Origin of the sequence: Shewanella sp. SR44-3 (assembly GCF_014163735.1) — a bacterium.
GTDB lineage: Bacteria > Pseudomonadota > Gammaproteobacteria > Enterobacterales > Shewanellaceae > Shewanella.
In genome coordinates this window covers 115343-173013 of the sequence record NZ_JACJDV010000005.1, presented here as the reverse complement: position 1 = coordinate 173013, position 57671 = coordinate 115343, and the positions used below count along the sequence as shown (strand labels likewise).

Genomic DNA, 57671 nt, shown 5'->3' with positions numbered 1-57671 from the left:
CTACTGAATGAGAGCGAATGTATGATAAGCAACCGCTTGCATAGGTTACATTCTCTGGCATAGCGGTTTTAAATTCGCTGTCACCGATAAATACAACCACTGAAAATAGTGCATCTATATTGATGTTAAGCTGCGCTTCTAGTGTTTTTAGATGCTTATAATTTTGATGGATTGGATTTTGAAATTTAGATGAGTATTTAAATATTTTTTGTGTCCACAGCTTCTGGTTAGCAGAGCCAAAAATCCACCCTTTCATATTTTTTGTTTCAACAATGAACACTCCAAATTTCGATACGACGATATGATCAATTTGAGTTGTTCCATCTTCTGTTGGCAAAGTTACATTTTTAATCAGGTGATACTCACCTTGCGGTAGCCGTTTGAGTATCAAATTGACCTGGAATTCACCGAAAACGCCTTTAAACCAAGACGTTTTGATTATGAAGGTCAATATAATCACAGGGAATATATACCAAACCTGTAGCGCCGCGTTCATCACTATTGCGATTAAATCCACTGATATATCCTTATACAAAGCTATTGCTCCCAACCTATCTTCTAGGTTCTATCACCAAAAACAACCTCTTGTTTTGCATCTAACCACAGCGGATGCTGCTCCATTACCTTGCTGAACATTCGGCTCTGCAAGTAACCATTAAGCCAGTGGCGTAATTTGGGATAGGGAGCTTGCAAATACCATTGTCGCTCCACTCGGGCAAACTGACGAATAAAAGGCATTAGTGCCAAATCGACTAAGCTGGGCTTATCTGAGATCAAATATTGATGCTGACACAGACGCAATTCGAGATCGGTAAGGTAGCGCTCACATTGCTGCCTATCTGTAATGAGTGATGGCTCATGGTAACGCTTAGAGCAGCGATATTTCTCTAAATGCCCTTTGAACTCATGATCAAATATCTCAATCACAGCTAACATTTCGGCCAAGGCATTTGGCGCTTTACTATCAAGGTAATCGTCAGGATCGCTTTGCGAGAAAGCCCACTGCATGATGGCAAGGCTTTCATCGATGACCTGATTACTTGCAGTGACTAACACAGGGACCGTGCCTTTTGGCGACACTGCAAGCATCTCGGCGGGTTTATTACTTAGCACTAAGTCCCGCAGCTGCACTTGCTGCTTAGCTGCATAAATGGCCAATCTCGCCCGCATCGCGTAGGGGCAATTTCTTAAGGAATAAAACACAGGTAATGCTATGATTTGGTTCATTGTTATTCCATTAGCTTAATTCAAAAATAGCCATCATTCACTTTAACCATATTGATGAGTCAATCTACGCCTAGCTTTTTAGTGATGCAACGGATTACTACAGCAACTGACTAGCTCCTTAGCACGACTAAGCGCCCTAGAATGATTGGCGGCCTTAGAAAAACTTGAATATAAAATCACTTCATTTGTGTGAAAAATTCATTACAATCTTAACTCGATGTAAAGTTTTACCGCTTAATATGACAAACAACACGCAAGGGAATGGCAATGAGGGTGAAAGGTAAATTACTACGCTGGGATGATGATAAAGGCTTTGGCTTTATTCGCCCCAATCTCACAGGCCCCGAGGTATTTTTACACATAAATTCGTTACGCAATGCCAGCCGTCGTCCCAAAGAAGGCGATGTTATCACCTATGCTCTCGTAGCTGATAAACAGGGGCGAGCCACCGCCAGCAACGCCACTTTAACCGGTGATAAGCTTAAAGGAAAACAAGGCGCTAAAAGAAGTAACCGCCGACTTCCCTATGCTGTTATGGTTAGCTTCACTTTATCGTTACTCGCTTTAAAGCTCAGCAATTATATCTCACTCCTCTTGTTACTCGCCTACCTTGGCTTAAGCCTATTCACCTTCTTGATTTATGCACTGGATAAGATAGCTGCAAGAAAAAATCGTTGGCGCACGCCTGAAAGCAGCTTACATCTTTTAAGCTTAATAGGAGGCTGGCCTGGGGCCATTTTAGCCCAGCAATGGCTTAGGCATAAATCCATCAAACAGCCCTTTCGCGGTATTTTTTGGCTGACGATTATCATCAATATCGCAGCGCTTGCGTATGCCATTAACCTAGGAATGGCCTAAATCCAGCCCCATGACTCTACGCGCCCTTTAGTGTAAACTGACGGGCATTATTATTAGCCAATTAATGCAGCTAAATCATGACTCAAGCCCTGTTCTATCTTATGCCAGAAAGCCCCTCTCCTGAGCATGAATCAATGCCTGCATTAGAAGCGGTTTATCTGGCAGCTTGCCGTCTTGCTGAGCGAGCTTACCGCCAGCAGCAAGCCGTCTATATCCACTGCCAAGATAAACAACAAGCCTACGCCATTGATGAACTATTGTGGCAATTTGACCCCAGCGCCTTTGTGCCTCACAACCTCAAAGGTGAAGGCCCAATGACAGGTGCGCCGGTTGAAATTGGTTTTGATAAGCTTGGGCCCAATAAAACTCGCCAAGTTCTGATTAATCTTGCAGACCAGATGCCCAGTTTTGCGGTAAACTTGCCCCATATTATCGATTTTGTCGCTAATGATGATGAACTTAAGCGCATTGCTCGCAATCGCTATCGCCAATACCAGAGCGCTGGCATCAGCATAAGCACACAGGCATTAGCCATATAAACACTTAATTTAGATAGAGAATATAACGCTCCCATGGAAAAAACATACAACCCAAAGTCTATCGAACAAGCCCTTTACCAGAACTGGGAAGAGCAAGGTTACTTCAAGCCCCATGGCGATGAATCAAAAGGCAATTATTGCATCATGATCCCGCCGCCGAACGTTACCGGTAGCTTACACATGGGCCATGCCTTCCAAGACACCATAATGGATACTTTAACCCGCTATCAGCGCATGAAGGGCAAAAACACCCTGTGGCAAGTGGGCACGGATCACGCGGGTATCGCTACCCAAATGTTGGTTGAGCGCAAACTTGAAGCCGAAGAAGGTAAAACTCGTCACGACTTAGGCCGCGATGCCTTTATCGATAAAGTGTGGGACTGGAAAGCACAATCTGGCGGCACTATCACCAAACAGCTTCGCCGTATGGGCGCCTCAGTCGATTGGGACAGAGAGCGTTTCACCATGGACGAAGGCTTGTCTAAAGCCGTTCAAGAAGTGTTTGTACGCCTTTATGACGATGAACTCATTTACCGTGGTAAGCGCCTAGTTAACTGGGATCCAAAGCTTCATACCGCGATTTCAGACTTGGAAGTTGAAAACAAAGAGAAGCAAGGCCACATGTGGCACTTTCGCTATCCTTTGGCAGAAGGCGCATTAACTAGCGACGGTAAAGACTATTTAGAAGTGGCCACCACTCGCCCTGAAACCATGCTAGGTGACAGCGCAGTGGCAGTTCACCCAGATGATGAGCGTTACCAGTCACTCATTGGCAAATTCATTCTGTTGCCCATCGTTAATCGTTTAATCCCTATTGTGGCCGACGATTATGTCGACATGGCATTTGGCACAGGTTGTGTGAAAATCACCCCTGCCCATGACTTTAACGACTATGAAGTCGGTAAGCGTCATCAATTGCCTATGTACAATATCTTCACGCTAGATGCCGCTGTACGCAGTTTCGTTGAAGTCATCAACACAGATGGCACCCCAAATAAAGACGTTGAACTTGCCCTACCTGAGCGTTACGTTGGCCTTGACAGATTTAAAGCCCGTGATGCCATAGTCGCTGAATTTGAGACCTTAGGTCTACTTGGCAAAATCGATCCCCACGGCTTAAAAGTGCCCTATGGCGATCGCTCAGGGGTGGTGATTGAGCCATTACTGACAGATCAGTGGTACGTTGCGGTTCAGTCTATGGCCAAAACCGCCATCGAAGCCGTTGAAACCGGTGAAATTAAGTTTGTGCCCCAGCAATACGAGAACATGTATTTCTCCTGGATGCGCGACATTAACGATTGGTGTATTTCACGCCAGTTGTGGTGGGGACACCGCATCCCAGCTTGGTACGATGAAAACGGTAAAGTCTACGTTGGCCGCAATGAAGATGAAGTGCGCGCTAAGCATAAGCTTGCAGACTCAAGCGTACTGCGCCAAGACGATGACGTATTAGATACTTGGTTTAGCTCAGCCCTGTGGACCTTCTCAACTTTAGGCTGGCCTGACAACTTAGAAGACCTAAAAACTTTCCACCCAACTGACGTGTTGGTGACAGGTTTTGATATCATTTTCTTCTGGGTTGCGCGGATGATCATGATGACCATGCATTTCATCAAGGATGAAAATGGCAAGCCGCAAGTGCCTTTCAAAACCGTGTACGTCACAGGGCTAATTCGTGATGAAGCCGGCAACAAGATGTCAAAATCTAAAGGCAACGTGCTTGATCCACTAGACATGATTGACGGTATCGAGCTTGAAACCTTAGTGACTAAGCGCACTGGCAACATGATGCAGCCGCAACTTGCCGCTAAAATTGAAAAGAGCACCCGCAAAGAATTTAGCGAAGGCATTGAAGCCCACGGCACAGATGCACTGCGCTTTACCTTAGCCGCTATGGCATCAACGGGCCGCGACATCAACTGGGACATGAAGCGTCTCGATGGTTACCGCAGTTTTTGTAACAAACTCTGGAACGCCTCACGCTATGTGTTAATGAACACAGAAGTGCAAAGCGATCCTGAAAGCAATGAAGCGGGCGAGCCGTTAGATTGCGGTCAACTCTTGGTTGATGGCAAACCTGGCGCCATGGAATTGTCACTCGCGGATCGCTGGATCATCGGTTTATTTAACCAAACCGTGAAAACCTTCGACGATCACATGGCTGCTTACCGTTTCGACTTAGCCGCTAACACTTTATACGAGTTCACTTGGAACCAATTCTGTGACTGGTATTTAGAGCTAACAAAGCCGGTAATGCAACATGGCAGCGAAGCACAGATGCGTGGCACTCGCCATACGCTAGTTACTGTGCTTGAGAAGATGCAGCGTTTGATGCACCCCATCATGCCTTACATTACTGAAACCATTTGGCAGCGTGTTAAGCCACTCGCAGGTGTAACTGGCGATACCTTGATGCTGGCCGAGTTCCCAAGCTATCAAGCTGAGCTTGTGGACAAGGATGCCATGGCCGATCTTGAGTGGGTGAAGCAAGTGATTGTGGCCGTGCGTAATATTCGCGCCGAGCTTAACATCGCTCCTTCTAAGCCACTTAATGCCCTAGTGCGCGGCGTGAGCTATCAAGACCGTATTCGTCTTGAAGCCAACCAAGCCTTCTTTGCAAGTCTTGCGAAATTGGAAACCATCACCATCCTTAGCGAAGGTGAAACTGCGCCCATGTCGACCACTCAATTTATTGGCAACATGGAGCTGCTTATTCCACTGGCCGGCTTAATCGATGTGAGCGCCGAAATGGCCCGTATCGACAAGCAACTAGAGAAGCTAGCCCAAGAAATTGCTCGCATCGAAGGCAAATTATCCAATGAAGGTTTTGTGGCCAAAGCCCCTGCCGCCGTTATCGATAAAGAACGCGCCAAGATGACTGACTTAAGCCGTGACATTGAAAAATTGAACGAGCAGAAAATCGAGCTTGCCAAGATTTAATCTTGCAAGGTACATTAATTTAGACAGCATTGTTGTCTAAGCACACGAAAGGCCAGCTTAACTAAGCTGGCCTTTTTTATTAATTTAAAACGAGTGAACCAAAAATTCTAGTTACAGTTACCCGTTAACTTAGCTTGTAGCGCTTCCATTTGGCGGCTTTGGCCTGTGGTACCTGCCTGAGCACCATTTTGTACCCAGCCTAACCATCCATTACCTGCAACGTGGGCACGGTATTCAATGTTACAGCCAGCGGGGGCATTATTGAGCCACACTTTAGTGGCTTCCATTTGACGGCTCTGCCCTGTGGTGCCAGACACGGCGCCATTACACACAGGATTCATCCAACCAATACCTGCTACGTGGGCGCTATAACAAATCTGCATAGTGGAATGAGTTAATTTCATTTGGCTCGCTTCCATACGGCGACTTTGCCCCGTAGTCCCAGCGGTAGCCCCGTCATCAACCCAAGGTAGCCAACCCATATAGGCAACATGGGCACGATACTCCACCTGAGGCGCAACATTGTCATCATTGAGTGAATACAGCAGCTCATTGGGCGAGCCTGCATTGGGATTAGTGACTTTATTTTTAGTGCTTCTGCTGCTAATAAGCGAGTCAATTTGCGCTGGCGTTAGACTATTATTTTCATTTAAGTACAGAGCCGCGACACCCGCAACATGGGGCGCAGCCATGGATGTACCGCTAATGGTATTAGTGGCGTTATCGCTGTTGTACCAAGCTGAAGTAATTGAAGAGCCTGGAGCAAACACATCCAAACAACTGCCATAATTTGAAAAACTCGAACGTGCATCAGTATTAGTGGTTGAGCCTACTGTGATTGCTTTAACCGCCCTTGCAGGCGAGAAAGAACAGGCATCAGCGTTACTGTTTCCTGCAGCGACCACAGTTGTGATCCCAGAGCTGACCAAGTTATTAACCGCATCATCTACCGCTTGAGACGCGCCGCCGCCCAAGCTCATATTCGCAACAGCAGGCAGAGCCGCATTATTTTTAACCCAATTGATACCGCTTATAACCCCTGAGTAAGTACCTGAACCACTACAGTTTAAGACTCTTACACCCACAAGATTGACGTTTTTGGCAACGCCCCAAGTGGAACCACCTATAGTGCCAGCCACATGAGTACCATGGCCATTACAATCGCTCGAATCATTGTCATTATCAACAAAGTCATAGCCACTGCTTGCCCTTCCACCAAATTCTTGATGACTATTACGAATACCCGTATCAATAACATAGGCAGTCACATTATTGCCATCATATTGATAATTATATGTATTATCTAATGGCAAATCATGCTGATCAATTCTGTCTAATCCCCAGGTTGCATTGTTTTGCACCGCTGTTGTCGACATAACAGGATCGAGTGTAAAATATTGATCTTGTTCAATATAGCGAACATTGTCATCTTTTAAAAGCTGCTCAAGCTGCTGCTTATCAGCGGTTACCACTACGCCATTAAGCACATCATCGAAACGCAGTTTAATGGTCACATTATATTTGTTTACCAATGAGTCGGTATTGGCGGCAAGCTGCGCCTTGAAAGCGTTTTTAGACATAGCTTTCGCAGCTGAATTAAATACTACAATATATTGATTTTCAACCGCTTTTGAGCTGTCAGTAACAAGCAGTTTTGATGGGCTAGCAGCACTTGCCGCAAAGATAGGCAATGAGACAGCAAGCAAGGCAAAGTAATTTAATTTGAACATTTGGTATCCTTAAAAGTCCGTTTATACCACCAACAAACACCTTACCGCTGAGTCGACTTCAAGCAATTGATCTTTTTGGAAAGCTGTCATTGCTTACCATGCTCCGCACCAAATGATACTTATTGGTTGGCTGTTTAAATGAGTAGCAAAATTAAATTTTGAAGCAAAACATACATCACCGATTGGAAAGCCAACAGGCACAGGACAAGTTAGTACAAACAAAATGCTTGCACGATAACCAAGTAGACACATTTGAGTGATATTTAAACAACCTTAATTTGTAATATTTATCCAATAAGATAAGGATTACGATGACTTACTTGTGAGCTTATGAAAGAACTGATATGAGCACTTAGATGTTGAATCCGGATTTGATTCAGTAATTTAATGTTCAAAGTGCTGCAAAATCAGGCTTCGACGACAATACTGTTAAGCTGACCCGACTTAAAATCCCTTTAAAGGGTGATTGCTCAATAAACGTCGCTATCCGTGTCGTGTCTGCCCGATTAAAAATTTCGCTATGACGAAATTGCACATATTCTATGGCCACGTGCAAGTACAGGTTGGCAAGATTAGCCTGTAAATATCCAGCTTGTTGTGTTGAACTCAACTCACTCTCTAACGTGTTAAGACTTGCAGCTAGGCCTGCTTTACCTCGCTCACTGAGGGGGTTTTTATTATCAATAAAGCGCCCTAAGGCTAGGGTGCGTCATATCTACTTGTTTATGGCTGGTAAGTGCTATGCACAGTACCGATAATAAAAGCGCACTGGCGCTCAGCCCAAACAGAATGTGATAAGAGGCCAGTTAAGATAGCGCCTATCATAGCGCCAATACCAAAGGTTGCCCAATACAGTCCACCACTCACAAACGACATTTTAAGTTCACGGACAATATAATCCACCCAAAAGAGTGTGTGAGGCAGATAACCAATGGCGTTAAAAGTATACGCCGACAGTATCAGCCCAAGCGTCATCATTTGAGGCTTAGATAAATCTTTAAAAGATAAAGCTTCGCCTTTGTAGCTTGAATTCTCGCTCTTTTGCCAAGTATCAGAAGCAATCCATGCATTCCAAGTCAACATTGTCGCTATCAATGCCACAATGCCCATACCAAGCCATGCAGACACTAGGCTGTGATATATAAGCACAGGGAGCAATGTCCCTGATAACATGGCGCCAAGACCTATGCCAGAGAAAATAACGCTTTAGTCTTAAGGAATAAAAAAGTCACCATAAAGGTGACTTTGTTACTTTGATGTACCGCGAGGGCATTTATGTTAGAACAGCCACTCTTGGCTAAAGTCGTAACGCATGCCTATTAGCACAGAATCAAAATCACCTAAGTGATCGTAGTTACGGGTGAGGTACTCGATATGAAAGCGAATATTGTCAGCGGGCAACCACTCGAGGGTCGCATTATAGCCATCGAACGCTTGGCTTGCTGCTGAATTATCGCCATCATCAAAGGCAAAATAGCCCACTTTTACGCCGTAATGATCAGATAATGGAAAACCAACCGAGAAATCGATCATATCGCCGCTTCTGTCCGAAGGGATAAGCACTCTCTCGTAGGTTTTGTCGTGATATGCCGCCGCCACATACAAACCAGAGTCAAAGGTATAAGCCACCACCCCAGCCCAAGTGTCATTATCACCTATATCCACATCCCCAAGGGTTAGCGAATTCATGATTTGCGGTTCGGTCAGATACGTCACCGCAGCATGGAAATTACCTTTGTCATAGCCAAGGCCTGCGTTAAACATATCGCTGCCGTTATCGCCGGTTTCACCATTAAATTGTGATGCCATCATCCATTTGAAATCACCAAATTCAAGCTCATAGCTCACCAGGTTATTAACGAAAAATAGCCCTTCAGGATCATAGCCAAACGGGCTGCCTGCGTGGTTAAAAATATCAACATACTCAGCAACTAAAGTGTATTGCGGTGGCCGTTGTTTACCAATAGCCAAACGACCATAAGGGCTGTCTAATGCCACATAAGCTAAGCGTGATTTACCAAAATCGCCATTATTAGCAACCTCAACGTTCCACTCTCCATGCATCTGCACTTGCCAGCCTGGCATAAACTCATTACTGGCTTTAAAACCTACCCGTGAGAGTGCATCCCCCACATCCCAGCTAGTTTCGTTTTGGGCATCATAATAGCCATAGGTTGGCCTAAGGCTAGTGTAAACCTTGATTTGGCTATTGGCAGCTTGTGGGCTGGCTTGAGGGCTTCTCTTGTTATGAGATGTGTTACTAGATGTGCTGGCAGCGTCATTTGAAACATGGACAGTATGAGTATTTTGGGCAACAGCTTGATCGGTTTGCAGTTGTTTCGCTTCTAATTCAGCAACTTTTTGCTGTAGCTTAACCAGTTCAGCTTTGAGCTGCGCGAGTGCGGAATCTTCAGCACTGGCATTAGCACTAAAGGCTAATGCAATACTGACAGCTAAGCTTGAGAGTAAGAGCTTGTTTCTATACATATCATCACCTTCCTTTTTTATAATGTAAAAAGTATAGACGATTGTTTTTTTGCTGCGCTAAAAAGACATCAGTACAACTTACTATTGCTCTTGAATTGTCAATAGATATTGGGGGTATTTAACTCCTTGAGCCGTTTTCTTTTTGGCAACCAACTTGGCACCAACTTCGATGAACTCCCCCTTAATACCTGGGTTAGCTAAGCCTGAAACAGGAAAGGAGTTATAAGTTTTATTTTTGTACCTTATTCTAATACGCTTCAAATCAACAAAGGATTCATTACTCAAAGAGATCACATCTAGGCTGATAAGGGAGCTGGTGTCTGAAGTCACTAAATATCGACCTTGATAGTAGTCGGCATCTAGTAGCGTGGTGTTGGTGCTATTGGCAATATTTCCTTTCCAGTTCACTTCCACTATCGTGTTTTTGTCAAAATGCATTAAGGCGCTGGGGAACTTAAGTGGCTGCACTTCAGTAATCGACACCTCTGCAAAAATAGTCGCCGTAAATAACAAGCAAGCAAATGTTATCCATCGACAGTTCTTAAGCAACATGCTGCCCACCCACTAACTTAAAAAATAAAAAAATAAAACCATTACAACCAACACCTTAAATTCAAATAGCATAAAAAAAGCAAACTTGAAGAAAATAAATCACAAATACCATATAAAAAACACTATACAAGAATCATCTCACGAACAATCACAGCTATCAATGACTAAAAAAACACACTGCCGTTTAAAAAAACATCAAAAAAAAAGCAGATTGAAATATAATAATATTTAATCTCATCCCCTACATCATTGTATATGTCAACCTAAAATTCTTTCTTAATCCACCAAAAATTTGAAGCTAACAACACTCCTTACTCTAATTGTTAGAGTCGCCCTAACAAGCTAAACAGAGGCAAACTACTTAAAATCGGAAATTATATTTATTAATAAGATTAAAAATTAAAAAAATCGATATTGTTATGCATAAATAAATTTTCACTAGCAAAAGCAGCATAGAGGCAAAGACCTCAAAATCAAAGGTTTACACCGCAAAAGAAAGGTACTCAATAGAAGAAAAGGTTCGTAAAGGTAATCAAAAAAACAACGAGTTAAATCAACACCAACACTTATGTATGATAATTAACCAAAGTATCAATCTAGAACAAATACACTAAAAAACAATAAGGCATTTCAAAATAATCATGTTTAAGCATAAAAGGCACACCTTTATTTTAAAAAATGAAACTTTAAAAACAACATTACTTAATAATAAAAACAGATGAACCTACTGCTATCAATAGACATTTTCACCAAATAGCTATCAGCAACACCACAATTATTCCAAATAAAAAACAATCAACCCCAATTAAAATGAAACCAAATTGTTGCAAAATAATGTAATTTTGGTAAATTGACTGAGCACCCAAGCTTAATCTCTTGTTTGCATTGAAATATTAAGCATGCAAAAAGCATGCATTACTTATAATAGCAAAATTTCACTCTGAGACTCAAAATGACTAACAAACTACTACTTTCTACACTTATCGCATCAAGTTTTTTAATGGTTTCACAAGCTAATGCCGCTGATGGCACAGGAACTGCAAAGTTCAACTTAGTAGCGCCAATCACAGTAACTAGCATTGCTGATATGGAGCTGGGCGATGTGAGCATTCTTGCTGATGGTATCTGCTCGGTTGATACTGCAGGTGCAACTACTGGGGCAAACTGTGTTGCTGGCGGTACAACTCCTGCAGCCGGTTCTTTCACTATCGCTGCAGCAAACGGCACTGTGAACCTTTCTGTATCAGCACCTGATACCAGTGTTACAGGTGTTACATTCACGCCCAAACTTGATGCTGCTACAACCACAGTAGCGCTTAACACTGCCAACGTTAAAGTTGCAGGCGATGTCGCAGTTGTTGCAGCAACAGCTGCAACTGGCGCACAAACACTAAACTACACACTATCGGTAGTTTATTAATAAGCGACTGTTTTAGTTTGATTATTTAAAATTAAACAACAAAGCCCCTTTTAGGGGCTTTTTGCGTTATCAGCACTAAGCTCGATGTAGCTAACTATCACAAAAATCGATGATAAATTCATCCCTCATTAGCTGGGCAAATCTTATGAACAAACATTTACTCTTTGGCACCGCAGCCCTACTCCTTGGTTGTGCTTTTTCAGACTCATTACAAGCAAACCTACTCGTCACGCCTACAAGAGTAGAGCTCGATGAAAAACGCGCCAAGAGCGCGGTTTTCTCCTTAGTTAACAAGGGCACCAAGACTTCACGCTATGAAATCTATTTCGAAGAGAAGCGCATGCTCCCTAGTGGTGATTTTGTCACTTTAAGTAAAGATGACGGCATAGCTAAAGCCAATAGGGCTATTGATGAAGCGCTAATTTCACAGATGCAAGCCACTTCCATCGCTAAATATCTACGCTACTCTCCCAGAAGGTTAACCTTAGAGCCAGAGCAAGGTGGTCGCGTTCGCCTAGCCTTAAGAACGCCGAAAACACTGCCTGAAGGTGAGTACCGCAGTTACATAGTGTTTCACCAAATTCCTTTGGCGCCCAAAGTTCAGAACAATAACACCAGCAAGGATGGCCAATCACTAAGCTTAACAATTTCAGCTTATATGAAAATTGCTGTGCCTATTTTTTTGCGTGTAGGAGATCTCAAGGCTGATATCAGTTTAAACACAGGTAAGCTTGAGCTGTCTCAAGGCCAGCAAAGTTTGCAAGTCAGCTTGCACAGACAAGGTGCACGCAGCAGTTATGGCGATTTAGAAGTGATTAATCCGGTGAACAATCAAGTATTGGGTTCACTTAAGAATGCCGCCGTATATAGCGAACTCAATGAAAAGTCTTATTCGGTGCCTTTAAGTGAAACGCTATCCCCAGGTAGTGAACTTATTATCCGCTTCACCGAAAGCGATAAGCTTTTTGAGCATCAACGTATTGAAACCCGCTTGCGCTTCTAAACCCGTGAGTTTTACTGTGTAACATGAGTCAATTCTCATTTAAGCGAACACTCAAGCATGGTCTTTATACGGCCATGCTACTGCTACTTTGGGAAGCCGCTGTCCCCGCACTTGCTATCGATGATTTTAATTTAGGCTATAAATTGGCTTTGCAACATAAAGACAAGCAAGCCGCAAAAACAGTGGTAAGGGCCAATGCTGCTTTAACTCATCATCCAAAGAAAATATCAGTTGTTCCTAAGCCGCTGAACATCAAACTCGGCCCTAAGCCCAAGCTTGATTTCAGTAGCAACGCTAAAGCGCAAGCTAAGGCTGCAGTAACACAAAGGACAATTAAAACAGTAACAAAGCCATCGAATTCACAGGTAAGCAATCAATCCTCTGTGGTAGCTCAAGTGTTAACTCAAGTTAGCAGCGTCGATGCCATGAGCGGCGCCACAGCCTTAGCTTCAAAGGCTAATCTTCAGCTAAATGCTGCTATGGAACCCCATATTTCACCGGCGCCGTCGACAGCACTTTTAAGACAATCTTCGGCTGCATTTTCAAAAGCCGCAGCGAGCACAGCGTCACTCGAAAATACCGGTAAAAGTGAGTCAGAATTACCTCAATGCCAGCGGCCCGTTAATCGTATTTATGTCACTGAACAAGGCCAAGAAGAGCACTTTATTGTCACTCAACTCAATTATGGCAAGACGATGTTATCCGAAGATATGTTCGCCTACCAGCAGGGAACAAACATCTATTTACCGCTACAATTTCTAGCCGAACAATTGATGCTACCGCTACAGGTTGAAATGGATGACTTAAGTGCTACCGGTTGGTTTCTTGCCCCTAAAAACGCCATAACATTGAGTCAGAATTTAATGCAATACTTAAGTCATAATCATGATTGTAATGCTGACGCGACCACAGTCTTTTTTGATGATTGGGATCTTTATGTCGATCAAGCCATTATCGAACAAATGTTTGGCCTGAAAGTTAACTTCGATACTGCACGCCAACGCTTTGAGCTTAAGGAGCAGCTCAACATTCCATTGAGCCAGTTATTGGCAAGACAGCAGCGCTATCAATTATTCAAGGATCAAAAAAAGCATGGCAAGCTTCAGAGCAGAACCGTTAAAAACCGCTACGCCCAAATTGGCGATGTTGCGCTGCACATAGACATAGGGGCACGTAGCCAGTCTGTTAAGGGTGAGACTAAGCAAAACCCGGACGGCTTTATTCAAAGCCGCGCCGATATCCTCGGTCACAGCAGTTACCTAGGGTATTCCTGGTCAGAACAAGGCAGCAATCTTAATGCCTATATAGAAAAAAATCTGCAAGACAGTTGGGTAAAACACTACCGCTTAGGTAGTGTAAATAGTCATAACCTAGCACTGGTGAATAACGGTAGCTTTGGCCAAGGTCTAGTGGTAAGTGCTGGTGATAACTTCGATACCGATTTCAGGCACATAGTCGTTGAAGGGGAAAATGAGCCTGACTGGGATGTGGAGCTTTACCGCAACAATAGCTTAATCTCGGTGCAGCGGGTTGGCAGTGATGGTCGTTATCGCTTTGAAGAAGTGCCCTACTTTATTGGCCTAAACCAATACCAACTGCGATTTTTTGGCCCTAATGGTGAAAATAGGATCGAGTCATTCAGCAAATTATTAGACCCAAGTGTCATGGAAGCAGGTAGCTTTGGGGTCGATATGGGCATGATGCAGCGGGAACAAGACCAGCTTAAACAATTTTACGCCAGCGCTAACTGGGCCGTGTCAGATAACATCACCACGGCCCTTGCATTAGTGCAGCAAGAGGTCGCCACAGATGATTGGCTGATGACCCCAAAGCTCAGTGTGAGCTTAGTGGGGGATGCCAGCGTGTTGCAAGCAAATCTCGCCCACAATGACAGCGGCAGCGCTGCAAGCCTTGTCGTCCAAGGCAGTGGTAAACTGTTAGATTGGCAAGCACAGTGGGACAGCTTCGATGGTTTTATCAGTTGGGATAATCCAAATGGGCACCTTAAGCAGGCCGCTGGGCTTAATGTCAGCGGTAACATAAGCAATAGTCATTTGAGCTGGTCACTGGCGGGCCTGTGGCGCGAACAACTATTGGGCTCTGATTCTAGTCAATTAAGCGCAACACTTTCAGGTCAGTATCAGCAATTTTCATTAAGTAATACCTTAAGCTATTGGGTGTCAGCAGAAACTAAACACTGGTCCAATCGACTCTCTCTGTCAGGGCGAATGGATGATTGGTACTTAAGAAACTATATCGATGTAGGCCTTTCTCCAGAGCTAAAATTAAATCAGTGGGTTATCAACGCCAGCAAAGCAATTAATGATGCAGTAAATTACCAGTTTGAATTAATTTATCAACCCCAAGTCCCCGCGCCCTATGCCATGCGCAATACCTTGTCATATTTCCTCGATGAAGGGGCGGTACGTCTTGCATTAGAAAATAATTCCAGTGGAGATTGGAGTGCCCAGCTTAAATGGAGCAGTTCACTGCTGTATATGCCTGACGAGAACCAATGGCATGCAGACAGGATTAGCTACCTTAATACTGGCAGCATCAAGATCATCGCCTTCCAGGATGACAATAATGATGGTATTCGTAACCCTGATGAAGTGGGGATCGCTGGACTCACCTTTTCTGGCCACAGAGATGCCAGTAACAACACTGATGATAATGGTGAGTTACTGCTGACTCATTTGCAAACCAGTCGCCCTCACAAACTGGTACTCAATGACAACAGCTTGCCCGATCCCTTCTTAGTGCCTAGGGATCGCGCCCTTTCCATCGAAGTGCATCCAGGCAACGTGCAAGAAATTTATTACCCTGTGCTATTTACTGCAGAGCTTGAAGGAGAAGCTTATTTTGATAATGACACCCCAGCCAAAGGCACTCTAGTAACCTTAACCCATAAAGCCAGCAAAGAAAGCCACAGCGCCCGAGTGGAGTATGATGGTATCTTTATTTTCGAGCGCTTAATGCCCGGGGAGTATGAACTCGCCATTAGTCCAAGGGCACCTTCTAGTACCATAACCCAAACTGTCACCTTAAAGCCTGGAGATTTCTTCACCCTAGCGCCGCTACAACTATAATTAACTGCTGCTATAACACTTATAGCGATGACAAATTAAGCAAATAGCCTATTTTTGTAAAAATATGCTCCAATGGACAGCTCAGTTTCATTTCTAACGCTATACTCACGCCACTAGCCTCTGGTTTGGGAACTTAGCTTGAATGTATTTATACTCGCAACTGCAGTTGCTCAAGCCCATTTCACTTTAGTAAGCCCTCTTGGGATTGAAGAAAATCAACAACTCGATTTAGGTAAGGTAACCAATCAAGTCAGCCTCTATTGCCAATTAGACGCCAATCAACGTCAAGGCAATGGCTGCGTAAATTCAGAAAGCCAACTCGCTAAATTTTATTTTTCCGGCGCTCCGCAGACTCAAATCAAAATCATGCTGCAATCAGTGAGCAATAGTGAGTTTACCTTCACGCCGTTACTGCCTAATGGCAGCCAGAGTCAAACATTTTCATTAGAACAAGGCCCGTTAGCAGTCGCGATTGGTGGCCGATTGGATATTAATGCCGCCGCCAATGAGGGCCAGCAACAGATAAGTTACACCATAGAGGTCAACTATTTGTAATACGATTGGTATAACTAAAAAAATAAACAAAATTTGCTCAAAAAGGCTATTTTGTAGTATAAGCTGTCGCCAATATCTTCCCCCTGTTATTTAGGTTCGACTCAATGTCTGATAAATTCTTTTTTAAAGGCCGTAAAACGCCTAAGCCCGCCTATGGCGAAAGTGGCTATAACACTAAACGCTCAGCCAAATTAGGCACCAAAGAGCACCCTTTAGTGCTTAGCGTTCAAACTCAAACGCGCTTAGATGAAGTGAATGCCTTATTGGCCGAGCGCCAATTGATAGCCTCTGTCACTCTTGATACTGATAAAGCTGAAGACATAGTGCAGTTGATGGGGATCATCAATAAACCAAAAAGCGTTAGCTTCGATGCTAAGCCTAATCGCAATGAAGCTTGCCAATGTGGCAGCGGTGCAAAATATAAAAAATGCTGTGGCGCTTAGTGATAGCAACTCTTTCAGCCCTAATAAATAAGGGCTCACTTAAAAAAATGCCGACTGCTGTCGGCATTTTTTTTGGTATTTTCAGGCGACTTAGGTAAAGTGTGCCATTGATTTCTATTTTCATAAAAATAATAACAAACAGAGGCGAAGATATGGCCGGGACAAGCCCAAGTGGCAATGATTTAAGCGAAGTAAAACAACTAGGGATGTGGGCCTCAATAACCAGCCTAGGTTACATTTTTTGGCTAGTTGGCGGCATGGAACTGGTTGAGCGAATCGCCTATTACGGCGTTAAAGCCAGTGCAGGCCTGTATGCAAAATCCCCAGTATCAGAAGGTGGCTTAGGGATAAACCTTCATGACTACGGCGTCATTCTTGCGGTGTGGGCGCTAATGCAAACCTTTATTCCTGTGATAACTGGCGGTATTTCAGATCGCGTAGGTTACAAAGAGACCATTTTTGTCTCTACCATTATTAAAATCTGTGGCTACCTAGTCATGGCGTTAATGCCTGATTTTTGGGGTTTCCTCATCGGTGCTATGTTACTGGCCGCTGGCACTGGGGTGTTTAAGCCCGGCATTCAGGGCACCTTAGTGCTTTCTACTAAGCGCGAAAATACCTCCATGGCTTGGGGGATTTTCTATCAAGTGGTGAATATTGGCGGCTTCCTTGGTCCTTTGGTTGCTGTGCATATGCGTCAGCTTTCTTGGGACAATGTGTTCTATGCTTGTGCTGCAATTATCTCCATGAATTTCCTATTCTTATTGGCCTATAAAGAGCCAGGTAAAGCAGAGCGACTTGAGCGCGCCCGCAAAGTGAAAACCGGTGAAATAAACCAAGAAGCCCTCTGGAAAGATGCCCTACGTGAGCTTAAAAAACCTGTGGTCATTTACTACATGCTGGTGTTTGCAGGCTTTTGGTTTTTATACAATTCACTGTTTGATGTATTGCCCATTCATATCTCTGAATGGGTCGATACCAGCATAATAGTGACCTCACTATTTGGCCCTGAAGGCACAAGTAACGGCATTTTGCAGTTCTGGCTGGGGTTAAATAATGAAGGTACTAAGGTGATGCCAGAAGGCATGCTTAACCTCAATGCAGGGATGATCATGACCACTTGCTTCTTGGTCGCGGCTTTCACGGCTAAGTATCGGATTACCACAGCGATGTTCGTTGGCTGCTTATTAAGCATTGCTGCCATCATGTTAGTTGGCTTTTTTAACGCCGCTTGGATGATAGTGCTGGCCATTGCGATGTTCTCGGTTGGCGAAATGATGATAAGCCCGAAAAAGAATGAGTTTATGGGTAATATTGCCCCAGAGGGCAAGAAAGCCATGTATTTAGGTTTTGTGATGCTGCCCCAAGGCATAGGCTGGACCTTAGAAGGCTATTTTGCCCCTAAGCTTTATCAAATCTATGCCTCGAAAGAAGTGTTTTCACGGGAAGATCTACTCGCTCGCGGCATGAGCCAAACAGATGTTGATGCCATTCCCCAAGGAGAGGCTTTTACCCGACTGGTTGAATATACCGGCATGCAGGCACAAGAAGTGACTCACCTACTCTATAATGCTCACAATATTGGCATGGCCTGGTACATCATTGGCGCCATTGGCATTATTTCAGCTGTGGGTATTTTTATCTATGGTAAGTGGTTATTAGGGCTTCAGCGCCAAGACGTCGCAGCCCAAGGTAAATCGGCTTAGCAACACAAACGTGCTTAAAAAAGTGCGACCTCTGCCGGCGTCAGGTGACGAAACTCACCTGGCGCTAGCGCCTCATCCAGCAATAACTCACCAATAGCCTCTCTGTGCAAGCCAATAACCGGATTTCGAAAGCGGCCAAACATGCGCTTTATCTGATGATATTTGCCTTCATTAAGGCTGACTCTCGCCTGATGCGATGACAATATTTCAAGTCCTGCAGCCTGAGTGGTCATGCCTTCATAATCGAAATACATGCCCTCAGCAAACCCCTTGATGTAAGACTCATCGATGGGGTTTGCTAAGCTCACTAAGTATTTTTTGGTCACTTTATTATTCGGTGACATCAAAGCTTGTGACCAGCGTGCATCATTGGTAATCAGCAATAAGCCACTGGAGTTTAAATCCAATCTACCTGCAATGTGCAGCATCTCAAGCGCTATGCCGTGGAGTAAGTCCACTGCCGTTTTATGAATATCATCTTTAGTGGCACTCACCACGCCCACGGGCTTATTAAGCATTAAGTAGCACTTTTCATTATGCTGCAATGTCAGCCCATCACATTCAATACGACTGAATTCATCTATCTGCATATCCATGGCACTAACCTTGACGCCATTAACGCTTACACGCCCTTCAAGTAACATAAAACGCACTGATTTTCGGGGAACTTGCAGTTTAGTGGCAAGGAATTGATCGAGTCGAGCACGCTTTGACGCCATATCGTTAACATCTTATTGAAATAAAATAATAAGCTATTATGTGTAATTTGAGTTCACAGAGTAAATGCCTTACTCTAAAACACTTATCTTTTTCATAGATAAGCCATATAAGGATCCCCATGTTAGCCCATAGCGCAGGAAGTGAGCTCAATCCCTACATGAGCATTGCTCAATTCAAGCAAGCCATTACTGAGATGGATAACTATCTTGAACAAAATGTCAGCCATTTCGATATCAATGACAGCCTTAAATACCGCGCGCAGTTTTTCGATACCTTATTATGTGTACTGTGGAACAACTTATCCCTGTGTAATGAGACCATTTCCCTAAATGCCGTTGGCGGTTATGGCCGCCAAACCTTACACCCCTATTCTGATATCGATATTTGTCTGGTGCATGATAAGCCCCTAGACTTAGTTGAATCTGAAAAAATCAGCCAGTTTTTAACCCAGCTTTGGGATCTAGGCATTGAACTGGGCCATGGGGTAAGAAGCCTTGATGATACCTATATTGCCTGTAAAGAAGATGTCACTACGGCCACAAGCTTACTTGAAATACGCCATCTAGCAGGTGCTGGACATCATGAACAACGAGTCTTAGCCGCCCTATACAGTCAAGATTTGTGGCACAGTGAAGCTTTTTTCAATGCCAAACTTGCTGAACAACAACAGCGTCACGCTAAAGCCCAAGGCACGGCGTACAGCATAGAGCCCAATCTTAAAACCAGCCCTGGCGGCATGCGTGACATCCAAACCCTGACTTGGGTTGCCCGCAAGCATTTTGCCGTTGCCGATATGCAGCAGCTGCGAAAGTTTAACTTTTTTACTAATGATGAATATGCCGAATTGCTCGAGTGTCAGAACTTTCTCTGGCGGGTAAGATTTGCCCTACATCAAGCGGCAAAACGTAATGAAAATAGGCTGCTACTTCAGTATCAAGCCGATGTTGCCCGTTTAATGGGCTTTGGTGACAGCGGTAATATCATTATAGAAAAAATGATGCGCCAACTATTCAGAGCCATGAAGCGCATTAAAGAATTAAACCAAATGTTATTGGCCTATTTCGCCCGTGAAATCAGCCCTCAGGCGCAACACCAGCAAATAATACTCAACCCGCAATTTGAGATTTTAGATAAGCATATACATGCGGTTCATGAAGATGTGTTTATCGATCGCACTCAGATTATGGTGCTATTTGAACTGGTGGCCATTCACCATAAAGACATTGTCGGCATTACCCCTGAGACCTTACGCTTGCTGCGCCAAGTTAGGCGTCGTTTGATGGGGGATTTACAAGATTTTCATGCCTGTAGAGAAAAATTTCTACGTATTTTCAAGCATCCTCAAGGTATGGGGTTGGCGATTAGTTTAATGCATGAACATGGGATTTTAGCCTCCTACCTCCCCCAATGGCGCGAAGTCGTAGGTCAGATGCAATTTGATTTATTTCACGCCTATACCGTTGATGAGCACACTCATAAATTACTGAAAAAAATTCATCAGTTTAGACAGGGAAACTTGGATGGAAGTAACCGGTTAGCCAGCGATATTTTTCAAAAAATGTCAGTGAAAGAATCGCTATTGTTTGCGGCATTATTTCATGATTTAGCCAAAGGCCGTGGCGGTGATCACAGTGAGCTTGGCGCGGTAGATGCAGCCCAATTTGCTAAGTTCCATGATCTTAAAAAATCACAGCAGCACTTAATCACTTGGCTGGTTGAGCATCATCTATTGATGTCTATTACCTCCCAGCGTATGGATATTTACGACCTTGAAGTGGTCAATACCTTTGCCAAAACCGTCGGTACTCAAACCCGTCTCGATGCACTTTACTGCCTGACCGTCGCTGATATTCAAGCCACTAATGATGATTTATGGAACGATTGGAAGGCAAGTTTACTTAAAGATCTCTATTTCGCGACCCGTAAAGCATTGCAAAACGGTTTTCAAAATGTGCTGCAACTAAGAAGCCAAATTAGAGAGCAAAAACAGGAGGCCCTGGGATTACTCATTAAAGATATGTCTTTAGAAACGGTGCAAGCCTTGTGGAAACGTTTGCCATTATCATTCTTCAGCAACACAGAAGCCGATGATATCGCCCGCTATACCTTAGCCATACACCAGCACGAATTGGCGGCGATTCAAAACAACGAACCAGCCGGCACCTTGATTTTAATTGAAGATGCACAGCTTAAAGCCAGCACAGATGTGTTTGTTTATACTCAAGACAGACCAGGATTATTTGTTAAGCTATTTAATACCTTAGCAGCACTGAGGATCTCAGTTAAGCAAGCCCAAATATCAAAAACCAAAGATGGCTCTGTGGTGGAATCATTTAAAGTATTGGATTTTGATGAGAAGCCCATAGCAAGCCCCCAAAGGCGTAACCAAATCACCCAAAAGCTGTTGCAAGTGCTAGATCAAGGCGCCAGCATCCCCAAAAAACGCACCCCAAGGCACAACCAAACCTTTAGCAGCAAACCCAATATCGAGTTTTTACACACCAAGCACAATAATCGCAGTTTATTGCATATTTCAGCTTTAGAAACCAGTGAATTTATGGAGCAAATATCTCAAGCCTTTAGAAGCTTAGGACTGAATATTCATGCGGCGTCCATCAATACTGTGGGTGAGCGAGCCGATAATGTATTTCTACTTTCAAATCTTGAAGGTCATGAACTTAGTCCAAATGAGCAAGAGAAACTAAAGAGTTTATTGGTGAGTTTTATTACATCCCAAGTATAATCGGCGCCATAACGTCAAGTTCACCCACAAACATCATTCAGTTAAGGTATTCATGGACACCAGCTTTCATTATTCGACCGAGTTCACCCTTGATAAATCTCACTACGACGAATGTTATTGTGAATCTATGCCGGCAAAGACCAGCCCTAAAGCCTATATAAAAGCGGCAGTATTCCTGCTATTTGGTATTACCTTGATATTTACCGACATCAACCGTTATCTAGTGTACTTTTTTATCGGTCTTGGCATTATTGAAGCCCTGCAGGTTAAATATCACAAAGCCTGGTACTTGATGCGTCAAATGATGAGTAAAGCGGCCGGTAATCAAGTCACTTTAATCATCAATGACAAAGGTATTCACACCCGTTCAGATTATGTTAACCACAGCATAGAATGGAGCAATATTAATAATATTAGTGACACAGAACATGGCTTTTTAATTGCGGTAAAAAACGGAAAAAGCTATATTTCTAAGCGTTGCCTTGATCAAGAAGCGATAGCTTTTATCCTGACCAAGCAAGCGGAAAACCTTAAAAACCTACCTGACACAGGCAGTTTTTAATCAATAATGTATGAAGTTCTCACTAGAAGGAACCTAAAATGCGCACTATTAAAATACTGACAAGCTTATTATTCACACTTAGCTTTGCAGCTTCAGCAAACGAGAATCAAACACCACAAGCCCCAAATGAAGTATTAAGTTCATTGCGTGATGCGTGTCACCAAATTGCAGCTGAAGAAAAGATTGAAGACATGGAAAATGCGAGTTTTGTATTTGATTGTATTAACGATCAACTCAATGAAATGGGTTACCAGCGACTGCTTCCTTCAGAGAACCCTACGCCAGCATTATAAGCTCACCTGATGGCTCACGAGCCTCAAGTATTTAGTAACTGGTATCTTTGTCATTATAAGCATGCAAGTTCAATTAATGCTTATAGTGGCTCATTGGGCTCAGACGTTTTATTCGCTGGTTCAAAATCAAATTCTGGATTTAACAGCGCCTGAGACTCAGCCATTGAAGCCTGAATAGCCTGCCTTTTTTCAACAAAAATAGCATATTGACGACGTTTTTTACGTTGTAAGCACAATCGATTCACCTCTTGCTTTTGCGCATCATTAAAATTAAGCCAATTAAACCTTTCATCACGACTACGCATACAGCCCAAACAATAGCCACGAGGATCTGTCTGACAGATCCCCAAACACGGGCTAGGTAGAGTGAAAAAGCTTAACTGCTCCATGAAAACAGGCCCTTATTGCTCAAAAGTTAACCTTAAGCATAGCTTTATTTTTCATGTTCATAAATGGTTATTTATCGAACGATAAATAGTGCCGCTAACTCACCCTATTACGTATCTTAGCCTGTAAAAAACCAGCGACATTATCAATGGCAATATTGAGTAGGTTTTGCCTAGCTTCAAATGTAGCCCAACCAATATGGGGCGTGATACTGATATTACTGGCTCGGAGTAAGGGATTGTCTACCTTAGGTGGCTCAGTGCTTAATACATCGACACCGGCGAATAAACGCCCGCCATTGAGCGCGCTGGCAAGAGCTGACTCATCGATTAAGTCGCCTCTGGCGGTATTGATTAGCAGCGCATTGGGTTTAATTAGTTTAAGCCGTTGCGGATTAATAAGATGATGAGTCACAGGTGTTAATGGGCAATGCAGTGAAATAATATCCGCCGCTGACAACAGCGCCTCTAAGCTCAAATAATTTAGCTTGTCAGGCAATGGCTTAGTTTTATCTTGTCGATTGACCGATACTTTCATCTCAAAGGCCAATGCAATCTTGGCCACTTTTTCAGCTATATTACCAAAACCCACTAACCCTAAATGCTTGCCTTTTAACGAACCAAGCTGAGTTAAGCTAAAGCAAAAATCCTCAGATTGACACCACAGGCCCGCTTTCACAGCTTGATGATGTAAGGCCACTTGCTGACTGTGATGCAAAATATGCGCAAACACCATTTGCGCAACGGCGTCTGGACCATAGGCTGGGACATTCGTCACCACTATGCCCTTTAATCTCGCCGCCTCAAGATCAACAACATTAGTGCCTGTGGCTAAAATACCGATATATTTAAGCTCAGGCAGCATCGCCATCAATGCGGCATTAATTGGCGTCTTGTTGGTCAATAACATGCTTGCACCTTGGCAACGTCTCAGCAGATCATCCGTGCTACTGCGTTCATAGACGCTCAAATCACACAGTGCTGCAAGTGGTTGCCAAGATAAATCGCCGGGATTTAAGCTAAACCCATCTAATACCACAAGCCTTTCTCGAGTGTTAATATTTGGATTTATCACCATACGGCCTCCACTTTTTGATACCCAGCTAATGCTAGCGCATACCACGATTGGCTTTTATCCGCTCGTAGGCCGATTGAATATCTTGAGTTTTGGCTTTCGCTAACGCCATCATTTCTTCGGGTAAGCCCTTAGCAACCAGCTTATCGGGATGGTGCTCATTCATCAGTTTTCGGTAAGCTTTTTTAACCTCTTGATCGCTCGCTGACTCAGTAAGGCCCAGCAAAGAATAAGCATCTCCCATGCCCATTTTCTGGCTACCACTGCTGGAAGAGTGATGGTGGAACTCAGCCTGCCAACGCTGTAACAGTGCATCTAGATCTTGAGCTCGAAGGCCTAACTCTTTCGCTATTGTGCCAAGAACGGCGCGCTCTTTCGATTCAATTTCACCATCTGATAGCGCGGTCTGAATTTGGATTTCAATAAACATCTGCACCAATTCAGGACGGCCGAAAGTCAATTTACGAAAATCAGCCAGTGTTTGATGTAAATCGAAATCGACATCACGTCCGGCTTTAAAAGCTTGCTGAGCATCTTGCCTTGCTTGTCCCGAAAGCTTCATTTGATCCATCAATAATGAGGCAATTTTAATATCAGTCTGAGTCACTTGCCCTGAGGCTTTAGCCACATGCCCCATCACGGCAAAGGTAGTATTAAAAAACTGTGCCTGACGCTCACGGCCCTTGGTCATTAAGCCTTCTAATCCCTGACGTTTATCGTAAAGGTGCCCTAACCAAAGTCCAAGTATTGCGCCAAAAAAACGCCCAAACATAAAACCAATAATAAAACCAAAAACCTTACCCCAAATTCGCATCTGCTTGCTCTCTATTAATGTCTTACTTATTCTATTTCGAGTTTGGCTTCCAATTGGACTAGTCGCTCCAAGGTACCGACATCGCACCAAAAACCATCATGTAACTGGCCAGTAACTTGACCTAAAGCCATTTTCTCTCTTAACAGTGGCCCTAAAGGAACTGCGCCTTCAGCAATATCTGCAAAAAGCTGTGGATGATAAAGCCCAATCCCGGAAAAAGTAAACTTAAGCAGTGAGTCATCCCTTAGCAGCCCTTGGGTTAAGATAGTCTGCTCGTCATCTTGAGGGAGAAACCCAAAGTCACCATTAGGATGTTGGCTTGGATTTTTTACCAGCCAAAGATGAGCCAAGCAATGGTTAGCAGGACTGATAGCATTTAATTCAGGCAATGTAGGCAAGGATTCAATAAACACATCACCATTGATCACCAAAAAAGGCCCATCCCCGAGTAAAGGTAAGGCTTTTTTTATCCCGCCTGCTGTCTCTAGCGCTTGGACTTCCTCACTGTAGTGGATCGTGAGTCCCCATCGCTGCCCAGAGCCTAAAGTGTCGATGAGCTTTTGTCCAAGCCAAGCGTGATTGATGACCACTTCACTCACCCCGATGGCGGCTAATTTCTCTAGGTGATAAATAATCAAAGGCTTACCTGCAACACACACTAAAGGTTTGGGCACAGTATCCGTAAGCGGCCTTAAGCGTTCACCACGACCCGCGGCTAATATCATGGCCTTCATTGCTTTGTTTCCGTTGAGAGTTTATTTTCCACTAAAGGTAAAATCGTATTTTTTATCCACTGGCTAAATTCCATTAACTCAGGGTATTGACTGCCGATATCCACTAAATAACTTAAGGTCAAAGGAATGTCCGCCATATAGCCAGATTTATTGTCGCGGTAATTAAGCCGCGCAAAAATACCCGCTGCTTTTATGTGGCGCTGCATGCCCATTAAATCAAACCATCGAGTGTAGCTCGCTAAGCTAACGCAGGGCTCCAAAAGTCCTTGTTCAATGCACAGCTGATAATGAAATTCAATTAATGGCGCTATGATGGCCTGAGGCCACTTGATATAGCAATCCCTAAGTAAGGACACCGCATCGTATGTGATTGGCCCTATTACGGCATCTTGAAAATCTACAATCCCCAGAGTTTGTGAGGCAATCACTTGAGTGTCGCTCACTGCATCTGATGCTAAGTCATCTGACGATGATGCTGCGACAATCAAATTACGACTATGAAAATCCCTGTGCATGCCCACTTTGGGTTGAGCCAGTGCGCTTTGGGTTAAATATTCAAAAGCCTTTACAAGCATCTGCTGCTCATTTGCCGTTAAGGTTAATCCAAGATGTATGCTCAATAGCCACTCAGAGAAAATCCCCAGCTCACGCTGAAGAAACTCAGCATTATAAATAGGCAGAGATTGGTAAATCGCTTTGTCTTGATGACCATCAACGCCATGGCTATTTTTATCTGCTGCCACTTGGACTTGTGTCACTCTGGCAACTTGCGGTAATAATCTTAATGCTGCGCGATATTGCTCGGCCACATTGTTAAGTGTGAGCAAAGACAGTAATTGAAGCTCACCCAAATCGCTTTGCAATACAAAGCCTTGTTCAGTACAAGCATGCAGCACTTTAGGCACTGAAAGCCCTGCCTCTTGATAAGCATTGGCAATAGCAACAAACGGCTCTATTGGCACCAAATGTGGCGGTGAATCAGCCACTATGTACTGGCTATCTTGATGAGCGACCCGAAAGTAGCGCCTAAAGCTTGCATCACCGCAAATCAAAGAAATATCAATCTTGGAATTGAAAAACGACCTTAACCATTCTTGTAAGGCTAAAAATCTTGGATCAGTTAAACTCATCTCAATGGCTCTTAATGAAAAATTGCTTTATTATAGCCATCATAACATGTGGAAACAGCTAAAAAATCAATCAAGTGGACTTGATAGCGATTGCTGCATCCATACTTCTTTTCCGGACTATGAATTCAAACTATTTGATAATAATGAAGATCCGATACTTATTGCTACTCAGCCTAATGCCACATCTTGTATGGGCTGAAGAAGAACCGACTCTAGCGCCAGCCTTTTCTCAATGCCTTATTGAGCCACCTGTATCACGTTCATTCGAGGATAGAGAAAAACTCACAGGTATTAAAGTAGATGACATAGTGATCATATCAGATCACACCAATGCATCATTTAATAAACAAGCACACTTTGTCGGCGATGTGAGCTTCAGTCAAGGGCTGCGACATATTGCAGCGGACGAAGCCACATTAGATCAACGTCAACAACAACTCAGTGCATCAGGCAACCTTATATTTAAAGATGAAAAACTCACTGTAACGGCTGACTCTCTTGAAGCACAGATGAGCAGTAACAGTGCAACCTTAGAAAACACTAAATATTGGTTACATGGGCAGCAAGTTCATGGCGATGCCAGTAAAATGCAAATCACCTCTGAGAATAATTTGCTGCTCAGCGATACAAATTTTACCACTTGCCCTCCAGGTGATGAATCTTGGCTATTAGAAGCTGAACTGATAAAAATCGACAGTAAGGAAGAATGGGGCGAAATCTGGAATGCTAAGCTGCGAATTGCCGATGTGCCCATATTGTATATTCCTTATATGACAGTGCCGGTTTCTGATAAACGTAAAACGGGCTTTTTGTTTCCAAATTTTAGCACCAGCACAACCAATGGTGTGCAAGTCAGTACCCCCTATTACTGGAATATCGCCCCAGAGTATGACCTTACCTTCACCCCTGATATGATGTCATCCCGCGGACTATTTACTAAAACTCAAGTTAATTATCTGGCGGGTGATGCCCAACAAGGCCAAGTTAATTTTGAGTATTTAGATGGCGATAATAAATTAGCAGGTGCCCCTAACCGCTACTTGTACAACATGAGCCATCAAGGTGCCATTAATGATAATTGGCGGGTACAAGGCAACTTCACCGATGTCTCCGATAACAACTATTTCAATGATTTAAATTCTGATGTCAACCGCTCAACCGATAATCAATTATCCCGCATTGGCGAAGCCAGTTATTTCGAGCGTAATTGGGACATGAGCGTTCGAGTGCAAGACATCAAAGTCTTGGGGGAATCACAAAAGCCTTACCGAGTAATGCCGCAACTGAACCTTAATTATCGCATTGCAGATATTTGGCAAGCTATTGATTTTAACTTCAATAGTGAATTGACCAATTTTGAGCATCAAGATGACAGCCTTAATACGGCAACTCGGATCCATTTAGTCCCAAGCCTAGTATGGCCAATTCAAGGACCTGCTGGCTCTTTCACCAGTGAGATGAAGCTACTTCAAACTGAATTTTTTCAGCAGGCGACCGACCCTAGCAATATCTATAACCAAGATGTCAGCCGTACCATTCCTCAACTTCGCTTACATGGTAAAGTCAACTTTGAGCGTGCTGCAGATATTTGGGGGGAATCTTACCGACAAACTTTAGAGCCTCAAGTGCAGTATCTTTATGTGGGTTATGAGGACCAATCTCAAATTGGTTTTTATGATACCGCGCAACTCCAAGATGATTATTTTGGCTTATTTCGTGACCGCCGCTTCTCAGGACATGACAGAATTGCAGATGCTAATCAAGCGACAGTGGGCTTAACCAGTCGATTACTCGATAGTAGCAATCGTGAGCAATTTAAACTCAGTGTAGGACAAATATTTTACTTAGAAGAAAGTAAAATATTGCTAAACCAAGGGATAAGGGATGCCAAGCAATCGGCATCCGTGCTTGCAGTAGAACTTGATGCAAGGCTTTACCAAGACTGGTTTATCAGTGGCGCTGTGCAACACGATACTGAGCACGGCAAGAATAAAAAAAGCGAAGTCACTTTAGATTATCGCCCGAGTAATGATAAGTTACTGCAGTTTAGTTACCGTTTTGTCCCTGATTTACTTAATACCAATACCAATGGTCGAGTGGATATATCACAGGTAGGCATGCGTACTTCTTGGCCATTAACAGACTCACTGTACTTTGTTGGCAATTGGTACCATGACTTAAAAGAAGAACGTGATATTGAAACCTATACAGGCATTCAATATGAGTCTTGCTGCTGGGCTGTACGCTTAAGTTATCATTACAGAATAAAAACCAATTATGACGATCAGCTTAATGCCAGCATAGACGGTAGAGAAGAGTTTGAGAAAGGTGTTTACTTAAACTTTGTCATTAAAGGCCTTGGGGGCTCTGGACCACTAGGAGTTAGTGATATGCTAAATGAAGGCTTATTTAACTACAGAAAGCCGCTTTACTTAAGGAACTAAACACGCTTTATTGAACTTTTATGCTAGATTGCTGAACCTAGCGTCAAATTAAGAGTCAAACAGACGTCATACCTTAATTACCCCCAAGGTATTATGATAATTTAGGCTAAAAAGCCTTTTATAACGAATTTTGAATGTGCCAAGGATGTTGTGGATGAAACACAGTAAAAAAATAGTAACCGCGCTACTCGCTCTCGCCATGAGCCACACTGCAGTAGCAGCCCCTGTAGCCCTAGATCGCGTTTCGGTGCAAATTAATGATGGCATCATTCTAGAGAGTGAAATAGGCAACATGCTTGCCACTGTTCGGGCTAACGCCAAAAAATCTAACCAAACGCTACCATCAGATGAGGCTCTGCGCACTCAAGTGGTAGAGCGCTTAATTTTAACTCGCTTGCAACTGCAGATGGCAGAACGTATTGGTCTACAAATTGGCGATTTACAATTAGATCAGACCATCGAAAGCATTGCAAAAGAACAAAAACTAACAGTAAGCCAGTTACAAAAACAATTAGAAAATGATGGTTTAAGCTTTAGCCAATACCGCGAGCAACTAAGAGAAGAGATTACCTTAGGTGAAATTCAGCGTATTCAAGTACAACGTCGCATCCAAGTGTCACCCCAAGAAATTAGCGGCTTAGTCAAATTAATGCAGGAACAAGGGTTAAAGGAAGTGGAGTTTCAAATTGGCCATATCTTAATTGATGTACCAAACGACCCAAGCAGTGAACAGCTTGAAGCATCCAGTAAACGTGCCAATCTTGTACTAAAACGTTTAAAAGAGGGCGATGATTTTCGCTCAACCGCCATTGCCTCTTCTTCTGGACCTAAAGCTCTAGAAGGTGGCGTTTGGGATTACATGAACATCAATGAAATGCCGACCTTATTTGCCGAAGTTGTTAATGGCGCTAAGAATGGCGATATCATAGGTCCAATTAAGTCAGGTTCCGGCTTTCATATCATTAAAGTCATGGATGCTCGTGGCTTACAAGTTAAAGAAGTTGAAGAAGTTAAATCTCGTCATATCTTGCTAAAGCCATCACCGATTTTATCGGAAGAGCGCGCCAAAGCCATGCTAGTTAATTTTCAAAAGCAAATTCTTAGCGGAGAAGCTGAGTTTGCTGAATTAGCACGTCAGTATTCAGAAGATCCAGGCTCAGCAGCCAAAGGTGGCGAATTAGGTTGGTCAAGCCCAGATGTCTATGTGCCGGAGTTTGCACAAACTCTTAATAGCTTACAAGACAATGAAATCAGCGAGCCATTTCGAACCACTCATGGTTGGCACCTTGCGCAATTACTTGCTAAACGCACCACAGATGCTACTGAACAATTTAACAGTAACCGTGCACACCAACTCATCTTCCGTCGTAAATTTAATGAAGAACTGCAAGCATGGTTAGATGAGATGCGTAGCGATGCTTATATCGAAGTATTAGAACCAGAAGTTGACCGTGGGTAACTTGTCCTGATGACCAAACGTATCGCCATTACGGCAGGGGAACCTGCCAGTATAGGGCCAGATCTTGTTATCACTCTAGCTCAGCAGGCTTGGCCTGCTGAGCTAGTTGTTTGTGCTAACCCTGAATTATTATTAGCAAGGGCCGCTAAGCTTGGCCTTCCTTTAACGCTTATCCCTTATGTTCCCGAGCGCGCTCCACAGCCACAAGCTGCGGGCACTCTCACTGTTATGCCTTTTGAACTGGCCGCCGAAGTTGAATGTGGCGTGCTCAATGAGCTTAATAGTAACTATGTGGTTGATACTTTACGCTATGCCGGCGAAAAGAACATGAGCCGTGAATTTGATGCAGTGGTAACGGGGCCAGTGCATAAAGGCATTATCAATCAAGCGGGTATCGCTTTTAGTGGCCACACAGAATTTTTTGCAGTGCAGGCTAACTGTCAAGATGTGGTGATGATGTTAGCCGCGCCTGGGTTACAAGTTGCCTTAATGACAACCCATATCCCGTTAGCTTATGTAGCCAAAGCTATCACTCGAGATAGACTGCACCATATCATCAACATTTTACATAAAGAGCTTAAAAGCAAATTTGGATTAGGTGCTCCGAAAATTTATGTCTGCGGCTTAAACCCTCATGCTGGCGAAGATGGTCATATCGGGCGAGAAGAGCTTGATGTGATGATCCCCGCGCTAAACGAGCTTAGAGAGCAAGGAATACAATTAGTCGGACCTTTGCCTGCGGACACCCTGTTCCAGCCAAAATATTTACAGGATGCCGATGTGGTACTTGCCATGTATCACGATCAAGGCCTACCTGTGCTAAAATCCTTGGGTTTTGGTAAATCTGTCAATATCACCTTAGGTCTACCTTATATTAGGACCTCAGTTGACCATGGCACCGCCTTAGAACTGGCAGGTACAGGCTTAGCCGATAGCGGCAGTTTTATCTGCGCCTTAAATAAAGCCATTGAACTGGCCTCAAAAGTAAGTAACTAATTTTAAATGAGTAATAAAGTACATTTAGGCCATACGGCTAGAAAACGATTCGGTCAAAACTTCCTGACCGACGACAGTATCATCAGTCGTATTGTGGGCGCGATTGCACCGGACAATGACCATGTGATGGTAGAAATTGGCCCAGGCCTTGGGGCTATTACAGAACCCGTTGCCATGAGTATAGATAAGCTCAGCGTAGTGGAACTCGACCGTGATTTAGTTGAACGACTGCAAAATCATCCGACACTTAAAGATAAGCTCGATATTCATCAAGGTGATGCGTTGCAATTTGATTTCTCGACTTTGCAACAGGCCGGTAAAAAGATGAAAGTCTTTGGTAATTTGCCATACAACATCTCTACGCCTTTGATGTTCCATCTGTTTGAGTTTGCAGAAATTATTGAAACCATGCACTTTATGCTACAAAAAGAAGTGGTGCTGCGCTTATCTGCAAGTCCGGGTTGTAAAGCCTACGGTCGCTTAACTGTAATGGCGCAATATTACTGCCAAGTTGTGCCAGTGCTTGAAGTGCCGCCACATAGCTTCACTCCAGCGCCAAAAGTTGATTCAGCCGTGGTACGCCTGTTGCCTTATGCGAATAAGCCTTGGCCATGTAAAGATGTAAGTGTGCTTAGAAATGTATGTACAACGGCCTTTAATATGCGCCGTAAAACCCTACGTAATAACTTAAAGCAACTCATTAGCGATGAAGAGTTCAGCTTATTGAACATTGATGCTAGCCTCAGGCCTGAACAAATTAGCGTAGAGCAATATGTCGCTCTTGCAAACCTGCTCTGTGACAAGCAATAATAATTAAAGGGCATCTAGGTGCCCTTTTTTATTCCTGAAAAACGCCTTGTTTGATTTCTTGAGATAATACTGCCCATGAGTTTTCCAGCCGATAATATAAAAATTAATGTAGAAAGCCACTTTCTTAAACAGCAATCATCGCTTTTAGAGGGTAAATACGTATTCTCCTACACTATCACTATCGTTAATCTCAGTGACGTAAACGTAACTCTGAAAAGTCGTCACTGGGTGATCACCGATGCCAACGGTCAAGAAAGCCATGTCAAGGGACCAGGGGTCGTAGGTGAAACGCCAACCATAGCCCCCAATAACGCCTATCAATACACTAGTGGCACAGTGTTTGAAACTCCTATTGGATTTATGCGCGGTAACTACACTATGGAAAGCGGATTAGGTGAAGTCTTTAAAGCCAATATTCCCGCTTTTCGCTTAGCTATGCCTGGCGTCATGCAATAATGGCACATTACTTTGTCGGAGATATTCAAGGCTGCTTCGCTGAACTTGAGCTGTTATTACAAAAGGTAGGATTTAACCCGTCTATTGATGAGCTTTGGGCTGTGGGCGACATGGTCGCTCGTGGGCCTGATTCATTAAAAACATTGCGATATTTAAAGTCCTTAGAAAGCAGCGCTAAATTGGTATTGGGCAATCACGATCTGCACCTATTAGCCGTACAAGGTAAGCTTAAATCTGCCAACCCTAAAGATAATCTTGGTGAGCTTTTAGCCGCAACAGATCTCAACATATTGATCAGCTGGCTAAGAGAGCTTCCCCTAGTCCAATTCCTCCCCGAATATAATATCGTGATGACTCACGCAGGCGTCCCACCACAATGGGATCTAACTAGGTTAACGATTGAAGCTGAACAAGTCAGTCAAGCCCTCAAGCGCAGCGATTATCTAGAGTCGTTAATCGCGCATATGTACATTAATGGCCCAGCTCAATGGAGTGAAACCCTAAGCGATATTGACAGGCTCAGGTATTGTATTAATGGGCTCACTCGGATGCGCTATTTACATCGAGATGGCAGCCTTGAGTTTGATTGCAAATTACCGCCACAAGATAACCTTAATACAAACATAACACCTTGGTTTACTTTCAAGTCAGCTACCAGTAATCAAACCAAAGTATTTGGTCACTGGGCTGCACTTATGGGGCAAACTGGTGTTAATGATATTAAAGCCTTGGATACAGGATGTTGCTGGGGAGAGCATTTAACTCTGTGGCAAGTTGAAAATAATGAAAAAATTACACAAACAAAGTTAAATTCGCGTTAAACTAAATGCTAATTTAGCCGATAGAAATCGTAACCTGATATATCTAGCATGCTGCAAAGGACGCAAACCTCTAACTTGGTTCAGTGCCTTGGGAACAAATAATAATAATCGGAGTATTTTATGAAAATAAATGTTGCCACCAGGGTTATTGGCGGTTTTAGTATAGTCACACTTTTATTGATACTTCTGGGTGGTGTAACGCTACTGACGAATTCCAGTATTAAGGACAGTACAGCTACATTGCAGGGCGTTAGCTTACCTGCACTTAACGCGACCAATGAATTAACGGAGAATATCAGTTCTCAACAAGTTCAAGCACTATTGGCTTATTACAGCAATCACTCAACTAAAATCCCACCAATAGAAAAAGCATTAAAGCAACAAGCTAACGATTTTAATACTCAGCTCACCAAGCTCAGCCAACTAATTGCTAATCAAGTCGAGTTTACCAACCCATTAAGCCAACTTAAATCTAGTTACGCACAATTTGAAAAAGTGAGTCAAACACTACTCTCTGAGCGTAATAGTGCATTAAGTGAACAAGAAACCTTACTCACAATGCGCAGTAAATTAGAAGATGCTGCCGATGATGCATCATCGTTATTAATGGATATTACCGATTTAGAAAGCAGTGAAGATCAAACAGAAAAAAGCCTAGCGGCTTCTGCAAGTCTTGTTGAAACCAACTTTATCAATATCATTACTACTGTTTATGATTTAGTTGGCGCTGAGGAGAACAGTAAATATGAGCTAATAGTCAAAGAACTTGACTATATGGTCAGCGAAATCAAAAACAAGATTGAGTACATTAATCGCCAAGGCGATGGCATTCTCGATGATGACATATTAACAGACCTTAATAGCGAAACCGAAAAAGTGATTGCTCAGCTATCAGGTAATAATTCGATTATCGCATTAAAAGCCAGTCAAATCCGCCATAACCAAGCCGCTCATACCAAACTTGCAGAAATGGATAACTCCTTACTTGATGTTAACGCTAAAATGAAAATATTGGCTCGTAACATTGATGCCTTTGCCACTGAAATTAGTAATAATGCTATTAGTAATATTGATAAAGCCAGCATTAATACCATGATGGTAGTTGTTCTAGCTATAGTTGTCGCTATAGGCATCAGTTATGCCGTGGTTAAACCATTGACGCAATCTCTAGATAAAGTCAATCAAGCCTTAAATGTATTAGCATCAGGAGATTTAACTCATAAACTTGATGACTCGGGTCACGATGAATTTGCTGAACTATCTAAAAACTGTAATCGATTAGTTGATAGTTTAAGAAGCTTAATTGTTGGTATTTTAGATAGATCAAACCAACTTGCCTCAGCGGCGGAGCAAACCTCATCCATAACCAATCAAACAACCATTAGTATTCAAGAGCAAAAGAATCAGGTCGATCAAATTGCCACCGCCACCACAGAGTTAAGCTCAAGTGCACAGCAGGTCTCTCTGAGCGCTGATCATGCATTAGAGCAGATAAAGCAAGCAGATCAAGAAACTCAACACATGCGCAGTATCGCAGATGAAAACAAACACACCATCTTGTCACTGGCCGATGAAATCGGTAAGGCGAACATAGTGATCAATAAACTTCACTCTGACAGCGCTGCTATTGGCTCGATCTTAGACGTAATCCGCGGTATTGCAGAGCAGACTAATTTACTCGCCCTTAACGCCGCAATTGAAGCGGCTCGAGCAGGAGAGCAAGGTCGTGGTTTTGCGGTAGTTGCTGATGAAGTGAGGAGCCTAGCATCACGTACCCAAGTATCGACTCAAGAAATTCAGCAGATGATTGAAGTGCTGCAAAAAGGTGCCCAGCAAGCTGTTGCTGCCATGGATTTAGGCAGAGAACAAGCTAATACCTGTGTTGATAAAACAGAACAAGCCAACCTTGCGCTAGAAAGTATCAGCCAATCAGTTCATAAAGCCTTTGATGCAGGTAGCCATATTGCTCATGCAGCCCAAGAGCAGAATCTAGTAAGTCAACAAGTTTCTGAAAAACTTGAACATATTGCTTCAATTTCGGAAGAAACAGCAAGTGGCGCAAACCAGACATCTCAATCCAGTCTTCAAGTCGCTAAGCTTGCTGAAGAGCTGCAATCTTCTGTGGGTGAATTTAAAGTCTAACTTTACTGCTCGACAACAAATAAAAAAGGCCCACGAGGGCCTTTTTTAACTCATCACAATGAACAAAAAACAACCTTAATTTGAATTAAGAGATGAATCAATGACATTGAAGCAGTTTAAATTCGACGTCTGATATTCAAACTTGAACTCTGCCTAATAATAAGATGAATTTATGCGCCAATCGCTAACCTATTGCAAATAAATTCAATGTAATTAGCGGTACAAGGAGCTGTTTGATACAGCATTTATTATCCCTACCTGAGGTTAAATAACATTTATTCCAAATTTAAACTAAAAATAAAGCCAAGTCAGTTTGACTTGGCTTTATTAACTATAAAGATTTAACTATGTATCAAAAAAGCTAACTCGTTCTAGTTACCTAATCTTTCTTTAATTGCAGCAGTAATTGGGCTAGCACCATGCCCGTTTGCATTGGCCCAATCTAAGATAGTCTTACCATCTCCTTCAGCAACACTTAGCTCATCAGCGCTTAAGCGCTTAGCAACATACTCGCCAACATCGCCAGCATTGGCTGCATAAGCAGTACGCAGAAGACTGACACCATCGCAAGAAATGCCAGTATAAATATTGCGCAATTTTGCACGACTTTCTTTCAGTTTTTTACGTAATCTATTCTTATCGTCAGATTTTACGTAATCACAAATGTTAGCAACTAATTGATCTGTATTTGCATGAACTGGGGCTGACACTGAAGATGCTGCGATCACAGCGGCGATCGCTATTGGCACTAAACGCATCTGACACTCCTTTATTATTCGGTGTTATTAAGAAAATGTAATACAAATTCTTGCTCAAGGGTAAAAAAGCCCCCTAATTTAACACTTTTTCACCAGAGTGTTAAAGCTATATTCTAATTCATTATCATTTGTTACATTTTCCGTTTGTATCGTTTGCCAATCTTGCTCGTTCCATAAAGGGAAAAAGGTGTCACCTTCAATATCTAACTTAATAAAGGTCAGATACATAATATCGGCCATGGGGAGAATTTCTGCGTAAAGCTGCCCCCCCCCCATCACGATCAACTCCTCACAATCACCGGCAAGCGCCTTAGCTTCTTCGAATGAAGATACACAAGAGACACCATCAATAACATAATCAGCTTGACGAGTGATCACAATATTATGCCTGCCTGGCAATGGCCGACCAATAGACTCAAAAGTTTTTCGGCCCATGACCACAGGTTTTCCTAACGTCATAGCCTTAAAATGGCGCAGATCTTCGGGAAGATGCCATGGCATCTGATTATCTTTTCCTATGACGCGATTATTTGCCATCGCAGCAATCAGGGCGATCCGCATTTTTTATCCTTACCTTTGTGGAATTAAATAATTGGACGTGTACGGTAATACACTAAGCTCGGCATGGCTAAACCTACAGCAAGCGCACCTAAAATAAATACCGTCTTAAGTCCATTAGTGATGACTGCCGCTGTGAGTTCAGCATCAATCTGTGGCTGGGATGTCATCTGCACCAAGGCTATCATGGTATTGAATGCGTAGGTACCTGGGATCATTGGAATTACGGCCGCCACTGAATACATTAGCGGCGGTGCCATATGTCGCTTGGCAAAGCCAATTGTTACTACGCCTATAATAGCTGCTGCAGCGAAGGTAGCCCATTCAATCGGCATAGCGATAGTGAGTAGCAGAGTGCGGCAACTATGGCCTATGGCTCCTGCCAGAGCGCAATAAGGTAGAAATCGTCGCGGAACATTAAACACCATAGCAAAACCCACAGCTGGGATTGCCGAAAAAAGCGCATCGTTAAGTAAAGTCAGCAATAAATCCATTAGAGAAATAAGCCTCCTAACTGCATCGCAATACTTATCCCGATAACAGATGCGAGCGTAAGCAAACTTGCATAAGCCCAACGAGAAATTCCCACCCCCATATGCCCTTTAACCATATCTGAAATGGCATTGATGAGTGGAAATCCAGGTACTAACATCAATACACAGGCAGCCATAGCAATCTTAGGGGTTTGAGTTAACGGAATAAGGTAGCCACTTTGGGCCACCATGGTGGTAATAAATGCGGTTACAGCAAAATTGACTAATGGATTAAAATGCCCTTTCGCTAAACTTAGTCGCACAGCCATGCCTATGGCTGATGCAATGAATGTGATCACGCTGGCAGCAATATCGCCACCAAATAAATGACAAAAGCTGGCACAAGATAGGCCAATCATAAACACAACCAGCTTTGCGGGATAGGTTCTAGGCGTGATACGAGCTAAACGGCGGCGAACTTCATCAGCACCATAAATGCCTTTTTCAGCCAAAATACAGATACGTTGTAATTCACAGACAATCATCATGTTTAAACCATGATCGCGAATACGACGAGTGGTGGTTATACAACGGCCATGAACTAGGCTAGTGAGCACTAACGAATTTGAGGAAAGTGATAATTCAACACTAGCAAGGCCTAAGGCTTTACCAAGACGCTGACTGATCTCTTCAATAAGTTCAGATTCAGCGCCATAGGCCAAGAGTAGCTGCGCGGTGCGAACTACTAAGCGTGTAATATCATTTTGAGTTTCTGTATACACACTTATCTCATGGTAAGTAAATGACTACCTTTGATAAATAACTTCGACATCGTAATCGTCGTCATCAAAATCATCATCAAAATCATCATTGTAATCTTCATTAACTGATTCTGCGTTAGCTTCGTGGTAATTATCCCACTTAAACTCAACTTCGCTGTCAGGATCAATACTTTCATCCACAGGAGGAAGACTGGCAATATAATCCAACAGTTTAAGACTCAATTCCTTAGTACCAATGCGATTAAAGGCTGACATGGTATAGACATCACCCTGCCAATCCATTTCCGCAACTATGGCATCAACTTTAGCCTGAAGCTCTTCTTCTAGCATTAAATCTGTCTTGTTAAAGACTAACCAACGCGGCTTAGCAGCAAGCTTAGGTGAATATTTTTCAAGCTCGGCAACAATAGCTCTTGCCGCTTCTGCAGGAGAACTGCCATCAATAGGCTCGATATCCAAAACATGCAGCAATACACGGCAACGTTCTAAGTGCTTAAGGAAACGAATACCAAGACCGGCACCATCAGATGCACCTTCAATCAAACCTGGAATATCTGCAATAACGAAGCTTTGACCTGGACGAGGATTAACTACGCCAAGGTTAGGCACCAAAGTCGTAAACGGGTAATCTGCAACTTTAGGCGTTGCTCTTGATACTGCACGTATAAAGGTGGATTTACCCGCATTAGGCATGCCTAATAAGCCAACATCAGCAAGCAGCAACAATTCTAACCTAAGCGAACGCACTTCGCCTGGCGTACCTAAAGTTTTTTGACGTGGCGCACGGTTAGTACTGCTTTTAAAGCGAGTGTTGCCTAAGCCATGGAAGCCACCTTTTGCAACGAGCAACTTTTGGTCATGAACCGTCAAATCGCCAATAAGCTCTTGAGTTTCATCATCCACAGCACGAGTACCAACAGGAACTTTGAGGATCAGATCAGCACCGCCGTGTCCAGTACAATCACGACCACGGCCATTACTGCCACGTTCGGCCATATGAAAACGCTCAAAGCGATAATCAATTAAAGTGTTGTAGTTTTCATCGGCTTGCAGAAATACACTGCCGCCATCACCACCGTCGCCGCCATCAGGGCCACCATCAGGTACGTATTTTTCACGTCGAAAGCTAACGCAGCCACTGCCACCATCACCAGCCTCAACCCTAATACTTGCCTCATCAATAAACTTCATACCTACTCCTGACACCACTCAATCTGTAAATTATAACCCCAAATACATGGGATGTGCAGGAAAGCGCCGAAGATAGCAAACACCACAATATCGCCTACCGCATCTAATTGTTCTACAAGAAAAATTACACTCTCTTGCAGTTAAAATTTTTAATACCCCTGAGGAACAAACGCTCAATGGGATAAAGAAACACAAAAGCCCTACCGGAGGCAGGGCTTTCGAAGACTAGCTTTTGTAAAGAATTAAGCTTCGATACTAATAAACTTACGGTTATTAGGACCTTTAACTTCAAACTTTACTTTACCGTCTGATAATGCAAACAAAGTATGGTCACGACCAATACCTACGTTTACACCAGCGTGGAACTTAGTACCACGTTGACGAACGATAATGTTACCTGCTAGAACTGATTCACCGCCAAAGCGCTTAACACCAAGACGTTTACTTTCTGAATCGCGGCCGTTACGAGTACTACCGCCAGCTTTTTTATGTGCCATGAGTTAGACTCCTAAATTAAGCGTTGATCGCTGTGATTTTAACTTCGGTGAACCATTGACGATGGCCCATCTTCTTATCGTGATGCTTACGACGACGGAACTTAACGATAGTTACCTTTTCGCCGCGACCGTGGCTAACAACTTCAGCTACGACTTTACCGCCAGCAACTAAAGGAGCACCAACATGTACTGTCTCGCCGTCAGCGATCAATAACACTTGATCGAATTCTACGGTTGAACCAGTAGCAACTTCTAATTTCTCTAAACGAACTGTATGACCTTCGGCAACACGGTGTTGCTTACCGCCACTTTGAAAAACAGCGTACATAGCTATTTCACTCCAAATGACTAACACATCAGCTCACATCAGGTGAGGCATGAGTGCTAAAAAAACTTTAATGACAATGGGCGCGGAGTTTACGCGAAGAACATTGAACTGGCAAGACTTAAATGTAAAACAATAAAAAAAGCCATAATCGCTACGTCACTTATGTTAACAAATGCTGTCATGTGCAAGAATATTAGGTAAAATTTGCCTTATCGCAATTTCCTGACATTGAAGGATGTTATCCTAGCAGGAAATCTGTCACTGCAAATGTGATTATATTACTGACGGCATTATAAACAATATAAACTGGGGTCAATAGCAATTGTTACCCCATCGCCTAAAAATTACCAGAGACTACCATGGATTTAAACGCCATTCGTGAACTGGCTGACACTGATATGAAAGCAGTTGATCAGCTAATATACCAACAACTTGAATCTGATGTTGCCCTGATCAATCAATTAGCGTTTTACATCATCAAAAGCGGTGGTAAACGTCTTCGCCCCCTATTAACCGTATTGGCTTCAAGGGCAATGGGTTATGAAGGTGACAAACACTTAAAACTGGCCGCTATTGTTGAGTTTATCCATACTGCGTCTTTACTCCATGATGATGTTGTCGATGAATCCCTATTGCGTCGCGGCCGTGAAACCGCTAACGCACTCTTTGGTAATAGCGCCAGCGTACTCGTGGGGGATTTCCTCTACACTCGCTCATTCCAGATGATGACTGAGCTCGATAGCCTGCATGTACTAAAAGTGTTGGCTAACACCACCAATGTGTTGGCAGAAGGGGAAGTATTGCAGTTAATGAATTGCAATGATCCTGACACCACAGAAGACAATTACATGCGGGTAATTTACTGTAAAACAGCTAAATTATTTGAAGCGGCAACTTTGCTTGCCGGTGTATTAGCTGGAGCCAGTGAAACTGAACAAACGGCACTGGGTGAGTACGGCAAATTTTTGGGTACCGCATTTCAATTAACTGATGATTTACTTGACTACACCGCCAGTAGCGACGAGTTAGGCAAGAATATCGGCGATGACCTAGCAGAAGGAAAACCCACTCTGCCGCTTATTTTTGCCATGGAGCACGGTAGCAACCAGGCCAAAGCATTAATTAAGCATGCGATTGAACAAGGGGACGGCACTCAGGCTATCAATGAGATAGTTAACGCCTTAACTGATTCAGGTGCATTAGAGTACACCAAAAATAAAGCCATAGGAGAAGCTGAGAAGGCCATAGCAGCGTTATCTTGCATTAAGGCTAGTCCGTATAAGGACGCGCTAATATCCTTGGCTAATATCGCGGTAAATCGTAATAACTAAACCGAGCTAATGCGCTGATATAAACCCCAAACATAAAAAGGCCTAGATAACTCATTATCTAGGGCCTGTTGATCTTTCAAGGTTGTTTTTGCAGCGAATTGTTGGCCATTTATACAAGGCAGAGACTTTGAAGTGTAGTTATTCTACATAAAAAGTCGATAACGCTGTAGAAATGGCCAACAAACGCCGCCCAAAGGGTTCGGCTAAAAACCTTTTACTCTTTGTTGAATAGATTTTGCTTAGATGACTAGGCTTCAATCCATTCGCCTCGATTAAAACGTTTTTAACTCGAACAAAATTCAACCAGCAAAGATCAACAGGCCCTAGGCCTTTTTGTCATTAGTCGTTGCTAGTTTGGCTCTAACTCGGGGCTAAGCCACTTACACTTGCCAATCTATCGTTTTTTCGCCTTGTTTAATCAACAACGCATTAATGGCAGAGAAGTGTTTACAACCGAAAAAACCTCGATATGCCGAAAGTGGTGATGGATGAGGCCCCTGCAAAATAGTATGTTGAGACGCGGTAATTACCTTACCTTTTTTAATGGCATGCGCGCCCCAAAGTACAAATATAACTGGCGCATCACGCTCATTGAGGGCTATTAATACTTCATCGGTAAAGCGTTCCCAGCCCCATTTAGCATGGGAATGCGCCTTACCTTCTTCAACCGTCAATACAGTATTTAGCAGCAATATCCCTTGATCTGCCCAAGCCCTCAAATCGCCCTGTTCTGGCACACTAAAGCCTTCAATATCGTCTGCTAATTCTTTATAAATATTGGCCAAAGAGGGGGGGATCTTAATACCGTTAGAAACCGAGAAACATAAGCCGTGAGCTTGCCCTTTTCCATGATAAGGATCTTGCCCTAAAATCACCACTTTGACTTTATCGAAAGGGGTTTTCTTAAACGCCTCAAACACTTCTTCACTAGGTGGAAATACTTGAATCCCTTTTGCTCGCGCCCCAGCGACTTTAGCATCCAGGGCTTGAAAATAATCTTTACTTTGTTCCAGATCAATCAATGCCTGCCAAGATTTCATACACATGCCTCCCTAAGCCTTAAGCAATAACTACGCCCTAAGAAATCGAACTAAAACAAACGATAAAGAACATTAATTGCTAATACAATCAATACTATGCCTGATACCTTATCAATCAAGGCCGACTTAGCCCTTAATTTAGGCAACACAGAACCATGGGACAACAACATAGCGATTACTGTGTACCAAAGCCCGTCGATAATAAGCGGCGTTGCTACTATCAGTAACTGCCCAGAAGCGGTGTTGGCTGCCAGCACAAATTGACTAAACAGAGCGAGAAAAAATAACAAAATTTTAGGATTAAATAACGAAATCCCTAAGCCATCTCGGGCCGCTACTAATAAGCCGCTCTGGGACCTAGCTTCCAATTTTTGTTCTGACGCACCTTTAGAGCCTAATGCCTGCAACCCAAGCCAGGCCAAATACAACGCCCCTAATATAGCAATAATGTTAAATACTAAAGGCGCCTCTTTAAGTACTACGCCTAAACCTAACAAGGTCACTAATGCATAGAAACCTATCCCTATTGAGTGCGCCCAAGCGCAAACTATGCCATGTAATCGACCACCCGAAAGGGTATGGCGCACAACCATAGCCAAGCTCGGTCCCGGTGACATGGCCCCTAAACAACAAATGGCCAATAGCCCCAACCAAGTATCAATGCTCATTTACACTCTCAATTTCAATAATCTTATGAACTGTACATTATCCAGTAAAGGGCCATAAAAAAACCAGCCAATTTTGGCTGGTTTTTTATAGGCATTAATTTAACGAGCAATTTAGTAACATTAAATTAGAAGCGGTAATTTACACGGCCGTAGTAGAAACCACCGTTATAGTCGTATGGACCACTTTCATAGTACACGCCGCCAACTGCGCCCAGTACATCATCTTGTAGCTTTTGCGCTTCTTTATCAAAGAGATTATTAGCACCTACTGATAGAGTAATCGCATCGTTTAATGCATAACTGAACTCTAAATCTAAGGTCATAGCAGAGCCAACATCTTCAGACCAACCAGCATCTTCGCTGTCGGCATGAGTTGCAAAGTATTCACCAAAATAGTTACCACGGACGGACATACTTAAGTCATCCCAAGACTGGGCCCAAGTTAACGTTGCGCGATGTGCTGGAATGCCATCTTCTAAACGACGCACCTTAAAAGGTGTTGTAGTATCTGCATTGAACTTATCGACACTAGTGTCTGTCCAGCCATAAGCCAAACTTAACTTAGCATCACCAGAAAAAACTTCCATATTGTAGTTAGCAACAATATCGATACCTTGAGTCGTAGTATCAAAATCATTAGCATAATATGTCACTGTAGAAATCAACTCAGGGAACTCCACACCAGCGGCCCTTAACGCTGCATAATCTTGTGGCCTCACATCGATATCACTGGTCTGCGCTAGGCGCCCTTCAACTTCAATATTGTAATAGTCTAAAGTGAGGAAAAAATCTTCGTACTCATACACCAAGCCTACAGCATAGCTAACAGACTCTTCTGGTTGCAGTACTTTAGCACCATAAAATTGCGCTAAAGGATCAGAAGGTGGTGCAATGAAGCTCTGTACTAAATCACCATTTAAGATCTTAGTCTGTGTATTAACTACGTTTTCCTGACCTACCGTCGGAGCCCGGAAACCAGTACTGTGCGAAGCGCGGAATGACAATTCATCTGTAGCGATATATTGCGCTGTAATTTTATAGTTTAAAGTATCGCCGAAGGTTGAAAAGTCCTCATAACGTAGTGCAACACCAAGTAACCAGTCATCATTCAAATATGCTTCAACGTCAGTATAAAGACCTATGTTATTACGAGTATTTTTCCCCGCAGACTCAGGACCAAACCCTTTAAAACCGTGTGAACCTATATTAAATCCTTGCTCAGCATAGGGACCAGCAACCCAAGATGCCTCATCGCCTTGAGTAATCTTAAATGACTCTTCGCGCCATTCAAATCCTGTGGCAAAGCTTACATCTTCAATAGAGCCAATATTAACAAAGCGGGAGAAATCAATGTTAATGCTGGACTCATTTTGTGTATAAGCACCAGTATCAAAATCCGTTGGAGTTTCTAAACCTAGAGATGGGTTTAATGAATTTTTTAGACCGAAGCTTGCTTGGTTATTACCTGTGCCCGCACTGGCATCATAACTCCACTCACCTAGCTCACCTTTAATACCTGCCACAAAAGAACTATCTTCTATCTTACCAGCAAATTGAGGTGTATAGCCGCCCGGACGGATCTGGTTCATTGAGAAGCAGTTCTGGTCAGCAACCATGTCTTTATAAGCTTGAGTCGCAAGCACGTTAGGCACATTAGCAGCAACTGGCGCACAACTTGACTGAATACCGTTAACAGCCCCCACTAATAAGGTTTTACCTTCATCATTTGAGTACACTTGCCCACGATTATGGGGGTTACGGTAATAAAACCCTCCAACAGCATTACGTGAAGACATGTTACCAAATGCATACAAGCGAGTTGTATCGTTAAGCTCTAAGCCAGAGTTAACAAATACCGAAAAGTCATCACTAAGCTCAGGATTACCCCAAGTCTGTGCTGGATCTTGAATATAGCTATTTCCCGCAGCGGCTAAGGCTGCTGCATCAGGACGCTGAACACTACGACTGGTAGCATCAGCCATTTTGTATTGACCACTAATATTAATAAAGCCATCTTCAGTAAGAGGTAAGCCAATATTGCCATCTATAGTGGTTGAAGTACCATCTCCCTCGTAATACTCACCTTTTGAATAAGTCAGTGAGCCACCTTCACGATCATCTTTTAATACAAAATTCATTACACCTGCGATAGCATCTGAACCGTACTGCGCCGCGGCACCATCACGTAATACTTCAACCTGCTTTAAGGCTGAGCTTGGAATAACTGAGATATCAGGCCCCTGGGCACCGTCATTAATACCACCGCCTTGAAAAGCAATAACAGAAGCGCGGTGACGACGTTTACCATTGACTAAAATTAAGGTGCTATCTGAAGGGAGTCCACGTAAATTCACCGGACGAATAAGAGTTGCGGCATCACTAATAGGCTGGGCGCGAGAGTTAAAAGAAGGCACAGAAGTGACTAACATATCAATCATATCTGTAGAGCCATTTTTCTTTAGGTCATCACTGCTAATGATGTCAATAGGAACGGGGGAGTCACCAATTGATCGAGGGGCGGCACGGGTGCCTACAACTGCAATTTTTTCAACATTGTCTTTTTTCGCTTTAGTGTCAGTTTCTTCATCGGCAGCGTATGCACCTGTACTCAATAAAGTGCCTGTTAAGGCTAAAGAAACCGCTAAACTCAAGCTGCTTAAATCAAAATTATTTTTCTTTTTGGTCATCATCTATGCTCTCACTGCTTATTATTTTTTCAATAATTGTCCCTTAACCTACCCATGTGTCTGAGCTTAAAGAAAAAGAGTACAACCCACGAATGACTAAACGCCACAACAAGAACATTTCTATAACATATTTAAAACAAGATCCAACATTAAATAACAATTAATCAATCATCGCTGATGTGATGGCATTAATATCAGTGACTTAGATCACATATTAATTTCAATCTTTTTTCTCACTTTGACAAAAAATCTTGTTAATCAAGCATAAAGCATGCTGAATTAGCGATAGCTAAAATGTAAACTACAACACGATATTTCGTTAGTTTTCGCTAAAGGCTATACTGTCGTCATCAATCGCTTCCCTCGGATAGTCTTGCCTTATGTTCAGTCGTACTCAACCCAGTCCCACAGCACATTTCTTACCAGAGAACACCTTACTACTCGATGCCGTAGGCGAAGGAATTTACGGCTTCGACTTACAAGGTAATGCGGTGTTTATTAACCGCGCTGCTGAGCAAATGACTGGATGGCGTAATGCTGAATTATTAGGGAAAAATATCCATAACTGCCACCATCATAGTCATGCTGATGGCAGCCCTTACCCGCAGGAAAGCTGCCCCATATACCAAACCCTTAAGGATGGTATTGCCCGTGAAGTTAACCATGATGTGTTTTGGCGTAAAGACGGTAGCTGCTTTCCAGTATTTTACAGCTCAACTCCCGTCTATCAGGATAAGCTGTTGGTTGGCGTGATCGCGATATTTCGTGACATAAGCATGCAAAAGCAAACTGAGCACGCATTAAGGCAAGCTCTTAGTCAAGTTCAAGCCTTGTCTGAACAACTCACTCAAGAAAACCACTATCTGCAACAAGCCCTTGCTGACACTAATGGCAGTACTGGTATCGCAGGCAGTAGCCAAGTGATTCAGCACATGCTGCAACAAATTGCGCTTGTAGCTAACACAGACAGTACTGTGCTTATTTGCGGTGAGAATGGCACAGGAAAAGAGCTCGTCGCCCGCAACTTGCACCAGCAAAGCCGCCGACGAGACAAACCCATGATCAGCGTTAATTGCGCCGCATTTTCCCCCTCGCTACTAGAAAGTGAGCTTTTTGGCCATGAGAAAGGCGCTTTTACCGGTGCCAGCAGTAAGCGTAAGGGTAAATTTGAATTGGCACACTTGGGCACGCTGTTTCTTGATGAAGTTGCTGAACTCACCCCAGAAGCGCAATCCAAGCTATTGAGGGTTATTCAAGAGCAAGAATTTCAACGGCTTGGGGGCAGTGAAACCATAAAAGTAGATATTCGCTTAATTGCAGCCAGCCACCATGATTTACTGAAGCGGGTCGAACAAGGTCTATTCAGAATGGATCTCTACTATCGGCTCAATGTGTTCCCGATTAACGTGCCCGCCCTTCGTGAGCGCCTAGATGATATCGACGAGCTAGCCCAGCATATGCTGCAAAGCTTAAACAAAAAGCTCGCTAAAAAAATTCAGGGAATAAACGCTAAAGGTCTCAACAAGCTCAAAGCTTATCATTGGCCTGGCAATGTCAGGGAGCTGCAAAACATTCTCGAACGAGAGGCCATTTTATCTCAAGGAAACATGCTTGAAATTAACGCTATGCCTGCAAACAACGCTCTGTTAGTAGAGGATAGCCTAGTGAGCCTAGCCACGGCTCAGGCCAACCATATTAAGCACACCTTGATTGCGTTGAATTGGAAAATATCAGGCCCTCAAGGCGCCGCAAAAATACTGGGGTTACCGCCAAGTACTTTACGTTCTAAAATGCAAAAACTTGGCATTTTACGACCATAGATTGGCCAGAACCGGACAGTAAACAACCATGCTACACCTTAACCATGGTGCAGACTTGTGGTAAACACTAGAGGCCAAAGTCACGATATATCGACAGATGACGATATATCGTGGAGCGCAAAACAATTGCATTTATGAATACCATTAAAATTCATATAGATAAATAACCAATCGGATTGGCCTAGCTCTTGCTTTACCAGCATGTTGTTTCATTTTTAGGTAACCTGCATGTCGAGCCCAGTACCAGAGTCCTCCCAAGCTAATTCACAGAGAATAGCCGTAGTCCAAATTGAGTCGCCCGAGACGCCAATTAAGCTTAACCCGTCGAAATCTAAGCTTGAGTCATCGCCAAGCAATAAGAGTAAAATCCAATTTCGTGAACAAAAAGGTCCTTTTCAGCAGCTAAGAAGCTTACTGAACAGCTTACTGGTGCTGATTTTTTTCATGATCCCTTTCATTAATTATCAGGGGCGGCAAGCCATCCTATTTGATGTCGATAAACAGCAATTTCACTTCTTCTCACTGACCCTTTGGCCTCAAGATTTTACCTTGCTGGCTTGGGTATTGATTGCCGCAGCCTTTGGCTTGTTTTTTATTACCGTATTTTGGGGCCGAGTCTGGTGCGGGTTTTTATGCCCGCAAACTGCTTGGACCTTTATGTACGTGTGGATTGAATCTCGCATTGAAGGCAGCAGCAATAAACGCAAACTGTTAGATAAAGCCCCATGGACCAGCAATAAAATCCTTAAACGGAGCAGTAAACACGGCTTATGGGCCTTAGTCGCCTTACTGACAGGCTGCGGCTTTATCGGCTACTTTGTGCCAGCGCGGGAATTATACTTAGATATTTTCAGCCTAAATGCCAGTTTCTGGGTGAGCAGTTGGGTGTGGTTTTTCGCCATTTGCACCTATTTAAACGCTGGTTGGATGCGCGAGCAAATGTGCCTGCATTGCTGCCCTTATTCACGCTTTCAGGCGGTAATGTTTGATGGCAGTACTAAAACTGTCACTTATGATGCCGCCCGCGGTGAAAGCCGTGGCCCACGTAAGCGTAATCAAGCTACCGAGCTCGGTGATTGCGTTGATTGTAATCTGTGCGTCGATGTTTGCCCCACGGGCATAGATATACGTAACGGCCTGCAATATGAATGCATTAACTGCGGCGCCTGCGTCGATGCTTGTAACCAAACCATGGATCAATTTGGCTATCAGCCAAACCTGATTAGTTTTATCAGTGAAAATGAACTCAAAGGTGAAGCTAAACCCGTGTGGCGTTCTGGCCGATTTGTATCCTATGGCCTTGCTTTAGTGACGTTTGTGATTGTGACTTTAGTGGATTTATCCAGCATCAGTGAAATTCAGTTTAATATTCTTCGTGACCGCCAAAGCCTTTACCGCGAAGTGAGCGTTGCTGAGATAGAAAACACCTATCAACTAAGAATACGCAACAAAACCCAAACGCTGAAACACTACCGCATCAGCTTAGATAAGCCTGAGTTATTTGAATTAATGAGCCCGAGTGTTATCCACGTCTCTGCCGCCGAGCAACTCGAATACCCAATCACAGTGAAAGCTAAATTAGCAGACTTAATCCATGGCCGAGAAACACTTCAATTCAGTGTTATTGATATCAACAACCCAAAACAAAACGTGACTCAGAGTAGCAGCTTCTTTAGCCCAAGCTCATAGTTATCTCTACTGCTTGTTGGTACTCAATGAAAATGGATAGCCTAGGCTGTCCATTTTTATTGAGTCAATCCATTACGATGAAATACCATTGACCCTAACTAGCAAAGCACACTACTCTAAGGTGACACTGTTAACATAATAATCAAAAGCACTTTAAGGTGATAACATGACGTATGATGCTCAAACTCAAGTAGATTTATCTCAGTACACTTCCCTTGTTGACTTGATAGAGCAAACAACAAAACGCTATGGCGATAAAACCGCTTACCTCTGTTTAGACAAACCCAGCAGTTTTAACGACATAGAGCAAAGCTCACGTTATTTTGCATCTTACTTACAGAATAAAACCGATTTACAACCTGGTGACAGAGTCGCCATTCAGCTGCCCAACATTACTCAATTTGTTATTGCCGCCTACGGAGTTATCCGCGCAGGTATGGTGCTAGTAAACACTAACCCACAATACACAGAGCGAGAGCTTATCCACCAATTTAACGACTCAGGCGCAAAAGCTGTGGTGGTGCTGTCAGACTTACTGCCTATTCTTGCAAAAGTGGTCGCCAGCACGCCAATACAATACGTCATTTCAACCCACGCCGCCGATATGCTGGCGCCCCAAGTTCAGCCTAAAACCAATATCGACACTATAGAGTTTTTAAGTCTGCTTAAACAAGGCGCCGAGCTTGAGTTCGCCCCGGTTTATCCACAGCAAACTGCTTTGGCCGCACTGCAATACACAGGCGGCACCACAGGGTTATCAAAAGGCGCCATGCTCAGTCACGGCAATATGCTGGCTAATGCCTATCAAGTAAAATCTCGCATCGCCAATACCCTGACGCCAGGTGAAGATGTATTTATCGCCCCGCTGCCGATTTATCATATTTACGCCTTTATGGTGAATTTGGTGCTGTACTTTGAAACTGGCGCTTGCTGCGTGCTTATTCCAAACCCTAGGGACATTCCGGGGCTTATCAACACTATGGCAAAACAGCCATTCACAGGCTTTGCCGGTCTTAACACCCTGTTTGTCGCCCTTTGTCATCAAGAAGCTTTTAAAAAACTTGACTTTAGTCAACTTAAAATCACCATTTCTGGTGGCACAGCGCTCACCAGCGCCGCCGCAGATGCATGGCAACACACCACAGGTTGCATGGTGTGCGAAGGTTATGGTTTGTCTGAAACCTCCCCAGTCGTGTGCCTTAATGCTTCTGGTTTTCAGCGCCTTGGCACCATAGGCAAGGCAGTGATAGCCACTGAAGTGATGATACTGGATGCCAATGACAAGCCAGTGCCTGTGGGCGACACAGGCGAGCTTGCGGTGCGCGGGCCGCAGGTAATGAGTGGTTATTGGCAGCAAGCCGCTGAAACGGCCAAAGTGATGACTGACCAAGGTTATTTTAAAACTGGCGATATCGCGCTGGTCTCCGAAGATGGTTTTTACACTATTGTTGATCGCAAAAAAGACATGGTGATAGTCTCAGGTTTTAACGTCTACCCCAATGAAGTAGAAAACATCCTCGCCACCCATCCATTAGTATTAGAAGCCGCCGTCGTCGGCGTGCCTGATGAGCACAGCGGCGAAGCCGTCAAAGCTGTTATCGTGCTCAAGGACCCAAGCTTAGACCCTCAAATAGCCAAAGCAGACATAGAAGCTCACTGCCGCAAGCAACTGACCGGCTACAAAATACCTAAGATCTTTGAATTTAAAACCCAGCTGCCTAAAAGCACAGTGGGAAAAATCCTCAGGCGCGAGCTAAGACAAAGCAATAGCTAAGCTAATCTAAAAATCTAGGTAGTTGGTGAACCCTTACAATAAAGCAACGAGAGCCTAGACTTTAAAGCCTAAAGAAAAAGCCAGCATTCCCATGTTGGCTTTTTACTTTTTGCCTCTGATTGATACTGCCAAGACAGATATTGCGATTAAGAGAGTACTTAAACTCCAGCATACAGGCTCGCTATGGTCGATTTTTTACAAGAAGTCACCGACACCCAGCGTTTTACTTTTGATTTAAACCAGAATTGAACCAGAGTTAAATCAGAGTCATCTGTGGGTCGGACCGTCGGCTCGCAACTCTTATGGTGTAGCGGCATGGTTCACCTCTTAGCATTTGTGTATCTGTTAGCCTTGAAGATTACAAACCATTCTTTACTATCAGGCTATATCTCCAGTACTCAGACCAAACTCATTTTGGACGACAGCCCGTTAGCCAAAAGCGATTATGGGATGTCAGGGTTAAGCTGCATAAGCTAGTGAATCACGCTAGGCAAGTCTGTTTCATTGAAAAAAGTATCCCCAAGAGTGATCCTAAATAGCAATGATAAACGGCCCAGTGTTGATTACAGCAATGCAAGGGTGTACACTGTACACTTAAAAGATGGCATAAGGATTTTGATTAGTGAGCCATGCTATTGAGTTTGTCGAAACCTCGATCTTTACAAGACAGATCAAGGAACTTGCAACAGATGACGAACTAAAAAATTTGCAAGCAGAGCTTATTGCTCAGCCTGATAAGGGCGATATTATCAGAGGTACGGGCGGCCTACGAAAGGTTAGAATGGCAGTAGGTAACAAGGGTAAGAGTGGTAGTGTACGGGTGTTATACGTCCTTACTCACGCCGACAAGATTTACCTTGTGCTAGCTTATCCTAAATCAGTTAAAGATAGCCTAACTGAGGAAGAAAAGTCCAAGTTAAAACAAATAGTTCAATCACTTAAAGGAGAGGGAAAATGAGTATATTTAACGAGCTTCAAGCCTCCCTTGAAGAAGCTGTAGAAATTCATCATGGTCTCAAAAAAACCGCCAGAATAACCCGTTATGAGGTTGCCGACGTTAAGGCAATCCGTGAAGATCTACTTAAGGTTACTCAGGTCGAATTTGCTGCCGCGATGGGGGTCAGCTTAGACACCATTAAAAGCTGGGAGGGCAAACGTCGCAATCCTGCAGGATTAGCAGCAAAAGTGCTTGCTACTATTCAGGATGATCCCAAAATCTACGCAGCTCTTGCCGCTCACTAATATTCAAAGGCCCCTCTTGAGCCTTTGAACTAATTAAGTTAGTCCCTATCAGAATCGCACTTTGTACATTTAACATCACTTCAACCATCACTTTGAAAGCAATTTTTGATTAAAATAGTATCCATGAATCACTCTGGGCCAGAGTGATTCACTAGCTCATTTTTTGACATTTTCGAACTAAGCTTTTAGCTCGAATGAGTAAGTTTTGGATTAAGATTTCTAGGGGTAACGCCCGTCTAACCAGCGAAAAATGCTTAGCTAAAATTAGCGATGAAGAAGCGCAAGCACAAGTGAACTGTTTAACACCACACCAAACAGATCGTATTCTCGATCTGCCATTTAGTTAAGAAAGATCACTATTAAAGGTAGGTCCCGGGCTACTCACGTAAACAAGAGATACACTTGACTCATTCTGGACATAAGTAGAACGCGGCTTCGCGCGACCTATCCTTATTGTATTTCTTTGTATCCTATTTGCACTTTGCATTTACCAGAAGCCGTAAAACCATAACCTTTATAACCTACGTCCTGTTTAACCCATGGCATATACCAAAATATTTGATTGTATTGCCTTACTTCTAGGTGAACTTTATTTCCCGCCAACTCAAAGCTTAAAAAAGTAGCATATTCATTGGAAGGTGGACGCTTTGATGAATCAGAAGCATTTAGTAAACACCTCAACGCCTCACCTGTGATTTCTAGCTTTTCAGAGGTTGGTGTTGGTTCTTCTGTAATTTTGGATACAACATAGTATTCAATAGGTTTTTGAACTTCAGTAAGTTCAGACTTGAATTTTTCGAAGCTTTCTTGAGAAGCTTGATTCACAGTTATCACGTTATAAATAACGTAACAAAAGAACAATGGAATTAACCACCACGGCGCAGTAGACCTCTTCCACCAAGGCAAGTGCTTCTCCTCAGGTTTAGTTATTATGCTGATACTCATAAGAAATATAACACCAAAAGCAAGCGTGCCAGTTTATGGCGTCGCTCTGCCTTTTCTTGTTAGAACTCATTGCACAAATATCCCAGGTGCAGGCGAAAAGCCCTTTGTTTGTACTTTTAACAGTTCAGCCAAACCATTTACAACATCAGAATTATTTTCGTATTCTTTTTGCCAAGCTCTAACTCCTTCACATATCTCAGAACAAAATGATTGGAGGTTTAATAAAAGAACATCATTAAACATACACTTATGTGAGCCTGTTGTAGAAAATGTAAATTTAGATACAACTTCTCTAGCCCGTTGACGAGTTACATCATCTGTACCTTCGTGAAGAAACGCACAACGTAATGCATAACTATCAGATGCTGATAAAAATGTAAAACCCTCACCATGAAAAGGACTTTCATAATGATGGTACATGTATTTATTGAACCATTTTTCAAAACGCTTTTGGGAACCCAACTTAGGATTATTTAGCCGCCCACAAATATCTGGCAATGTAATAGCTAAAGTTAAAGCCGCATACCAATTTTCAATTTCAATACTTTTTTCTATTGATTCAACGAAACGATCCATAGTCCTCCCTTGAGTTCTAACGAGCCTGTAGAATTACTCGTTTTCTTGTAATTTATTATTGAAATAAACATTAACTGACTTTCAGTAGTCATTCAACTGAAACCACTGTTTTCATTGATAATATTTATTGCATCGAGTTTTGGTGAGTTTGATGAACTTTTGCAGGCGGTTACGGAGGGAAATACAGCGACAAATTACTCCCAAAAGTCTATTAACCCAGACTATGTCTTAATTTTTCAATGTTATGCACCAGAGAATACATTTGCCATTGGCTACTCACCTTTTCCTGCCTTCGTAAGGCGAACTTATTCATGCCCTTATTGACTGAAACTCTGCCATATAGGCTTGCCATGGTCGATTTGTTTTACAAGAAGTCACCGACACGTAGCGTTTTACTTTTGATTTAAATCAGAGTCAGATGTGGGTCGGACGATCGTCTCGCAAACACTCATAACTCACCTTTTCAGTTTATGTGTAACTCTATGATTTAAAGAGTAAGTACCAAATATAATTTGGGTGGATCGTAAAATTATACTTTGAGCAGTATTTTTGTATCACAGATGCCAGAGATCAGATAAAAGAGGCTTATTAAGTCTTTTCATTATGTCTCACAAGAAGTAAGTTAAATGCGCCGATCTCGTCACCTGCTTTTACAAGGTTTCTGAAAATGTACTTACCATCAAGTGTGGATGAGTTGACTTTAAGAAGAGCAGAACCAAAAGATAATTCTTTATTGCTTATCGTTCTACATTTAAGCGATAAAAATCCTTCCCAAATTTCCCCCTGCACGGTCATGTTTGTAATCTTTTCTTGCTCACCACTTTTTAGCTTTAGCACATTAAATGTTCCGACTAAATCATGTGCATTTTGCTTTAGTGACATTGAAAAATTAAAAGCAATTTGGTCAGAGTGTTTCCACTCTCCAGACCAATCGCCAGACACGTCGATTCCTTTGTAGGCAATTCGTTGATAAGCAGGAATAATTATCCGTTTGATCATTAGAGAAAACCAATACAGAAATGCTGCTGTTACAATACCTGAAACCACGCTTAAAATAATTACTCTTATTTCTTCCATTCTATTCTCATAGTAATAAATCGAATTCGTCATTATAAAACAATAACATACTCCACTTTCGACATGCGCTCAAGCAGGATTCAACAAGATGAATCCTGCTTGTTGAACCATCATTTACAGCCAGCGTCTCACTTTGGCTTGGTACTGTAAAAACGCTGTGCCAAACACATTCAGCAGTGCACTTTCTTTGGGTTTAATTTGAAAGCGGTTCATATAAACAACAAACACTAGGGCACCGATTAAGGTCAAAGGGCTGGCAAGAAACACGGCCCAGCCAAGCAGCATGCTCAGTAATCCTAAATACATGGGGTTGCGAGTGAACCGATAAATTCCGCTATCCACCAAGCTTGATGCTGAGTTTGGTGTGGTGGGATTAACCGTAGTATTGGCCCGCATAAACGATGTAACCCCAGCAAGCGCAACGGCAATGCCAACAGCGGCAAACATGGTGCCTATGAACAGCCGCACAAAGAATGTGAGTGCTATTACAGGTGTTATCAAAGAGAAAGCCACATCAGAAGTGCCACAAGTAGCATCACGGCAACGGGCGGCACTTTAAGCTCAAGTGACGGCATAATATGAAACTCCTCTAGCTAAAAAAATCGTTAAAGCGCTTCGAGAATAGGCTTAGGCTCAGTAAGCAGTTGCAAACTGGCAAACTCGCGGTACAGCTCACTGGTCTGCATCAAGGTTTGATGATTGCCAGTGGCGACTACGCAGCCTTTATCTAACACGATAATGCGATCCACATTGATAACCGTTGCTAAGCGATGGGCGATAACTAAACTGGTGCGACCCTGCATTAAGGTATCCAAGGCTTGCTTGACCTTATCTTCATTAATGGCGTCCAAGGCACTGGTGGCTTCATCCAGTAATAGCAAAGGTCTGTCGGCAAGTATGGCTCTGGCAATGGCGATACGCTGCTTTTGACCGCCGGATAAACGCACCCCGCGCTCGCCTAAATAGGTTTGGTAACCGTCTTTAAATTCTGTAATAAACTCGTGTGCTTTGGCCGCTTCACAGGCCGCTATTACCTCTTCTTCTGTAGCATCTGGCCTGCCGTAACGCACGTTTTCCAATACGTTGTGGGCAAAAATCACCGACTCTTGCGGCACTAATGCGTATTGGCTGCGAAGCTCTTTAAGGCTAAGTTCTGCGATATCTACGCCATCGAGTTTAATGCTGCCTGCATCTAGGCGGTAAAAGCGCAGTAACAATTCAAACAAGGTGCTCTTGCCTGCGCCACTTGGGCCAACCAAGGCGACTCGCTCTCCAGGTTTTAAGGTTAAATTAAGCCCTGAAATGGCTTTTTGATCTTGGCTTGAAGGATAAGAGAAGTGCACATTTTCAAGGCTGAGAGCCCCGCTTAACTTAAGCTCGGTTTTGCTTGGCAGACGTTTAGGGCTTTCAAGTTCTGGCAAATCCACTGGGGTGTTGGCAAGCTCGATTAAACGCTCGGCGGCGCCGGAGGCGCGCTGAATTTCACTGAAGACCTCACTGATGGTCGCCACGGCCCCTGCAACCATAACCGCATAAAACATAAAAGCCGACAGCTCGCCGCCTGTGATAGCGCCGCTGACCACATCTTTGGCGCCCACCCAAGTCACGCAGGCGATAGCGCCTATGCTCAATAGCATCACAGATGAAATTAGCAGCGCGCGATAGCCAATTCTAGCTTTGGCCACCAGCATCACGGCTTCGACTCGCTCAGAAAACAATTGCCTGTCTTTATCTTCATGGGTGTAAGCCTGCACTGTGTGGATTTCATGCAAGGTTTCATCGATATAGGCCCCGAGATCGCCGACTTTATCTTGGCTTTTACGGGATAACTCACGCACTTTTTTACCGAGTATGGCCACTGGCGCCAACACTAATGGCACCGCCAATAATACCAACAAGGTGAGTTTCACGCTGGTAAAGCCCATCATCACCATGCCGCCAATCACAGTCACGCAGGAGCGCAGCGCCATGGATAAACTGGCCCCCACCACGCTTTGCAGCAAAGTAGTGTCGGCGGTAAAGCGCGAGATCACTTCCCCTGTGCGCTGGGATGCAAAAAAGTTAGGCGATAACGACAATAAATGCCGGTATACGGTCAAGC

At 43.3% G+C, this 57671-nt stretch carries 53 protein-coding genes (2 of these 53 running past the window's edge); 25 read left to right on the top strand and 28 right to left on the bottom strand.

The genetic code is table 11. The annotated features are described in order from the left end of the window. Both H5073_RS04930 and H5073_RS04925 read right to left on the bottom strand, forming a co-directional pair. A protein-coding gene (locus H5073_RS04930) for an NERD domain-containing protein (RefSeq protein WP_310734226.1) crosses the window boundary here: on the bottom strand, positions 1-517 show its 5' portion. 257 nt of this gene lie to the left of the window's left edge; 517 of the gene's 774 nt are visible here — the first part of the coding sequence; its start codon is at positions 515-517; its stop codon lies off the left edge, out of view. 41 nt (positions 518-558) lie between these two features. Next, positions 559-1227, bottom strand: coding sequence for a glutathione S-transferase (locus tag H5073_RS04925; RefSeq protein ID WP_182677552.1), 669 nt, complete (start codon positions 1225-1227; stop codon positions 559-561). Between the two features lie 267 nt (positions 1228-1494). On the opposite strand from H5073_RS04925, the gene H5073_RS04920 reads away from it, so the two are divergent. The 3 genes from H5073_RS04920 to H5073_RS04910 all read left to right on the top strand — a co-directional run bounded on the left by H5073_RS04920 (position 1495) and on the right by H5073_RS04910 (position 5564). Further along, positions 1495-2085, top strand: coding sequence for a cold shock and DUF1294 domain-containing protein (locus H5073_RS04920; RefSeq protein ID WP_182677550.1), 591 nt, complete (start codon positions 1495-1497; stop codon positions 2083-2085). Between the two features lie 77 nt (positions 2086-2162). Beyond that, positions 2163-2624: a DNA polymerase III subunit chi gene (locus H5073_RS04915; protein ID WP_182677548.1), complete on the top strand. Its 462-nt coding sequence runs from the start codon at positions 2163-2165 to the stop codon at positions 2622-2624. Between the two features lie 33 nt (positions 2625-2657). Further along, positions 2658-5564 carry a valine--tRNA ligase gene (locus H5073_RS04910; protein ID WP_182677546.1) on the top strand — a complete coding sequence of 969 codons (2907 nt, stop codon included), beginning with the start codon at positions 2658-2660 and terminating at the stop codon, positions 5562-5564. Positions 5565-5671: 107 nt separating this feature from the next. Here H5073_RS04910 and H5073_RS04905 read toward each other — a convergent pair whose 3' ends face one another. From H5073_RS04905 to H5073_RS04885, 5 genes are all read right to left on the bottom strand, one after another. Continuing rightward, on the bottom strand, positions 5672-7294 hold the full coding sequence (locus tag H5073_RS04905; RefSeq protein ID WP_182677544.1) for a S8 family serine peptidase: 1623 nt from the start codon (positions 7292-7294) through the stop codon (positions 5672-5674). A 391-nt stretch (positions 7295-7685) separates the two neighbouring features. Further along, on the bottom strand, positions 7686-7904 hold the full coding sequence (locus tag H5073_RS04900; protein ID WP_182677542.1) for a hypothetical protein: 219 nt from the start codon (positions 7902-7904) through the stop codon (positions 7686-7688). 113 nt (positions 7905-8017) lie between these two features. Beyond that, positions 8018-8494 carry a YbfB/YjiJ family MFS transporter gene (locus H5073_RS04895; RefSeq protein ID WP_310734228.1) on the bottom strand — a complete coding sequence of 159 codons (477 nt, stop codon included), beginning with the start codon at positions 8492-8494 and terminating at the stop codon, positions 8018-8020. Positions 8495-8572: 78 nt separating this feature from the next. Further along, positions 8573-9781, bottom strand: a complete 1209-nt coding sequence (locus H5073_RS04890; protein ID WP_182677538.1) for a porin — start codon at positions 9779-9781, stop codon at positions 8573-8575. An 81-nt stretch (positions 9782-9862) separates the two neighbouring features. Then, positions 9863-10333, bottom strand: coding sequence for a hypothetical protein (locus H5073_RS04885; RefSeq protein ID WP_182677536.1), 471 nt, complete (start codon positions 10331-10333; stop codon positions 9863-9865). A gap of 952 nt (positions 10334-11285) precedes the next feature. On the opposite strand from H5073_RS04885, the gene H5073_RS04880 reads away from it, so the two are divergent. The 6 genes from H5073_RS04880 to H5073_RS04855 all read left to right on the top strand — a co-directional run bounded on the left by H5073_RS04880 (position 11286) and on the right by H5073_RS04855 (position 18549). After that, on the top strand, positions 11286-11753 hold the full coding sequence (locus tag H5073_RS04880; RefSeq protein WP_182677534.1) for a hypothetical protein: 468 nt from the start codon (positions 11286-11288) through the stop codon (positions 11751-11753). Positions 11754-11898: 145 nt separating this feature from the next. Beyond that, positions 11899-12756 carry a molecular chaperone gene (locus H5073_RS04875; protein WP_182677532.1) on the top strand — a complete coding sequence of 286 codons (858 nt, stop codon included), beginning with the start codon at positions 11899-11901 and terminating at the stop codon, positions 12754-12756. 23 nt (positions 12757-12779) lie between these two features. After that, positions 12780-15845, top strand: a complete 3066-nt coding sequence (locus H5073_RS04870) for a carboxypeptidase-like regulatory domain-containing protein (RefSeq protein ID WP_259394824.1) — start codon at positions 12780-12782, stop codon at positions 15843-15845. 138 nt (positions 15846-15983) lie between these two features. Then, positions 15984-16400, top strand: a complete 417-nt coding sequence (locus H5073_RS04865) for a DUF4402 domain-containing protein (protein ID WP_182677531.1) — start codon at positions 15984-15986, stop codon at positions 16398-16400. 104 nt (positions 16401-16504) lie between these two features. Continuing rightward, positions 16505-16843, top strand: coding sequence for a PBPRA1643 family SWIM/SEC-C metal-binding motif protein (locus H5073_RS04860; RefSeq protein WP_182677529.1), 339 nt, complete (start codon positions 16505-16507; stop codon positions 16841-16843). Between the two features lie 152 nt (positions 16844-16995). Beyond that, entirely contained in the window at positions 16996-18549 is a 1554-nt protein-coding gene (locus tag H5073_RS04855) for an MFS transporter (RefSeq protein ID WP_182677527.1), read from the top strand. A gap of 14 nt (positions 18550-18563) precedes the next feature. On the opposite strand, the gene H5073_RS04850 is transcribed toward H5073_RS04855, so the two are convergent. Continuing rightward, positions 18564-19268 (bottom strand): pseudouridine synthase, encoded by a 705-nt coding sequence (locus H5073_RS04850; protein WP_182677525.1) that lies wholly within the window; start codon positions 19266-19268, stop codon positions 18564-18566. A 119-nt stretch (positions 19269-19387) separates the two neighbouring features. Here H5073_RS04850 and glnD point away from each other — a divergent pair, with 119 nt between their 5' ends. The 3 genes from glnD to H5073_RS04835 are packed head-to-tail and all read left to right on the top strand — an operon-like array spanning position 19388 to position 22867. Then, on the top strand, positions 19388-22012 hold the full coding sequence (glnD, locus tag H5073_RS04845) for a [protein-PII] uridylyltransferase (protein ID WP_182677523.1): 2625 nt from the start codon (positions 19388-19390) through the stop codon (positions 22010-22012). Positions 22013-22064: 52 nt separating this feature from the next. Beyond that, positions 22065-22574 carry a YcxB family protein gene (locus H5073_RS04840; protein ID WP_182677520.1) on the top strand — a complete coding sequence of 170 codons (510 nt, stop codon included), beginning with the start codon at positions 22065-22067 and terminating at the stop codon, positions 22572-22574. A gap of 38 nt (positions 22575-22612) precedes the next feature. Beyond that, the gene (locus tag H5073_RS04835) at positions 22613-22867 is read left to right on the top strand and encodes a hypothetical protein (RefSeq protein ID WP_182677518.1); all 255 of its coding nucleotides are present in this window, start codon (positions 22613-22615) and stop codon (positions 22865-22867) included. An 80-nt stretch (positions 22868-22947) separates the two neighbouring features. On the opposite strand, the gene H5073_RS04830 is transcribed toward H5073_RS04835, so the two are convergent. From H5073_RS04830 to H5073_RS04810, 5 genes are all read right to left on the bottom strand, one after another. Then, positions 22948-23256 (bottom strand): DUF1289 domain-containing protein, encoded by a 309-nt coding sequence (locus H5073_RS04830; protein ID WP_182677516.1) that lies wholly within the window; start codon positions 23254-23256, stop codon positions 22948-22950. Between the two features lie 94 nt (positions 23257-23350). Then, positions 23351-24331 carry a D-2-hydroxyacid dehydrogenase gene (locus H5073_RS04825; protein ID WP_182677514.1) on the bottom strand — a complete coding sequence of 327 codons (981 nt, stop codon included), beginning with the start codon at positions 24329-24331 and terminating at the stop codon, positions 23351-23353. A gap of 31 nt (positions 24332-24362) precedes the next feature. After that, positions 24363-25142: a co-chaperone DjlA gene (djlA, locus tag H5073_RS04820; RefSeq protein ID WP_182677512.1), complete on the bottom strand. Its 780-nt coding sequence runs from the start codon at positions 25140-25142 to the stop codon at positions 24363-24365. 26 nt (positions 25143-25168) lie between these two features. Next, positions 25169-25876: an N-acetylmuramate alpha-1-phosphate uridylyltransferase MurU gene (gene murU / locus H5073_RS04815; protein WP_182677511.1), complete on the bottom strand. Its 708-nt coding sequence runs from the start codon at positions 25874-25876 to the stop codon at positions 25169-25171. Next, positions 25873-27006, bottom strand: a complete 1134-nt coding sequence (locus tag H5073_RS04810; RefSeq protein WP_182677509.1) for an aminoglycoside phosphotransferase family protein — start codon at positions 27004-27006, stop codon at positions 25873-25875. Before H5073_RS04810 ends, murU begins: the two co-directional genes overlap by 4 nt. Before the next feature lie 143 nt (positions 27007-27149). Between H5073_RS04810 and lptD the strand changes: the two genes are divergently transcribed. From lptD to H5073_RS04775, 7 genes are all read left to right on the top strand, one after another. After that, positions 27150-29450 carry an LPS assembly protein LptD gene (gene lptD, locus H5073_RS04805; RefSeq protein ID WP_182677507.1) on the top strand — a complete coding sequence of 767 codons (2301 nt, stop codon included), beginning with the start codon at positions 27150-27152 and terminating at the stop codon, positions 29448-29450. A gap of 154 nt (positions 29451-29604) precedes the next feature. Further along, positions 29605-30909, top strand: coding sequence for a peptidylprolyl isomerase SurA (surA, locus tag H5073_RS04800; RefSeq protein WP_182677505.1), 1305 nt, complete (start codon positions 29605-29607; stop codon positions 30907-30909). A 6-nt stretch (positions 30910-30915) separates the two neighbouring features. After that, positions 30916-31905 carry a 4-hydroxythreonine-4-phosphate dehydrogenase PdxA gene (gene pdxA / locus H5073_RS04795; RefSeq protein WP_182677581.1) on the top strand — a complete coding sequence of 330 codons (990 nt, stop codon included), beginning with the start codon at positions 30916-30918 and terminating at the stop codon, positions 31903-31905. Between the two features lie 6 nt (positions 31906-31911). After that, positions 31912-32715, top strand: a complete 804-nt coding sequence (gene rsmA / locus H5073_RS04790; protein ID WP_182677503.1) for a 16S rRNA (adenine(1518)-N(6)/adenine(1519)-N(6))-dimethyltransferase RsmA — start codon at positions 31912-31914, stop codon at positions 32713-32715. 75 nt (positions 32716-32790) lie between these two features. Further along, the gene (gene apaG, locus H5073_RS04785) at positions 32791-33171 is read left to right on the top strand and encodes a Co2+/Mg2+ efflux protein ApaG (RefSeq protein WP_182677501.1); all 381 of its coding nucleotides are present in this window, start codon (positions 32791-32793) and stop codon (positions 33169-33171) included. Next, positions 33171-33992, top strand: a complete 822-nt coding sequence (locus H5073_RS04780; RefSeq protein WP_182677499.1) for a symmetrical bis(5'-nucleosyl)-tetraphosphatase — start codon at positions 33171-33173, stop codon at positions 33990-33992. The genes apaG and H5073_RS04780 overlap by 1 nt, the downstream gene beginning before the upstream one ends. A 120-nt stretch (positions 33993-34112) precedes the next feature. Further along, a complete protein-coding gene (locus tag H5073_RS04775) occupies positions 34113-36134 on the top strand; it encodes a methyl-accepting chemotaxis protein (protein WP_182677497.1) in 2022 nt (673 codons plus the stop codon). Between the two features lie 371 nt (positions 36135-36505). Here the strand turns inward: H5073_RS04775 and H5073_RS04770 are convergent, their stop codons facing one another. The 7 genes from H5073_RS04770 to rplU all read right to left on the bottom strand — a co-directional run bounded on the left by H5073_RS04770 (position 36506) and on the right by rplU (position 40721). Beyond that, positions 36506-36892, bottom strand: a complete 387-nt coding sequence (locus H5073_RS04770; RefSeq protein WP_182677495.1) for a DUF3718 domain-containing protein — start codon at positions 36890-36892, stop codon at positions 36506-36508. Between the two features lie 78 nt (positions 36893-36970). Further along, entirely contained in the window at positions 36971-37453 is a 483-nt protein-coding gene (folA, locus tag H5073_RS04765) for a type 3 dihydrofolate reductase (RefSeq protein WP_182677493.1), read from the bottom strand. Between the two features lie 23 nt (positions 37454-37476). Then, positions 37477-37944, bottom strand: a complete 468-nt coding sequence (locus tag H5073_RS04760; protein WP_182677491.1) for a threonine/serine exporter family protein — start codon at positions 37942-37944, stop codon at positions 37477-37479. Further along, positions 37944-38705 (bottom strand): threonine/serine exporter family protein, encoded by a 762-nt coding sequence (locus tag H5073_RS04755; protein WP_182677489.1) that lies wholly within the window; start codon positions 38703-38705, stop codon positions 37944-37946. Before H5073_RS04755 ends, H5073_RS04760 begins: the two co-directional genes overlap by 1 nt. A 24-nt stretch (positions 38706-38729) precedes the next feature. After that, positions 38730-39896 carry an Obg family GTPase CgtA gene (gene cgtA / locus H5073_RS04750; protein WP_182677487.1) on the bottom strand — a complete coding sequence of 389 codons (1167 nt, stop codon included), beginning with the start codon at positions 39894-39896 and terminating at the stop codon, positions 38730-38732. A 242-nt stretch (positions 39897-40138) separates the two neighbouring features. Beyond that, positions 40139-40393 carry a 50S ribosomal protein L27 gene (rpmA, locus tag H5073_RS04745; RefSeq protein WP_011497353.1) on the bottom strand — a complete coding sequence of 85 codons (255 nt, stop codon included), beginning with the start codon at positions 40391-40393 and terminating at the stop codon, positions 40139-40141. 16 nt (positions 40394-40409) lie between these two features. Next, positions 40410-40721 carry a 50S ribosomal protein L21 gene (rplU, locus tag H5073_RS04740; protein ID WP_011790452.1) on the bottom strand — a complete coding sequence of 104 codons (312 nt, stop codon included), beginning with the start codon at positions 40719-40721 and terminating at the stop codon, positions 40410-40412. Positions 40722-41080: 359 nt separating this feature from the next. Between rplU and ispB the strand changes: the two genes are divergently transcribed. Next, complete coding sequence (gene ispB / locus H5073_RS04735) at positions 41081-42052, top strand: octaprenyl diphosphate synthase (protein ID WP_182677485.1); 972 nt, start codon at positions 41081-41083, stop codon at positions 42050-42052. A 380-nt stretch (positions 42053-42432) separates the two neighbouring features. On the opposite strand, the gene ung is transcribed toward ispB, so the two are convergent. The 3 genes from ung to H5073_RS04720 all read right to left on the bottom strand — a co-directional run bounded on the left by ung (position 42433) and on the right by H5073_RS04720 (position 46450). Beyond that, the gene (gene ung / locus H5073_RS04730) at positions 42433-43098 is read right to left on the bottom strand and encodes a uracil-DNA glycosylase (RefSeq protein WP_182677483.1); all 666 of its coding nucleotides are present in this window, start codon (positions 43096-43098) and stop codon (positions 42433-42435) included. A gap of 44 nt (positions 43099-43142) precedes the next feature. Further along, positions 43143-43760 carry a LysE family translocator gene (locus H5073_RS04725; protein WP_182677481.1) on the bottom strand — a complete coding sequence of 206 codons (618 nt, stop codon included), beginning with the start codon at positions 43758-43760 and terminating at the stop codon, positions 43143-43145. Positions 43761-43885: 125 nt separating this feature from the next. Further along, positions 43886-46450: a TonB-dependent siderophore receptor gene (locus H5073_RS04720; protein WP_182677479.1), complete on the bottom strand. Its 2565-nt coding sequence runs from the start codon at positions 46448-46450 to the stop codon at positions 43886-43888. Positions 46451-46827: 377 nt separating this feature from the next. Between H5073_RS04720 and H5073_RS04715 the strand changes: the two genes are divergently transcribed. The 5 genes from H5073_RS04715 (at position 46828) to nadS (ending at position 52972) form a co-directional block, all read left to right on the top strand. Next, the gene (locus tag H5073_RS04715; RefSeq protein ID WP_182677477.1) at positions 46828-48267 is read left to right on the top strand and encodes a sigma-54-dependent Fis family transcriptional regulator; all 1440 of its coding nucleotides are present in this window, start codon (positions 46828-46830) and stop codon (positions 48265-48267) included. Positions 48268-48495: 228 nt separating this feature from the next. Next, complete coding sequence (gene ccoG, locus H5073_RS04710) at positions 48496-49956, top strand: cytochrome c oxidase accessory protein CcoG (RefSeq protein ID WP_182677475.1); 1461 nt, start codon at positions 48496-48498, stop codon at positions 49954-49956. Between the two features lie 166 nt (positions 49957-50122). After that, the gene (locus tag H5073_RS04705; protein WP_182677474.1) at positions 50123-51730 is read left to right on the top strand and encodes an AMP-binding protein; all 1608 of its coding nucleotides are present in this window, start codon (positions 50123-50125) and stop codon (positions 51728-51730) included. 634 nt (positions 51731-52364) lie between these two features. Beyond that, complete coding sequence (locus H5073_RS04700) at positions 52365-52688, top strand: type II toxin-antitoxin system RelE/ParE family toxin (protein WP_310734227.1); 324 nt, start codon at positions 52365-52367, stop codon at positions 52686-52688. Further along, positions 52685-52972, top strand: a complete 288-nt coding sequence (gene nadS, locus H5073_RS04695) for a NadS family protein (RefSeq protein ID WP_182677470.1) — start codon at positions 52685-52687, stop codon at positions 52970-52972. Before H5073_RS04700 ends, nadS begins: the two co-directional genes overlap by 4 nt. Before the next feature lie 450 nt (positions 52973-53422). On the opposite strand, the gene H5073_RS04690 is transcribed toward nadS, so the two are convergent. The 5 genes from H5073_RS04690 to H5073_RS04665 all read right to left on the bottom strand — a co-directional run. Beyond that, entirely contained in the window at positions 53423-53797 is a 375-nt protein-coding gene (locus H5073_RS04690) for a hypothetical protein (protein WP_182677468.1), read from the bottom strand. A gap of 186 nt (positions 53798-53983) precedes the next feature. Beyond that, the gene (locus H5073_RS04685; RefSeq protein ID WP_182677466.1) at positions 53984-54493 is read right to left on the bottom strand and encodes a hypothetical protein; all 510 of its coding nucleotides are present in this window, start codon (positions 54491-54493) and stop codon (positions 53984-53986) included. 588 nt (positions 54494-55081) lie between these two features. After that, positions 55082-55570, bottom strand: coding sequence for a hypothetical protein (locus H5073_RS04675; RefSeq protein WP_182677465.1), 489 nt, complete (start codon positions 55568-55570; stop codon positions 55082-55084). Positions 55571-55684: 114 nt separating this feature from the next. Next, a complete protein-coding gene (locus tag H5073_RS04670; RefSeq protein WP_259394822.1) occupies positions 55685-56071 on the bottom strand; it encodes an isoprenylcysteine carboxylmethyltransferase family protein in 387 nt (128 codons plus the stop codon). Between the two features lie 104 nt (positions 56072-56175). Next, positions 56176-57671, bottom strand: the 3' portion of a protein-coding gene (locus H5073_RS04665) for an ABC transporter transmembrane domain-containing protein (RefSeq protein WP_182677463.1). The gene runs 292 nt beyond the window's last position; only the last 1496 of its 1788 coding nucleotides appear in the window; the start codon falls outside the window, past its right edge; the stop codon is at positions 56176-56178.

Excerpts from the sequence above, each read along its gene's own strand:
- H5073_RS04770 (WP_182677495.1), bottom strand. The coding sequence starts at position 36,892 with ATGCGTTTAGTGCCAATAGCGATCGCCGCTGTGATCGCAGCATCTTCA.
- H5073_RS04905 (WP_182677544.1), bottom strand. The coding sequence starts at position 7,294 with ATGTTCAAATTAAATTACTTTGCCTTGCTTGCTGTCTCATTGCCTATC.
- lptD (WP_182677507.1), top strand. The coding sequence starts at position 27,150 with ATGAAGATCCGATACTTATTGCTACTCAGCCTAATGCCACATCTTGTA.
- apaG (WP_182677501.1), top strand. The coding sequence starts at position 32,791 with ATGAGTTTTCCAGCCGATAATATAAAAATTAATGTAGAAAGCCACTTT.
- H5073_RS04875 (WP_182677532.1), top strand. The coding sequence starts at position 11,899 with ATGAACAAACATTTACTCTTTGGCACCGCAGCCCTACTCCTTGGTTGT.
- H5073_RS04850 (WP_182677525.1), bottom strand. The coding sequence starts at position 19,268 with ATGGCGTCAAAGCGTGCTCGACTCGATCAATTCCTTGCCACTAAACTG.
- H5073_RS04830 (WP_182677516.1), bottom strand. The coding sequence starts at position 23,256 with ATGGAGCAGTTAAGCTTTTTCACTCTACCTAGCCCGTGTTTGGGGATC.
- ccoG (WP_182677475.1), top strand. The coding sequence starts at position 48,496 with ATGTCGAGCCCAGTACCAGAGTCCTCCCAAGCTAATTCACAGAGAATA.
- nadS (WP_182677470.1), top strand. The coding sequence starts at position 52,685 with ATGAGTATATTTAACGAGCTTCAAGCCTCCCTTGAAGAAGCTGTAGAA.
- H5073_RS04885 (WP_182677536.1), bottom strand. The coding sequence starts at position 10,333 with ATGTTGCTTAAGAACTGTCGATGGATAACATTTGCTTGCTTGTTATTT.
- cgtA (WP_182677487.1), bottom strand. The coding sequence starts at position 39,896 with ATGAAGTTTATTGATGAGGCAAGTATTAGGGTTGAGGCTGGTGATGGT.
- H5073_RS04780 (WP_182677499.1), top strand. The coding sequence starts at position 33,171 with ATGGCACATTACTTTGTCGGAGATATTCAAGGCTGCTTCGCTGAACTT.
- H5073_RS04825 (WP_182677514.1), bottom strand. The coding sequence starts at position 24,331 with ATGGTGATAAATCCAAATATTAACACTCGAGAAAGGCTTGTGGTATTA.
- H5073_RS04715 (WP_182677477.1), top strand. The coding sequence starts at position 46,828 with ATGTTCAGTCGTACTCAACCCAGTCCCACAGCACATTTCTTACCAGAG.
- H5073_RS04835 (WP_182677518.1), top strand. The coding sequence starts at position 22,613 with ATGCGCACTATTAAAATACTGACAAGCTTATTATTCACACTTAGCTTT.
- H5073_RS04860 (WP_182677529.1), top strand. The coding sequence starts at position 16,505 with ATGTCTGATAAATTCTTTTTTAAAGGCCGTAAAACGCCTAAGCCCGCC.
- rsmA (WP_182677503.1), top strand. The coding sequence starts at position 31,912 with ATGAGTAATAAAGTACATTTAGGCCATACGGCTAGAAAACGATTCGGT.
- H5073_RS04920 (WP_182677550.1), top strand. The coding sequence starts at position 1,495 with ATGAGGGTGAAAGGTAAATTACTACGCTGGGATGATGATAAAGGCTTT.
- surA (WP_182677505.1), top strand. The coding sequence starts at position 29,605 with ATGAAACACAGTAAAAAAATAGTAACCGCGCTACTCGCTCTCGCCATG.
- H5073_RS04720 (WP_182677479.1), bottom strand. The coding sequence starts at position 46,450 with ATGATGACCAAAAAGAAAAATAATTTTGATTTAAGCAGCTTGAGTTTA.
- H5073_RS04705 (WP_182677474.1), top strand. The coding sequence starts at position 50,123 with ATGACGTATGATGCTCAAACTCAAGTAGATTTATCTCAGTACACTTCC.
- glnD (WP_182677523.1), top strand. The coding sequence starts at position 19,388 with ATGTTAGCCCATAGCGCAGGAAGTGAGCTCAATCCCTACATGAGCATT.
- folA (WP_182677493.1), bottom strand. The coding sequence starts at position 37,453 with ATGCGGATCGCCCTGATTGCTGCGATGGCAAATAATCGCGTCATAGGA.
- H5073_RS04870 (WP_259394824.1), top strand. The coding sequence starts at position 12,780 with ATGAGTCAATTCTCATTTAAGCGAACACTCAAGCATGGTCTTTATACG.
- H5073_RS04855 (WP_182677527.1), top strand. The coding sequence starts at position 16,996 with ATGGCCGGGACAAGCCCAAGTGGCAATGATTTAAGCGAAGTAAAACAA.
- ispB (WP_182677485.1), top strand. The coding sequence starts at position 41,081 with ATGGATTTAAACGCCATTCGTGAACTGGCTGACACTGATATGAAAGCA.
- H5073_RS04685 (WP_182677466.1), bottom strand. The coding sequence starts at position 54,493 with ATGGATCGTTTCGTTGAATCAATAGAAAAAAGTATTGAAATTGAAAAT.
- djlA (WP_182677512.1), bottom strand. The coding sequence starts at position 25,142 with ATGCGAATTTGGGGTAAGGTTTTTGGTTTTATTATTGGTTTTATGTTT.
- ung (WP_182677483.1), bottom strand. The coding sequence starts at position 43,098 with ATGTGTATGAAATCTTGGCAGGCATTGATTGATCTGGAACAAAGTAAA.
- rpmA (WP_011497353.1), bottom strand. The coding sequence starts at position 40,393 with ATGGCACATAAAAAAGCTGGCGGTAGTACTCGTAACGGCCGCGATTCA.
- H5073_RS04775 (WP_182677497.1), top strand. The coding sequence starts at position 34,113 with ATGAAAATAAATGTTGCCACCAGGGTTATTGGCGGTTTTAGTATAGTC.
- H5073_RS04910 (WP_182677546.1), top strand. The coding sequence starts at position 2,658 with ATGGAAAAAACATACAACCCAAAGTCTATCGAACAAGCCCTTTACCAG.
- H5073_RS04725 (WP_182677481.1), bottom strand. The coding sequence starts at position 43,760 with ATGAGCATTGATACTTGGTTGGGGCTATTGGCCATTTGTTGTTTAGGG.
- H5073_RS04925 (WP_182677552.1), bottom strand. The coding sequence starts at position 1,227 with ATGAACCAAATCATAGCATTACCTGTGTTTTATTCCTTAAGAAATTGC.
- murU (WP_182677511.1), bottom strand. The coding sequence starts at position 25,876 with ATGAAGGCCATGATATTAGCCGCGGGTCGTGGTGAACGCTTAAGGCCG.
- H5073_RS04760 (WP_182677491.1), bottom strand. The coding sequence starts at position 37,944 with ATGGATTTATTGCTGACTTTACTTAACGATGCGCTTTTTTCGGCAATC.
- H5073_RS04915 (WP_182677548.1), top strand. The coding sequence starts at position 2,163 with ATGACTCAAGCCCTGTTCTATCTTATGCCAGAAAGCCCCTCTCCTGAG.
- H5073_RS04810 (WP_182677509.1), bottom strand. The coding sequence starts at position 27,006 with ATGAGTTTAACTGATCCAAGATTTTTAGCCTTACAAGAATGGTTAAGG.
- rplU (WP_011790452.1), bottom strand. The coding sequence starts at position 40,721 with ATGTACGCTGTTTTTCAAAGTGGCGGTAAGCAACACCGTGTTGCCGAA.
- H5073_RS04890 (WP_182677538.1), bottom strand. The coding sequence starts at position 9,781 with ATGTATAGAAACAAGCTCTTACTCTCAAGCTTAGCTGTCAGTATTGCA.
- H5073_RS04840 (WP_182677520.1), top strand. The coding sequence starts at position 22,065 with ATGGACACCAGCTTTCATTATTCGACCGAGTTCACCCTTGATAAATCT.
- H5073_RS04675 (WP_182677465.1), bottom strand. The coding sequence starts at position 55,570 with ATGGAAGAAATAAGAGTAATTATTTTAAGCGTGGTTTCAGGTATTGTA.
- H5073_RS04880 (WP_182677534.1), top strand. The coding sequence starts at position 11,286 with ATGACTAACAAACTACTACTTTCTACACTTATCGCATCAAGTTTTTTA.